The sequence below is a fragment of the Haloechinothrix aidingensis genome, from assembly GCF_013450155.1.
In the GTDB taxonomy this organism is placed as follows: Bacteria; Actinomycetota; Actinomycetes; order Mycobacteriales; family Pseudonocardiaceae; genus Haloechinothrix; species Haloechinothrix aidingensis.
The window spans coordinates 573,319-630,989 of sequence record NZ_JACCKD010000003.1 but is presented as its reverse complement, the minus strand read 5'-3'; the positions used below and the strand labels follow the sequence as shown (position 1 = coordinate 630,989).

General features: G+C 68.9%; 45 protein-coding genes (1 of these 45 running past the window's edge). 25 read left to right on the top strand and 20 right to left on the bottom strand.

Features of this window, described 5'->3' with window-relative positions:
- From H0B56_RS11265 to H0B56_RS22820, 4 genes are all read left to right on the top strand, one after another.
- Nucleotides 1-471: the end of an MFS transporter gene (locus H0B56_RS11265; RefSeq protein WP_180892904.1), read on the top strand. Its footprint begins 687 nt before the window's first position; 471 of the gene's 1,158 nt are visible here — the last part of the coding sequence; the start codon falls outside the window, past its left edge; its stop codon occupies nucleotides 469-471.
- An 86-nt stretch (nucleotides 472-557) separates the two neighbouring features.
- A complete protein-coding gene (locus tag H0B56_RS11260) occupies nucleotides 558-803 on the top strand; it encodes a hypothetical protein (protein ID WP_180892903.1) in 246 nt (81 codons plus the stop codon).
- A gap of 1,168 nt (nucleotides 804-1,971) precedes the next feature.
- Nucleotides 1,972-2,787 (top strand): ArsR/SmtB family transcription factor, encoded by an 816-nt coding sequence (locus H0B56_RS11255; protein ID WP_180892902.1) that lies wholly within the window; start codon nucleotides 1,972-1,974, stop codon nucleotides 2,785-2,787.
- Between the two features lie 1,258 nt (nucleotides 2,788-4,045).
- Entirely contained in the window at nucleotides 4,046-4,738 is a 693-nt protein-coding gene (locus tag H0B56_RS22820; protein WP_343063858.1) for a lysozyme, read from the top strand.
- Between the two features lie 3 nt (nucleotides 4,739-4,741).
- Here the strand turns inward: H0B56_RS22820 and H0B56_RS11245 are convergent, their stop codons facing one another.
- A complete protein-coding gene (locus tag H0B56_RS11245; RefSeq protein ID WP_180892901.1) occupies nucleotides 4,742-5,374 on the bottom strand; it encodes a protein-L-isoaspartate(D-aspartate) O-methyltransferase in 633 nt (210 codons plus the stop codon).
- Nucleotides 5,375-5,381: 7 nt separating this feature from the next.
- Nucleotides 5,382-6,737, bottom strand: a complete 1,356-nt coding sequence (locus tag H0B56_RS11240) for an ATP-grasp domain-containing protein (RefSeq protein ID WP_180892900.1) — start codon at nucleotides 6,735-6,737, stop codon at nucleotides 5,382-5,384.
- A 211-nt stretch (nucleotides 6,738-6,948) separates the two neighbouring features.
- Between H0B56_RS11240 and H0B56_RS11235 the strand changes: the two genes are divergently transcribed.
- On the top strand, nucleotides 6,949-7,902 hold the full coding sequence (locus H0B56_RS11235) for a threonine ammonia-lyase (protein WP_180892899.1): 954 nt from the start codon (nucleotides 6,949-6,951) through the stop codon (nucleotides 7,900-7,902).
- 105 nt (nucleotides 7,903-8,007) lie between these two features.
- On the top strand, nucleotides 8,008-11,259 hold the full coding sequence (locus H0B56_RS11230) for an AfsR/SARP family transcriptional regulator (protein WP_180892898.1): 3,252 nt from the start codon (nucleotides 8,008-8,010) through the stop codon (nucleotides 11,257-11,259).
- Between the two features lie 210 nt (nucleotides 11,260-11,469).
- Here H0B56_RS11230 and H0B56_RS11225 read toward each other — a convergent pair whose 3' ends face one another.
- Both H0B56_RS11225 and H0B56_RS11220 read right to left on the bottom strand, forming a co-directional pair.
- A complete protein-coding gene (locus H0B56_RS11225; protein WP_343063851.1) occupies nucleotides 11,470-12,414 on the bottom strand; it encodes a pseudouridine synthase in 945 nt (314 codons plus the stop codon).
- Between the two features lie 99 nt (nucleotides 12,415-12,513).
- A complete protein-coding gene (locus H0B56_RS11220) occupies nucleotides 12,514-13,140 on the bottom strand; it encodes an alpha-ketoglutarate-dependent dioxygenase AlkB (protein ID WP_180892896.1) in 627 nt (208 codons plus the stop codon).
- 366 nt (nucleotides 13,141-13,506) lie between these two features.
- On the opposite strand from H0B56_RS11220, the gene H0B56_RS11215 reads away from it, so the two are divergent.
- Entirely contained in the window at nucleotides 13,507-14,862 is a 1,356-nt protein-coding gene (locus H0B56_RS11215) for a hypothetical protein (RefSeq protein ID WP_180892895.1), read from the top strand.
- 10 nt (nucleotides 14,863-14,872) lie between these two features.
- On the top strand, nucleotides 14,873-17,755 hold the full coding sequence (locus H0B56_RS11210) for an FtsW/RodA/SpoVE family cell cycle protein (RefSeq protein ID WP_219632569.1): 2,883 nt from the start codon (nucleotides 14,873-14,875) through the stop codon (nucleotides 17,753-17,755).
- Between the two features lie 164 nt (nucleotides 17,756-17,919).
- On the opposite strand, the gene H0B56_RS11205 is transcribed toward H0B56_RS11210, so the two are convergent.
- The 4 genes from H0B56_RS11205 to H0B56_RS11190 all read right to left on the bottom strand — a co-directional run bounded on the left by H0B56_RS11205 (nucleotide 17,920) and on the right by H0B56_RS11190 (nucleotide 22,045).
- A complete protein-coding gene (locus H0B56_RS11205; protein ID WP_180892894.1) occupies nucleotides 17,920-18,909 on the bottom strand; it encodes a rod shape-determining protein in 990 nt (329 codons plus the stop codon).
- Between the two features lie 109 nt (nucleotides 18,910-19,018).
- Nucleotides 19,019-19,966 carry an ArsA family ATPase gene (locus tag H0B56_RS11200; RefSeq protein WP_343063857.1) on the bottom strand — a complete coding sequence of 316 codons (948 nt, stop codon included), beginning with the start codon at nucleotides 19,964-19,966 and terminating at the stop codon, nucleotides 19,019-19,021.
- A 5-nt stretch (nucleotides 19,967-19,971) separates the two neighbouring features.
- Nucleotides 19,972-20,289: a cory-CC-star protein gene (locus H0B56_RS11195; RefSeq protein WP_246361030.1), complete on the bottom strand. Its 318-nt coding sequence runs from the start codon at nucleotides 20,287-20,289 to the stop codon at nucleotides 19,972-19,974.
- Nucleotides 20,279-22,045 carry a carbon starvation CstA family protein gene (locus tag H0B56_RS11190; protein ID WP_180892892.1) on the bottom strand — a complete coding sequence of 589 codons (1,767 nt, stop codon included), beginning with the start codon at nucleotides 22,043-22,045 and terminating at the stop codon, nucleotides 20,279-20,281. The genes H0B56_RS11195 and H0B56_RS11190 overlap by 11 nt, the downstream gene beginning before the upstream one ends.
- 262 nt (nucleotides 22,046-22,307) lie before the next feature.
- Between H0B56_RS11190 and H0B56_RS11185 the strand changes: the two genes are divergently transcribed.
- Both H0B56_RS11185 and H0B56_RS11180 read left to right on the top strand, forming a co-directional pair.
- Nucleotides 22,308-23,117, top strand: a complete 810-nt coding sequence (locus tag H0B56_RS11185) for a hypothetical protein (RefSeq protein ID WP_180892891.1) — start codon at nucleotides 22,308-22,310, stop codon at nucleotides 23,115-23,117.
- A gap of 246 nt (nucleotides 23,118-23,363) precedes the next feature.
- The gene (locus tag H0B56_RS11180) at nucleotides 23,364-26,267 is read left to right on the top strand and encodes an ATP-binding protein (RefSeq protein ID WP_180892890.1); all 2,904 of its coding nucleotides are present in this window, start codon (nucleotides 23,364-23,366) and stop codon (nucleotides 26,265-26,267) included.
- Between the two features lie 117 nt (nucleotides 26,268-26,384).
- Here H0B56_RS11180 and H0B56_RS11175 read toward each other — a convergent pair whose 3' ends face one another.
- Entirely contained in the window at nucleotides 26,385-27,521 is a 1,137-nt protein-coding gene (locus tag H0B56_RS11175) for a S1 family peptidase (protein WP_180892889.1), read from the bottom strand.
- 426 nt (nucleotides 27,522-27,947) lie between these two features.
- Between H0B56_RS11175 and H0B56_RS11170 the strand changes: the two genes are divergently transcribed.
- Nucleotides 27,948-28,583: a superoxide dismutase family protein gene (locus H0B56_RS11170; RefSeq protein WP_219632568.1), complete on the top strand. Its 636-nt coding sequence runs from the start codon at nucleotides 27,948-27,950 to the stop codon at nucleotides 28,581-28,583.
- 208 nt (nucleotides 28,584-28,791) lie between these two features.
- Nucleotides 28,792-29,928 (top strand): adenosine deaminase, encoded by a 1,137-nt coding sequence (locus tag H0B56_RS11165; protein WP_343063850.1) that lies wholly within the window; start codon nucleotides 28,792-28,794, stop codon nucleotides 29,926-29,928.
- On the opposite strand, the gene H0B56_RS11160 is transcribed toward H0B56_RS11165, so the two are convergent.
- From H0B56_RS11160 to H0B56_RS11150, 3 genes are all read right to left on the bottom strand, one after another.
- Nucleotides 29,897-31,135 (bottom strand): MAB_1171c family putative transporter, encoded by a 1,239-nt coding sequence (locus H0B56_RS11160; RefSeq protein WP_180892888.1) that lies wholly within the window; start codon nucleotides 31,133-31,135, stop codon nucleotides 29,897-29,899. The two genes, H0B56_RS11165 and H0B56_RS11160, sit on opposite strands and share 32 nt — an antisense overlap.
- Nucleotides 31,132-31,695, bottom strand: a complete 564-nt coding sequence (locus H0B56_RS11155) for a hypothetical protein (protein ID WP_180892887.1) — start codon at nucleotides 31,693-31,695, stop codon at nucleotides 31,132-31,134. Before H0B56_RS11155 ends, H0B56_RS11160 begins: the two co-directional genes overlap by 4 nt.
- 64 nt (nucleotides 31,696-31,759) lie before the next feature.
- Nucleotides 31,760-32,191, bottom strand: coding sequence for an XRE family transcriptional regulator (locus H0B56_RS11150; RefSeq protein WP_180892886.1), 432 nt, complete (start codon nucleotides 32,189-32,191; stop codon nucleotides 31,760-31,762).
- 416 nt (nucleotides 32,192-32,607) lie between these two features.
- On the opposite strand from H0B56_RS11150, the gene fabG reads away from it, so the two are divergent.
- The 12 genes from fabG to H0B56_RS23460 all read left to right on the top strand — a co-directional run bounded on the left by fabG (nucleotide 32,608) and on the right by H0B56_RS23460 (nucleotide 44,553).
- Entirely contained in the window at nucleotides 32,608-33,363 is a 756-nt protein-coding gene (fabG, locus tag H0B56_RS11145) for a 3-oxoacyl-ACP reductase FabG (RefSeq protein WP_180892885.1), read from the top strand.
- Nucleotides 33,364-33,367: 4 nt separating this feature from the next.
- Nucleotides 33,368-34,576, top strand: a complete 1,209-nt coding sequence (locus H0B56_RS11140) for an acyl-CoA dehydrogenase family protein (protein ID WP_180892884.1) — start codon at nucleotides 33,368-33,370, stop codon at nucleotides 34,574-34,576.
- Nucleotides 34,555-35,694: an acyl-CoA dehydrogenase family protein gene (locus H0B56_RS11135; protein ID WP_246361029.1), complete on the top strand. Its 1,140-nt coding sequence runs from the start codon at nucleotides 34,555-34,557 to the stop codon at nucleotides 35,692-35,694. Before H0B56_RS11140 ends, H0B56_RS11135 begins: the two co-directional genes overlap by 22 nt.
- Complete coding sequence (locus H0B56_RS11130; RefSeq protein ID WP_180892883.1) at nucleotides 35,691-36,299, top strand: TetR/AcrR family transcriptional regulator; 609 nt, start codon at nucleotides 35,691-35,693, stop codon at nucleotides 36,297-36,299. Before H0B56_RS11135 ends, H0B56_RS11130 begins: the two co-directional genes overlap by 4 nt.
- Before the next feature lie 422 nt (nucleotides 36,300-36,721).
- On the top strand, nucleotides 36,722-37,774 hold the full coding sequence (locus tag H0B56_RS11125) for a DNRLRE domain-containing protein (RefSeq protein WP_180892882.1): 1,053 nt from the start codon (nucleotides 36,722-36,724) through the stop codon (nucleotides 37,772-37,774).
- On the top strand, nucleotides 37,774-39,186 hold the full coding sequence (locus tag H0B56_RS11120; protein WP_180892881.1) for an ABC transporter substrate-binding protein: 1,413 nt from the start codon (nucleotides 37,774-37,776) through the stop codon (nucleotides 39,184-39,186). The genes H0B56_RS11125 and H0B56_RS11120 overlap by 1 nt, the downstream gene beginning before the upstream one ends.
- On the top strand, nucleotides 39,186-40,082 hold the full coding sequence (locus H0B56_RS11115; protein ID WP_180892880.1) for a branched-chain amino acid ABC transporter permease: 897 nt from the start codon (nucleotides 39,186-39,188) through the stop codon (nucleotides 40,080-40,082). The genes H0B56_RS11120 and H0B56_RS11115 overlap by 1 nt, the downstream gene beginning before the upstream one ends.
- The gene (locus tag H0B56_RS11110; RefSeq protein ID WP_180892879.1) at nucleotides 40,079-41,272 is read left to right on the top strand and encodes a branched-chain amino acid ABC transporter permease; all 1,194 of its coding nucleotides are present in this window, start codon (nucleotides 40,079-40,081) and stop codon (nucleotides 41,270-41,272) included. The genes H0B56_RS11115 and H0B56_RS11110 overlap by 4 nt, the downstream gene beginning before the upstream one ends.
- The gene (locus H0B56_RS11105) at nucleotides 41,259-42,110 is read left to right on the top strand and encodes an ABC transporter ATP-binding protein (protein WP_180892878.1); all 852 of its coding nucleotides are present in this window, start codon (nucleotides 41,259-41,261) and stop codon (nucleotides 42,108-42,110) included. Before H0B56_RS11110 ends, H0B56_RS11105 begins: the two co-directional genes overlap by 14 nt.
- The gene (locus H0B56_RS11100; protein WP_246361090.1) at nucleotides 42,110-42,817 is read left to right on the top strand and encodes an ABC transporter ATP-binding protein; all 708 of its coding nucleotides are present in this window, start codon (nucleotides 42,110-42,112) and stop codon (nucleotides 42,815-42,817) included. The genes H0B56_RS11105 and H0B56_RS11100 overlap by 1 nt, the downstream gene beginning before the upstream one ends.
- Nucleotides 42,818-42,865: 48 nt before the next feature.
- Nucleotides 42,866-43,336: a hypothetical protein gene (locus H0B56_RS11095; RefSeq protein WP_180892876.1), complete on the top strand. Its 471-nt coding sequence runs from the start codon at nucleotides 42,866-42,868 to the stop codon at nucleotides 43,334-43,336.
- A 17-nt stretch (nucleotides 43,337-43,353) separates the two neighbouring features.
- Complete coding sequence (locus H0B56_RS23460; protein ID WP_180892875.1) at nucleotides 43,354-44,553, top strand: M15 family metallopeptidase; 1,200 nt, start codon at nucleotides 43,354-43,356, stop codon at nucleotides 44,551-44,553.
- 113 nt (nucleotides 44,554-44,666) lie between these two features.
- Here H0B56_RS23460 and H0B56_RS11085 read toward each other — a convergent pair whose 3' ends face one another.
- From H0B56_RS11085 to H0B56_RS11055, 7 genes are all read right to left on the bottom strand, one after another.
- Nucleotides 44,667-45,614 carry a hypothetical protein gene (locus H0B56_RS11085; protein WP_343063849.1) on the bottom strand — a complete coding sequence of 316 codons (948 nt, stop codon included), beginning with the start codon at nucleotides 45,612-45,614 and terminating at the stop codon, nucleotides 44,667-44,669.
- 165 nt (nucleotides 45,615-45,779) lie between these two features.
- Nucleotides 45,780-46,172 carry a DUF2237 family protein gene (locus H0B56_RS11080; protein ID WP_180892874.1) on the bottom strand — a complete coding sequence of 131 codons (393 nt, stop codon included), beginning with the start codon at nucleotides 46,170-46,172 and terminating at the stop codon, nucleotides 45,780-45,782.
- A 55-nt stretch (nucleotides 46,173-46,227) separates the two neighbouring features.
- Nucleotides 46,228-47,208 carry an ABC transporter substrate-binding protein gene (locus H0B56_RS11075; protein WP_180892873.1) on the bottom strand — a complete coding sequence of 327 codons (981 nt, stop codon included), beginning with the start codon at nucleotides 47,206-47,208 and terminating at the stop codon, nucleotides 46,228-46,230.
- Nucleotides 47,209-47,281: 73 nt separating this feature from the next.
- Nucleotides 47,282-49,276 carry an ABC transporter permease gene (locus H0B56_RS11070; protein WP_180892872.1) on the bottom strand — a complete coding sequence of 665 codons (1,995 nt, stop codon included), beginning with the start codon at nucleotides 49,274-49,276 and terminating at the stop codon, nucleotides 47,282-47,284.
- The gene (locus tag H0B56_RS11065; protein ID WP_180892871.1) at nucleotides 49,273-50,361 is read right to left on the bottom strand and encodes a betaine/proline/choline family ABC transporter ATP-binding protein; all 1,089 of its coding nucleotides are present in this window, start codon (nucleotides 50,359-50,361) and stop codon (nucleotides 49,273-49,275) included. Before H0B56_RS11065 ends, H0B56_RS11070 begins: the two co-directional genes overlap by 4 nt.
- A 68-nt stretch (nucleotides 50,362-50,429) precedes the next feature.
- The gene (betA, locus tag H0B56_RS11060) at nucleotides 50,430-52,109 is read right to left on the bottom strand and encodes a choline dehydrogenase (RefSeq protein ID WP_219632566.1); all 1,680 of its coding nucleotides are present in this window, start codon (nucleotides 52,107-52,109) and stop codon (nucleotides 50,430-50,432) included.
- Nucleotides 52,110-52,208: 99 nt separating this feature from the next.
- The gene (locus H0B56_RS11055; protein WP_180892870.1) at nucleotides 52,209-53,690 is read right to left on the bottom strand and encodes an aldehyde dehydrogenase family protein; all 1,482 of its coding nucleotides are present in this window, start codon (nucleotides 53,688-53,690) and stop codon (nucleotides 52,209-52,211) included.
- Between the two features lie 188 nt (nucleotides 53,691-53,878).
- Here H0B56_RS11055 and H0B56_RS11050 point away from each other — a divergent pair, with 188 nt between their 5' ends.
- Nucleotides 53,879-54,493, top strand: coding sequence for a TetR/AcrR family transcriptional regulator (locus H0B56_RS11050; protein ID WP_180892869.1), 615 nt, complete (start codon nucleotides 53,879-53,881; stop codon nucleotides 54,491-54,493).
- A 67-nt stretch (nucleotides 54,494-54,560) separates the two neighbouring features.
- On the opposite strand, the gene H0B56_RS11045 is transcribed toward H0B56_RS11050, so the two are convergent.
- Entirely contained in the window at nucleotides 54,561-55,964 is a 1,404-nt protein-coding gene (locus tag H0B56_RS11045) for an alanine/glycine:cation symporter family protein (RefSeq protein WP_180892868.1), read from the bottom strand.
- Nucleotides 55,965-57,671: the final 1,707 nt, after the last annotated feature.

Genomic DNA, 57,671 nt, shown 5'->3' with positions numbered 1-57,671 from the left:
GCGGGAGGTCCGGAACTCGCTGCGATTGCCGTCGCCCTGCTCAACGCGGGCAACTTCGTCGGGCGGCTGATCGCGGGCCCGGCCTGCGACCGGATCGGGACGGCCCGCGCCCTGCACGCTACAGCCGCCGCCCTGGTCGGTGCGTGTCTCGTGCTGGCGCTGTCCCACCACCCGTGGCTGTCGCTGGCCGCGTTGCTGGTGCTCGGCGCCCAGTACGGTGCGCTGTCCGTGCTGACCCCCTTGACGACAGCGGTCGCGGTACCACCGGCCCGCTTCGGCACGGCGTACGGCATCGTGTTCAGCGGCTGGGGCGTCGTGGGGTTGACCGGGCCGGTCGCTGCGGCCTGGCTGGCGGGCATCACCGGCTACCGCCCGGTCGCGGCCGCGCTGAGCGTGGTCGGCCTGCTGGCATGGCTCGCCACGTCGTGGACGTTGTCAGCCGTAAAGCGAGCGCCCCCCGCGCACGAGTGACCCCGCGTGTCTGGCGTATGGGCACCGCGTGTCGGGCCCCTGAACACCCTATGTTGGCCTGCAGTGATAACCGCGTGGTGCGGGAGATGGGCCGGGAGCTGCGGGACGGCAATATCGGCTGGCAGGGCCTCGGGGACGTTCCTGCTTATCGTGAGGCACTGGAAGGAAGTGCCGAACGGATCGGTGAGCTGAACCTGACGGAAATGTCCGAGCAACTCGACGCACTCGATGCTGAGCACATGCAGACCGAGGCGGTCGACGAGACGGGGGATGAAGAAGCTGAAGCCGAGGAGTTCTGGCAAGGTTTCGGCCGACCGCTGGGTGATCGATGAGTGAGCGCACTAGATTCGTACTGCGGTGGACGCTACGAGCTGTGGGAGCGACCTTGCTCGTGCTCACGGTGGCGGCGTCTATATACGCACGGTTTGCGGGGGGATGCGGTCGAAGACGGCATCGGTATACCCGCTGACGACACAGCTACCCGGTTCCTTGCGGGGGCAGGGGTCGCCGGTACATGTACGCTACGCAGTGGTGATGAACAACTGATCACTGTGGACGTTCCTCGCACGACGCGATCAACCGTGCGAGGCGTCCGTATTGAATCGCCTCGAGAGGACGCTTTACTTACCTGGACCGAACCGGGAGTGCGCGTGACAAGTGGCCCGATGTTGACGCTGTACCCCCCTTTTCTGGGGCAAGCACTTCTCGGCGGTCATTGGTGCGATCTTGGTAGGACTCGCGCAATTGTGTGCGCCTGAGCGACGCAAACCACGGGGGTCGTTCGGCCGCCTTTGTAATCGGACCTGAGAGACGAAGCGAACCGCGTTGACGGATTCCCGGCGCGCCATTGACCGCACTGGTGGCAGGCCAGAACAAGCTGCATGGTTCGCGGAACGGGCGGTGGCTCGGACGGCAACAACCGAGCAGTTCGCATCATGGCCAAGGCGGCAGTCGCATTGGCGGCTTGGCGCGGGGTGAGCCCGGCGAGGGCGGGCAGCGGCTCGTCGAGCCATTTGCGCTCGTAGTCGCGGATGAACTCGTGCAGCATCGCGGCCATGCCGGTATCGGGGTGGCCGAACGGTTGATCGCCGGTGTGCTGGTGGTCCGCTGCGTACTCGGAGGCCTTGCGGGTTTCGCGTCAAGGGTTGCCTCGACTCGTCGGTCACCTGGATGCGCGGGGCCAGTGAGCGAAGCATGGTGAGCACATGGTCGCGGCGTATCTCGCTGTTGGTGCTGACGGAGAGTTCGCCTTCCCGCAAGCGCAGGAACGTACGGACCTGTTGATTACCGTGCGCGGTGACGAGTTCGATCCACGCCGGCCCGTTGTCCTCGCCGGAGTCCTCCCTACGGTCCTATGCGGTATCCAGGGTGTCGGACAGCGCCGCGGGATCGTTCACCCGGAGCCGTACATGACGCGGAGTGACTCATCCACTTGACATGCAGCCTTGCGGCTGCGTAAATAGTCATGCAGCCAGACGGCTGCATGACTGGGTGAGGTTCATGGACGAGGTGTTCAAGGCGCTGGCCGACAGCAGTCGCCGACAGCTGCTCGACAGCCTCAACACCCGCAACGGTCAGAGCTTGCGGGAGCTGTGCGCGGAACTGGATATGGCGCGGCAGTCGGTGAGCAAGCACCTCGCGGTGCTGGAAGTGGCCGGCCTCGTGACCACGGTGTGGCACGGCAGGCAGAAGCTGCACTACCTCAACCCGGTACCCATTCACCAGATCGCCGAACGGTGGATCAGTCGCTACGAGCGCGGACGGATGGCCGCGCTGGCCCACCTCAAACACTCACTGGAAGGGACTGTCATGAGCAAACCCGAGTTCGTCTACGTGACCTACATCCAGACCACTGCCGAGGAGCTGTACCAGGCGCTGACCGATCCCGAGTTCATCAAGGTCTACATGGGCAACACGGGGCCACGGTCGGACTGGCAGGTGGGTTCGCCCGTGCTGTGGAAGTCACAGCCGGACGGCGAGTTCGAGGATCTCGGTCAGCGGGTTCTCGAGGCGGAGCCCGGCAAGCGCTTGTCCTACACGTGGCACACGCTCCAGCCGATGCATCGTGAGCTGTTCGACTCCGAGGAGGAGTTCGAGGAGGCGTGCAAGGAGCGGTCAAGGGTCACGTTCGACATCGAGCCGGCCGAGGTGCCCGAGCTGGGCGTCAAGCTAACGATCACCCACGACGGTTTCGACAGCCCGGACAGCAAGATGCTGGAAAGCGTCAGCGGTGGATGGGTCATGATCCTTTCGGGTTTGAAGACAGTACTCGAAGGGGGGAAGTGGCTCTCGGAACGGCAGGGGGTCGAGCGGTAGCGGCCACCGGCAGGTACGTACCACTGCTACGTACCGGAAGGCCAGGTCACAGGCATTGTCGTTGTACAACGGCATGAGGTCTGCCGCACCGTGCGCATGGCTCCGAAACCGGGTGCCGCGGTGGATTTGACCTCGTGCGGTGCGCAACTTAATGAATGCAGTTTCACGCGAACTAGTGACAAAGCGTACGAGGTGGGTAAGAATACTTCACTGACCGTAAAACAGCATGTCAATCGCTGCCTGCGAGGCACGACTGGTCCTGGTGGCGCCGTGGAGGACCTGTTCGATGCCCCAAGACCCCGGGCAGCAGGAGAGTACGTTCTGGCGTGACGCGCTCGCTGCGGCCGCCGGTATCGCGCTGGTGGCATCGGTGGTGCCCGAGCGCGCCGGCACGGACCCCGCGCACCTGGCTGAGCTTCTGGCGCCCGCCGGGTTCGCGGCAACTGGGGAGCTGGTGGACGAAGCGGAGTCACGGCGGCACGACAGCGCGTTCTGGCGGAGTGTATACGAGCGAGCGAGAGAGTCCTCCGGTGCGATACGCGAGGACGAGGTGACGTTGCCTCCACTGCCGGACCCGCCACGTGAACCGGAAGCGCTGGCGCCGGAGGACGTCGAGGTTCCGCTCGCCGGGTTGGCGGCCGCTGCCGATGATCTGCCCGCGCCGTTGCCGGAGGGGAGCTCCTTCGCCGACCGGGAGTTGCCGGTGCCCGTCGACGGGTTGGCGTCGGCGTCCGGGACGTCCGAGATTCCGGTACCGCTGCTGGAGTGGCAGGCCGAGCCCCGCCCGGAGGAGGCCAGGGTACTGGCGCTGCCGCAGCCGGAAACCGCACCGGTTCCGGAGGCAGCGCGCCCGCTCGAGCCGGAAGCGGTGCCGTCCGAGGCCGAACGGGTGCCGTCCGAGGCCGTCGAGATGCCGCTGTCGGTCGCCGATGATCTGCCCGCGCCGTTGCCGGAGGGGAGCTCCTTCGCCGATCGGGAGCTACGGGTGCCGCTGCGTGGGTTGGCGGAGACGTCCGAGGCATTCGAGATTCCGGTGCCGCTGCTGGAATGGCAGGCCGAGCCCCGCCCAGAGGACGCCAGGATACTGGCGCTGCCCCAGCGCACCGTCCCACCCCTCGCGGATACCGGCGGTGCCACTGTCGAGTCCGGACCGGAGGAGAGCGAGCCCGCGCCGGAGAACGCGGACGGGGACCCGCCCGGTGACGTACCGGCCGACGGCGAGGGCGCCACGGAAGAGAGCACCGAGGACCCGCCGGACATCGCTGACCAGCTCCAGGGCGCCGCGGATAGCGTTGTCGAGCTGGTGAAGGGGGACGACTCCGTCGTTCAGCACGGCATCGACGTCAGTGGCTGGCAGGGCCGCGTGGACTGGCAGCACTGGTGGGACAAGGGCAAGCGCTTCGCTTACATCAAGGCCACCGAGGGCACCGACTTCACCAACTCGGACTTCGCGCACCAGTACGCCGGAGCGCGCGACGTCGGGATGATCCGCGGTGCCTACCACTACGCGCTTCCGGACGAGTCGAGCGGAGCGGCACAGGCGAACTTCTTCGTCGACAACGGCGGGGCTTGGAGTGCCGACGGGCAGACGCTTCCCGGTGTGCTGGACATCGAGTTCAACCCGTACGGGCCCACCTGCTTCGGCATGACCGAGTCCGCCATGGTGACGTGGATCGAGGACTTCCACGACACCTACTACGAGCGCACCGGCCGCTATCCCGTCTTCTACACCAACACCAAGTGGTGGAATCGATGCGTGGGTAGCCGGCACGAGTTCGAAGAGACGGTACCGCTGTGGATCGCGCGCTACGCCGACGACGTCGGTGATCTCCCTCCGGGGTGGGGCGAGCACACGATCTGGCAGTACACCGACAGCCCGCTGGACAAGAACGAGTTCAACGGCAGCTACCGGGAGCTGGTCGAGCTCGCACGCGGTAACCTCCTCGAGTGACGGTCAGGCGTGGCGTCCCTGCAGGCGCACGAACCTGGCCGGGGTGATCGTCTCGCGAGTGACCAGGCCGCCGTGGCTGCGTTCGAGGAGCGTGACCTGCTCCTGGCCACCGGGTCCGATGGGGAGGACGATCCGTCCTCCCGGCCGGAGCTGCTCGGCCAGCGGCGCCGGTACGTGCGGGCACGCCGCGGAGACGGCGATCCCGTCGAACGGCGCGTGATCGGGCACCCCGGCACTGCCGTCACCGACGAGCGCGGTCACGTTGCGCACCCCCTGCTCAGCGAGCGTGCGTTCGGCCCGCTCGACCATGTCCCGCCACCGGTCGATCGTCACCACTTCCGAGGCCAGCTGGGCGAGCAGCGCGGTCGCGAAGCCACTACCCGTGCCCACTTCGAGTACGCGCTCGGTACCGGACAGCTCCAGCGCCTCGAACATCCTGGCCGACAACCACGGTTGTGTCGAGGTCTGGTCGTGGGCGATGGGGACGGGTTCGTCGACGTAGGCCGAGCCCGCTCGTTCGGCCGGTACGAACGCGGCGCGCGGCAGGCGGCGTAACGCATCGAGTACCCGCTCGTCCCGCACGCCCTTCGCGCGCACCGCGCGCGTGAGATCCTCCGCCGACGACACTCCGCTCATGATCCGGTCACCCTGCCTCCATGGTAGGACGTGACATGCTGGCCACGAGCTCGCTCGGCACACCGACCGGTGTCACGACCCGGCCGTCGGCGAGCCGCAGTGCGAGCCCGCCCACCGCGGCCTCGGCGCGCTCCCGTGCCGCGCTGCCCGCGGGATCGACCACCAGGACGTGGCCGAGGTAGGCGTCGTTGCTGCGCGGGCAGCGGATCGCGGCCGGCGCGGGAACGGACCACCGCACCACCGCGGGATCGGCATCGAGGTGTGCCGTGCCGTGCACCTCCTGGAGGGTGCCCTCGACGGGGGACATGACGAAGAAGACAGCGGCGCTGCCCGACGGGACCTCGGCGGTCAGGGCCGGTGCCGATGCGGTACCGACCTGCGGGTTCCTGCCGAGGCTGAGTTCGACGAGGAGCTCGAGCGGGTGAGTGCCGGTGACACGATGGACGAGGTCGAAGATGTACCCGCCCGCCTGCCTGGGGTTGATCTCGACAACGTGTGGCCCGTCCGGCGTCAGCCGTACCTCGGTGTGCGTCAACCCATGGGTGTACCCGATCGCGTCGAGAACGGCGCGCACGTACTCCTCGACCTCGCTGGCCACGTCCCGGTCCAGCCGGGCGGGGAACATGTGTCCGGACTCCACGAACGCCGGCGCACCGGTGACACTCTTGTCGGTGATCCCGATGATCGTGGTCTCACCGTGACAGGTGGCTGCCTCGACGCTGAGCTCCTGTCCGTCGATCAGCTGCTCGAGAAGCAACGCGCGTTCCAGCGGTTGCTCCCGCGTATTGCGTTCGATTCCGGTGATCTCCCAGAAAGCGTCCTTGAGGCCCGCGTCGTCATCGATCCGGCGTACCGCGGTCCCCGAGTTGAGGTCGGTCGGCTTGGCGACGAGCGGGTACCCGATCTCGGCGGCCGCGGCAAGGCTGTCTTCCCAAGTACGGGTGACCGCGAAGGCCGGGTTGGCCAGCCCGGCATCGTGGAGGGCCCGGCGGACGAGGTGCTTGCGGGTCGCCAGGTGCATGACCGCACCGGACGGTCCGGCCAACCCGAGCGCGTCGGCGACCTCGGCCACCGCTTCGAGGTAGTAGTCACACGTGGTGAGTACGCCGTCGATCCCGTCGCGGGCAGCCACAGCGCGGGAAGCGTCGACCAGGCGTGCCGTGTCGTTGGTGTCCACCCGCACGATCCGGTCCGCCTCCGCGACGACCGGATGCTCCTGCCCTCCCGCGCACGCCGGGTACAGGTCGGGATCCCTTGTGAGCAGGATGTAGCGATGTCCCAGACGTTTGATGACGCCGGGAAGGCTGTGGCCCGTGGACCGCATCCAGCTCTCGATCATCAGCAGCGTTGCCAAGTCACTCACCCACTCCGTTTCTCCCCGCACCGAACCCACCGGTACTGCCGTCGCTCACATCCCCCAATGGAAAAGAACGTGAGAATCATGTTCATTAAGTGGCATTCTGGCACAGGGCTGACCTGTGGTGACCGTGACCTGATCGTGGCAGCCGGTACGTCCGATCCGGGGTTCGGGATACTCACGTGCCCGAGCATCGCGTGTGCTCTAGTGTGCACGCATGATCACCGACGTGGACCTGAGTCCGGAGCACATCGAACGCGCGGCCAGGACGCTCGATCCCGTGCTACGGGACAGCCCGCAGTTCGTCGACGAGCAACTGTGCGAGGCGCTGGGACGCCAGGTGCTTGTGAAGCTCGAGACCGCGAATCCCCTGCACAGCTTCAAGGGGCGCGGCGCGTGGACGCTGATGCGCGAGTGGGAAGGGGATCGCACGGCGGTGTGCGCGTCCGCGGGCAACTTCGGCCAGGCGATGGCATACGCCGGCCGGGCGTTCGGGGTAGCCGTCTCGATCTTCGTAGAGCGCCGCGTGGATCCGGCGAAGGTGGCCAGGATGCGCGGGCTGGGTGCCACCGTGACCGTCGTGGACGGCGACTCGAGCCGGGCCGCCGCAGGCTACGCCGCGCAGTGTCCCGGGCGGCTCCTCGTGCGGGACGGTGAGCACCCCCGCATCGCGGAAGGAGCGGGAACGATCGGGCTCGAGCTGGAGAAGGGTGGCGCTTTCGACACCGTCGTGGTGCCCGTCGGTGACGGTGCGCTGATCTCCGGGATCGGGCTGTGGCTGAAGACCCACGCGCCGGACGTCCGTGTGGTCGGGGTGTGCGCGGCAGGGTCACCGGCGATGGCGCACGCGTGGCGAACCGGCCGGGCCGTCACCGACGGCGCCACGGACACCGTCGCCACCACGCTGTCCAACCCGGCACCCATCCCGGAGTCCGTCGAGCGTGTGCGCGCCCTCGTGGACGACATCGTGCTCGTCGACGATGCCGCGATGCGGTCCGCCCAGCGGCTGGCGGCAGAGACTCTCGGCGTGCTGCTCGAGCCCGCGGGAGCGGCCGGGATAGCCGCACTCGCCACGCACCAGCTGCCCGGCAGGCGATGCGCGACGGTGCTCACCGGTGGCGACTCGGGCGCGGCGTGGCTGGGGGAGCGGTACGCGGACGGCACGGAGTAGGCAGGTGGTCAGCAGCGCACGCCGGTACCACGCGGCCGCTGTCGAACACCCCGGGATGGCGAAAAATCGCGCGCGGCTGTCGGTGTGCGGGAGTAGCCTGCCACTATGCGGTTCGAGATACTCGGCCGGCTGACAGTCTGGGACGGATCCACCCGACTCGACATTCCCGGTGCGAAGCAGCGCGCCTTGCTGGCCTATCTGCTCGTCAACGGGGGCAGGCTCGTCCCGGCTGACCGCATTATCGATGATCTCTGGGGTGACGGGGCGCCGAGCAAGGCTCGCAACGCCCTGCAGGCGAAGGTCTCGAGCCTTCGCCGCGCGCTGGCGCCTGCCGACCCGGATCGGGGGCGCAGGCTGGTCGAGGCGCGCGACGGCGGCTACCGCATCACAGCCGGCACGGATGCCGTGGACGCCGACCGGTTCGCCGGGCTCGTGACCCGCGCGCGCGACGAGCTCGAAGGCAACCATCCAGCGCGGGCTTACGCGATACTCGAACAGGCGCTGGCACTGTGGGGTGGAGAGCCGCTGCCCGAACACCGCGACTACCCGTTCGCGGCGGCGGCCGCTGATCGCTACCGGGCTCTCTGGCTCAATGCGGTGGAGATGCATGCCACGGCGTGGCTGGATGTGGGCGGGCGGCCCGGGGTACCGGATGAGCTGGCGACGGTACTGGCCGAACACCCGCTGCGTGAGTCGCTGCGTGCCCTGCTGATGCGGGCGCTCGCACGGGAAGGCCGACAGGTCGAGGCGTTGCAGGTGTACCGCACGGGTCGGCGGCTGCTGCGCGACGAGCTCGGCATCGACCCCGGTGCCGAGCTGGAGTCGGCGCACGCGGACGTGTACGCCCAGCACGTCCGGGTTCCGTCGGCGGCGGATGTGGGCCACGGGCCGGTCGGCTGGTTGCCTGCCGAGTCGACGGAGTTCGTCGGTCGCGGGCCGCAGCGGCAGCACCTGCAGGACCTGCTGGCCAGGGAGCGCCTGGTGACGGTGACCGGTCCGGGCGGCATCGGTAAGACCCGGCTGGTGGTGCACACGCTCACCCGGCTCGCCGAGCCCGCAGAGGGGGTGTGGCTCACCGACCTGAGTGCGGTGGCTGGCACGATCGACTGCCCCACCGACTCGGCGACGATCGCCGACGCCGTCCTCCGGACGTTTCGTGACAGGCAAGGAGCCAACCTCGGCAGTGACGAGCGGCTGACCACGGACAGCCAGCGGGGTGCCGTCGAGAGGTTGCGCGACCGGATCGGCTCGCGGGAGATGGTCCTCGTGCTGGACGGCGGGGAGCACGTCGTGGCCGAGGTCGCCGAGCTGGCCGGTTACCTGCTGGCGGCGTGCCCCGAGCTGCGCATGGTCGTCACCACCCGGGTGCTGCTGGGACTCGCCGGTGAGGCCGTCCTGCGGCTGGATCCGCTGGCGTTGCCCCCGGTCGAGGCCGCGCGGCAGGACTACCTGGCGGCCGAGTCCGTAGCCTTGTTCTGCACCAGAGCCGGACTCGACGCCGAGGCGTTGTCCGAGGCCGAGTTCGGCGAGGTAGCCGCGATCGTGCGCCGCACAGACGGCATCCCGCTCGCGATGGAGGTCGCCGCCGGGCTGCTCGGCGGTCTGACGCTGTCGGACCTGGCCGCGCATATGCGGGCGGACCAGGACTTCCTGCAGCACGGCAGTGGGTCCACGCTGATCGAGACGATCGAGCGCAGCTGGAGGCTGCTCGGCGAGCAGGAGCGCGACCTACTGGCCAGGCTGTCGCTGATCGAAGGGTCCTGGAGCCTCGACGCGGCGCACGCCCTCGCACCGGACGGGGTCCGTGGCGGTGACCTCGCCCGGTCGGTGGCCGGTCTGGTGGACCGCTCACTGATCAGCTACGACCCGGGGCCGGTGCCGGCGCCCTACCGGCTGCTCGACACGATCCGTTCGTACGCCCGGCGCTCGCTGACCGAACACCCGGATCTCGACGCGATCACGGCGGCGCATGCCGGGTACTTTCACGGCGTCGCCGCGCGCTACGACTGGCTGCTGCGCTGCGGTGAGCAACCGCGGGCACTGCGGGCGCTCGGCGCGGCCCACGCCGATCTGGTCGCCGCGCTGGCAGCATTGCGCGAGCTGGGACGCGTCGCGGACGCGCTCGATATGGCCTGCTGCCTCGGTTGGTTCTGGTGGCTCAGCGGGCGCAGGAGGGAAGGCCGGGCCATCCTGGAGAGCCTGCTCCGGCACGCCGAGGAGCGCACTCCCGGCCGGTGGACCGCGTCGGCGTGGCGGGACGCCCTCGCGCTGACCGACGTCGACGCCGAGCAGGCCCTGCGTCGCTGCCTCGCGGTGCTGTCGTCGACGCCGACACAGGACTGGGGCAGTGGTCTGAGGCTGATCGCCCTGCTCACCGCGGATCGCGTGTTCCAGCGCGGCGAGCCCGAACGGGGTGGCCACCTCCTCGCGCGCATCAACAGGGTGGCCGAGCAGCTCGATGACGAGTGGTACATCGCAGCCGCGCGGCTCACCTCGGGTATCGACGCCTCACGAAACGGCAGCACCCGGCGCGCGCGGCACCACGCGGAGACGGCCAGGGCGGGGTTCGTCTCGGCAGGGGACCGGTGGGGGGAGCTGCAGGCACTCGACCTGCTGGCCGGTCTCGACGAGATGGAGGGCTCCTACCAGCGGGCTCGCGCGGCGCGCGAGGACATGGCGGGCATCGCCGAGGAGCTCGGCATGCGCGACGTCCACGCGTACCAGGTCGTCAAGATCGGCAACCTGCTCGGCCTGAGCGAGGAGCTCGATGCGGCCCTCCTGTGCCTTCGGAACGCTCGTGACCTGGGGCGTCAGTTGGGTAAGCCGAACACGGTGGCCTACGCCAACAACGGACTGGGGTTGGTGCTGCGGCGTGCGGGTCACGCGCACGACGCGCTTGTGCACCACGAGGCCGCGCTGCGGCACTACCGGGGGATCGGCTCGCATGCCGGTAGTGCCTTCACCTGCGCGGCCATCGGGCTCGCCGGCGTGGCAGGCGGGGACACCGGCACGGCGTACTCCTGGCACATGCGGTCCCTGCACGATGCGACGCGCACCAGGGACCGTCGCGCTGTCGCGCTCGCCCTCGAGGGTCTCGCCCTGACGGTCGACGAGACCGAGAAGGCCGCCACCCTGCTGGCGGCAGCCCGGGAGCTACGTGCGGGCGCGGGGGCGCCGCGCCCGCACGGGGAGATCCCCGAGGTGGACCGCGTGGAGGCCGGTCTCGGCGATCCGGAGGCTCTGATGCCTGGGGATGCGCGTGAGCGTGTCCGGGCATGGGCAGCCGATGTCGAGGGCATCGCCGGTCGGGTGAAACGGCTGCTCGGCGACAGCAGCGCCTACCGGGTGGCGATGTAGCGGCGATCGTCAGCACACCATCAGCGGTGCGGCACACAGTGGTGAGTGCTCCCGGAGAAAGGGGACTCACCGTGATGTTCACCGTCTACTGCCCCCGGCACCAGGCGAACGTGCTGCTCGGGTACCGCCGCATCAGGCGCCTCGTCAACGTCTCTCCCGGCGTGATCGCCGTGCAGCTGGTCTGCCATGACGGTGCGGTGCTCGAGCTGCTCACCGGCTCGCGGGTGAGCGCGCCCACTCCGAGTACGCCGTCCACGCCTGCAACGAACGATCGCTGACGAACCGGCGCGGCTCACCGCTGACGGGGTCGGTGAACGCCAGTCCACGAGCAAGCAGCTGCAGCGGCCTGCCGAAGTCGTCGGGCGCCTTGCCTATGGGGCTCGGGTACAGCTCGTCACCGAGTATCGGGACGCCGAGACCGCCCATGTGGACGCGCAGCTGATGGGTCCGGCCCGTCGCGGGCACGAGCCGGTAGCGACCGAGGCCGTCACGGTGCTCGAGCAGGTCGACCCGGGTGCTGCTGTTGGCTGGACCGCTCACCTCGCGGGCACGATGATCGCCGTGCCGCTTGACGATGCGGCTGCGGACGGTCCGAGGCAATGCCGCCGAGGGTGGGTACCCAGCGACTGCCTCGTAGGTCTTGTGCACCAGACCGTGTTGGAAGAGTTTCTGGTACGCGCCACGCAGCTCGGGCCGGAGCACGAACAGAACCAGGCCCGCGGTCGGCCGGTCCAGCCGGTGCGCGGGCGTCAGTTCCGGAAGGTCCAGCTCGCGGCGCAACCGGACCAGCGCCGTCTCGAGTACGTGCGAGCCTCGTGGCGTCGTGGCCAGGAAATGCGGCTTGTCGGCGACGAGCACGCGGTCGTCGCGATGCACGATCGAGACCTCGAACGGCACCGGGACCTCGCTCGGCGGTTCCCGGTAGCACCAGAGCGTGGCACCGGGTACGAACGGGGCTTCCCGCGCTACGGGACCGGTGCGGTCGACCAGCCGCTGCTCGGCGAAGAGCGCATCGACACGCTGCGGCCCTTCCGCGGGAAAGCGGTCGAGAAGGTACTCCCGGAGAGTCCGCCACCGCCCGGTGGCCGGAAGCCGCAACCGCGTCGGCCGGATCCCGTCCGGCGCAGGCGGCGGTTCGACTGCTCGGTGCGGCACGCGGGCAGGATAGCGCATCCGGTGTGTGGAACGATCCCGAGCGGACCGGTCCGGCTGTGTGACGCGGCGAGTGCGCCGGGAGCGTCGCCGCGGTCCTGGTCAGCGGACATCTCGTGGCCGGAACTGGATGCTGATGCGCGGACCGACGCGCTTGCTCGTCTTCGGGACCGCGTGCTCCCACGTCCGCTGGCACGAACCGCCCATCACCAGCAGGTCGCCGTGTCCGATGGCGTAGCGCAGGCTGCTGCCGCCGCCGCGTGGGCGCAGCAGGAACGGGCGTTGCGCGCCGAGTGCGACGATCGCGACGACCGTGTCCTCCTGCGCGCCCCTGCCGACAGTGTCGCCGTGCCAGGCGACACTGTCGCCGCCGTCACGGTACAGGCACAGGCCCGCGGTGCACAGTGGCTCGCCGAGGTCGCGCGCGTAGTAGGCGGTCAGCTGGGCCCGGGCCCGTTCCAGGACGGGATGCGGCATCGGGTCGTGCTCGTCGTAGAAGGCGAGTAGCCGGGGAACGTCGACCATCGAGTCGTACATGCGCCTGCGTTCGGCGTGCCAGGGAACCGCCCGGTACAGGGACTCGAACAGCTCCTGCGCGCAGGCGACCCAGTTGGGTAGCAGGTCGACCCAGGCGCCGTCGCCCAACTGTGTGCGTTCGACGGTGCCGAGCGGTCCGAGCCCGATCTCGTCCGCCTGGTCGAGAATCGACGCCTGGATCGGCACGGTCACCGGCACTCACCTCCGGGAATCGAACGGGTGTGCGATACAGGGTACACGGCTTCGTCGTTACCGGAAAGCAACGGCGCCCGCCGTGTGCTTCCCGCGCCGAGCGACCGCGGGTGACGCGCGGTGCCGTACGGCAGGGTGTGGTGCGCGACCCTGGTACCCGAGTAAGAATTCCGGCGCGCGACACTCGGTCATCCGAGCGTGTCGCACCTTGACGTTTCACCGAAGTGGACCCAGGTGTGATGCGGGATTCCCGGACGTGCACGGAGTGCACAGGTAACAGTTTGGCAGACACACGGACAGCCCTGTGCTTACGCGCCCCGACTCGAAATAATGGATCAACGAGTCCGGCGTCGTGAGGGGTCGTCCATGCCAGAGTCCAGCTCCACCGAATCGCAGGAACCGGAGGCCACGCAGCAGAGCTCGCACGAGTCGGAAGCCGGTGCGGCGCGAGCCGAACACGCCGGCACGGCCATCAGCAGGTTGCTCGCGGTGGCGACGCTGACCCCGGCGCAAGCGGGCCTGCTCGCCCGGGATCTCGCCGCCGAGTTGGAGGCCTTGCGACGCGGCGAGCGCTACCCGGCCGGTTTCACCGATCGCCGGGTGTTGCTCACCGGGTCGGGAAGCGTCGTCATCGCGACCGGCGACGGAGATGATGCCGAGCAGCAGGACGAGCCGGACGAGGGGGAGCCGGGCGAGGCCGGGCACGGACGATCCGTGACCCACCAGGTGGCCGGTCTGGTGCGCAAGCTCGCCGCCAGCGCGCGGCGGGACGGTGTGCGCCAGCGGGACGAAGCGGACCTGCTCGTGCAGGGTCTGGACGGGCTCGGCGACGACGTGGGTGCTCTCGCCGAGCATGTGCGTCAGGCGGCGACCCGGTTGTTGCGCGATGTGCCGGATGACCGGATCGACATCCTGCGCGCGGAGCTCGCCTCGCTGGCGGGAGCGATAGCCGGGCGCGAACCCGAGCTGGACAGCGAACAGTCCGAAAAGGACCAGAGTCGAGCCGCGTCGTGGTCGAAGAGCGAGCCGCACGGCGCCGATCTGCGGCTGCGCGGCTGGCGCAGATCGCGACGGCGGGCATGGCACAGCAAGCCGGTCGCGCGGCTACGGTGGGTACTCGTGGTCGGTCTTGTCGCCGGACTCGTGGCCGCGGGCAGCTTGTGGGGCATGCCCAACGTGGTGTCGGACATTCAGCGGGGCTGGGGCGCGCTGATGTCCTCGGACGAGCCGCAGCGCCAGCTCGCCCCGGTGACGCAGGAACCGGGCGGGCAGGATGACGCGGGCGACGCGGAGCCGGGCGACGAGACGGGTCGCGAGCAGGGATCCGGCGACCAGGGGGAGGGGACGGCGCGGGCGCCACGTGACGTCGAGCTGCTGGCTCCGGAGGAGGCCGAGCCCATCACCGAGGTAACCGTGGAACTCCTGGACGAAACCTGTGAGCCGGGGCAGGCGTGCCCGCTCCGGGTGGACGTGCACATGGACCGGGAGGGCACGAACCGTGCCGTGGAGTGGTCGCTGCACGTGGTCGACCGCTGCAGCGACTCGGTCGAGGAACAGCCCGGTATGGCGGTCACAGCGCAATCCGGGTGGGGCCAGGTGTACGGCATCAGCAGGCCGGAACTACCGGAGTCGTCCTCGCTCGCGGTGATGGCGGTGACAGCGGAGCCGGTGCGGGTGTCCTCGCAGCCGCTCGAGATCCCCGCCGATGGTGGCACGTGCTGAAAGGGCGCTCATGGGCAATGGCAGTTCCGGTCGCGGTGGGGTGCGGGGCCATCGGCTGAGTGGCACGTCGACCGCGGCGATGCATCCCGGCGGGTGGGTGATCGACCCGTGGATCGTGATCGCCGCTGCGGTCCTGGTCGGGTTGGGCCTGCTGAACCTCCTCGCGCTGGGGATGACCGAACATGCCGTGCGGCACGGTGCGATCGGCTTCGCGGGCCTTGTCGCGATGGTCCTGCTTGCCCGGCTGCGTGTGCAGGCGTTGCCACGGCTGGCGTGGGGTGTCTACCTCGCCGCTGTGCTGATGCTGCTGGCGGTCCCGCTTGTGGGGGACAAGGTCAAGGGAGCCCAGCGGTGGCTCGATTTCGGCGTGATCTCGGTGCAACCCTCCGACGTCGCCAAGCTGGGTGTGCTGTTACTGCTGGTGCACCAGCTCGCGCGCGGCTACTCGTGGTGGCGGTTGTGGAGTGCCCTCGCCTTCGCCGCAGTACCCGTCGGGCTGGTGGCGACGCAACCCGACCTGTCAACCGCCGCGGTCATCGCCGCGCTCGCGCTGTTCACCGTGATTCTCGCCCGCGTGCCGTTGCTGCCGCTCCTTCCGATCTTCGGTATCGCCCTGGCTGCCTTGCCACTCGTCCTTCTGGTGTTGCGGCCGTACCAGCTCGACCGGCTGGAGTCCTTCGCGTCGGGTGCGCGGGATGCCAGTGGCGCAGGCTGGGCCGCGTTGCAGGCCGAGATCGCTATCGCCGCCGGGGGGTTGTTCGGCCGGGCCGGTGACCCGCTGTTCGACCTGCGTGCCTCGTACGTGCCGGAGAGCGAGCACGACCTCGCGTTCGCCAGCGTGGTACACGCGTGGGGGCTGCTCGCCGGGGTGGCGGTGATCGCCGCGGTACTGGTCCTGGTGTGGCGCGCGGCGCTGGCCAGCAGGATGACACGGAGCCCGGAGGCGGCGCTGATAGCCGCGGGTGTCGCGGCGATGTTCGGCCTGCACGCGTTCGTGTCGATCGCGGCGAACCTGACACTGCTGCCGCACACCGGACTGCCGATCCCGCTGTTCAGTTACGGCGGCACCACCGCCACGGTGCACTTCGTCGCGCTCGGCCTGGTACTCGCCGCGCGCCGGGACGGCTTGGACCGGCCGCTGTGGGCGCCCGCGCCGCCCAAGCGGCGACACCCGCGGTGGGCACGTACCGGTGCCGTGCTGCTCAGCGCGAACCTCGCAGCGATGTCCTGGTTCGCCTGGCACGTCCAGTCGGCACGCGGCGACGAGCTGCGCCAGACGAGCGAGGAACAGATGACCCGGTGCATCCGGCTGCCTGCCGAGCGGGGAGACATCCGGGACCGCACGGGCGAGCTGCTGGCCACCAACCAGGAGCGCAGCGAGGTGCACGTGGTTCCCGGTCTGTTCCCGGAGGGTGACAGCGACGCGATCGCGCGGCTGGCCGGCATTGTCGACAAGCCCGCCGGGGAGCTCGCGGACGCGGTCGAGCGGGTATCCGAGTCGTCCGAACTGCACGTCGAGATCGCGACCGTGCGGCCGGAGGTGGGCGACCGGCTCGCCGAGTCCGAACTGCCCGGGGTACTCGTGATGCCATCCCAGCGCAGGGACTACCCGCTCGGTTCGATGCTTGGTCCGACGCTGGGATTCGTCGGCGTGGGCACGCCTGCCGACATGAGCAGGCAACCATCGCTGGCGCTGGGCTCGGTCGTCGGCCGGGCCGGGTTGGAGCAGCAGTACGACGCGATCCTGCGCGGGACGGACGGCTGGCAGTGTGTCTACGTCGAGCCCGACGGCCGGCCGGCTGCCGCTGCCGGTCGAACCGACCCGGTACCCGGCGAGCATCTCCGGCTCCACCTCGACGCGGACATGCAGCGTGTGGCCAACGAAGCGCTGGCGGACGCGATCGAGGAGAGCGGCGGGGACCTCGGTGGCGCGGTCGCCATGGACGCGCGTACCGGGGCGGTACTCGCCAAGGCGAGCGTGCCCGCCTATGACAACAACGTCTATGTCCCGCCGATCAACGACGCCGAGCTGGCCTCGGAGATGGACGGATCCGGCCTGCCGATGATCGACCACGTGTCACAGGTGCCCGTGGCCCCCGGGTCGACGTTCAAGATCGTGGTCGCCGCCGCCAACGCCGTCTACGACGCTGTCCCACCCGATCGAGTGGTGCCGACCGGGGCCAGCTTCTCACTCGGAGGGCACACGTTCGACAACTGGCGCCCCATGGGGCCGCACGACCTCGTCGATGCCATCGCCATGTCGGACAACGTGTACTTCTACAAGCTGGCACTCGAGCTGGGGCCGGAGAAGATCGCGACGGTGGCCGAGGAGCTGGGTGTCGGGAGGCCGACCGGGATCGATCTGCCGGGGGAGAAAGCCGGGTTCCTCGGCACGCCGGACTCGGTCCATCAGGTCGGCGGCAACTGGTATACCGGGTCGACCGTGCTGATGGGGATCGGGCAAGGGCCGCTGACGGTGACCCCGTTGCACTCCGCGCTGTGGACGTCCGGGCTGGCGACGGGGCACATCGTGACTCCCCAGCTGGCAGCCGCGTTCGGGGACGAGTCCTTCACCGAGCTGGAGACCGAAGAGCCCCGGGAACTGTCCTTCGCCGACAAGCTCGACCCGGTACTCGAGGGGATGCGTGCCTCTGCGGAGCGAGGCACGGCAGGCCAGCTCAACGAGCTGCCGATATCGAGCGTGGCCAAGACCGGAACCGCGGAGGATCCCTCCTCGCCCAACGGGGAGCCGCACGCCTGGTTCACTGCGGTCGCCCCCGCCGAGGAGCCGGAGATCGTCGTGTCCACCTTCGTGCGCGGCGGTGGGTTCGGGTCGCAGACCTCGGGGCCGGTCGTGACGGCGATACTCGAGCACTACATCGACAACCGCTGAGATGCCACCGCTGACATCGCTGACATACCGGGCCCGGACGAGTTCGGTGGATGGTGCATGTGAGCTGTGGCGAGCCGCGCCGGGATGATCGGTGCTCGACGTTGCGGAAGACATGTGTGGGGGCCGGCCCGCGCGACGCGGACCGGCCCCCACACGAGCGGTGTCTAGTAGTAGCCGTAGGCGGCGACGACGTCCGGCTGGGACAGCGCGGCGGTAGCGCCCTCCGCCACGCAGGTGAGCGGCCGCTCCGACTGCTTGACCGGGAACCCGAACGCCTCCTCGAGGAGCATGGTGAAGCCGCGCAGCAACGACCCGCCACCGATCGCCAGCACGCCCTCGGCCATCACGTCACCGACCGCCTGCGCGGGCAGGTCTTCGAGACAGCTGGTGAGGGTGTGCACGATCTCGGTGGTCGTGGGGCGCAACGCGTCCATGATCTCGGCCGTGTCCAGAGTGACCAGACGGGCGCGGCCGGTGGCGGCATCCCGGCCCTCGACGACGAGGGAGGGATCGTCCTGGCCGTGCATGCCCACCTTGATGTCCTCCGCGGTGAGCTCACCGACCACGATCTGGTGCTCGGCGCGCAGGTGCTGGTACAGCGCCAGGGTGAGCTCGTCCCCCGCCACCCGGCAGCTGCGGTGGGTCAGTACGCCGCCGAAGCAGAAGCCCGTGATCTCGGAGGTACCGCCACCCACGTCCACGACCAGGTGCGCGCGTGGCTCGATGGGGTTGACACCGGAGCCCAACGCGCCCGATACCGGCTCCGGCAGCACCGCGACCTTCCGCAGCCCCGCCTCGTGGGCGACCTCGAGCAGCGCGCGACGTTCCAGGGTGGTCGCTCCCGCAGGCACGGCGATCACCGCTCTGGGCCGCATCCAGCGCTGCCACCGATCGGTTACCTTCCGGATGATGGCGCCGATGTAGGCGCGCGCCGATTCGAGATCGACGATGACACCGTCACGCATCGGCCGGACCGTGGCGAACCCCGCCGGAGTTCGCCCGATCAGTTCCCGAGCTTCCTTTCCTACCCGGATCGCCCGGTACGGTTCGTTCGCCCGGGTGAGCATGACGGACGGCTCGTCGAGAACGATTCCCGCATCGGGCTGACCGACGACCGTGTTCGCAGTGCCGAAATCAATACCGAATCCACCCACCACAGCCTCCCAACACCGCTGTACGCTCAGCACGGTTGTGCACTCACCGAGGTGATCCTGTGACTCTACGACACATACCGGCGTGTGCGGCAGATCACCAGCGAGGTCGCTATCTATTCGTTGTACTCGTGCGGTGATCGCCGCACGGGAACCCTCCCTCGGTCAGAGCAACTCCCAGCGCGCGCAGTCGTTCCGGGCCGATCGGCTCGGCGTCGGCCGCGGCGAGCTCGACCACTCCGGGCACGCCGAGCTGCTCGCGTACCAGCTGGCTCCACGTACTGTCCGATTCGGATGGTACGTGGTTCAGTACGGCGTCGCCGAGGACGAATCCTGCCGAGGTCAGCGACGTCGCCGAGCGAGCACTCTCGGCGAGAACCATGCGGCGGGCCAGCACGACCAGGTGCACTGTGGCCTCCGTGCGAAGCCGGTCCGCTGCCCCCTCGAGCCTCCGTCTCCTTGCGTGCAGCCGCGCGAGTAACGGGTCGTCCGCCTCGTCGGCCGTGCCCAGTACACCGGTGGCGAACCGGTCGGCGTCGACGGCCCGCTCGCGTTGCCTGGCGAGCCCGCGCACCCACGGGGCCAGCAAGCTGGGCAGCTCGAGCATGCGCAGCAGGTGCCCGGTGGGAGCGCTGTCCACCACGAGGTGGTCCCAGTCCCGCGGTACGCGTCCGAGGTACTCGATGAACAGGTCGTTGAGCGCGGACTCGGTCATGCCGGGAGCGTTGGACGCCGTCTCCAGGTGCCGCTGCACGGCCGGCATGATCTTACGGGGCAGTGCGGCATAGGCGTCGTCGGTTACCTGGTCGACCCTGGCTCGTACGGCGGCGTCCGCGTCCGGTTCGGCCGCCCACAGCTGCGGAGCGACCCGCCGCGGGCGGTCGGCGAGCCGGCTCGCCAGGGCGTCGCCGAGCGAGTGCGCCGGATCGGTGGACAGCACGAGCGTGCGTCGCCCGGCATCCGCGAGGGCGAGTGCTGTCGCGGCGGCGACCGTCGTCTTGCCGACGCCGCCCTTGCCGCCGATGATGACGATGGGTGGGGCGCCGCCCGCGGTCGCCACCTGCGTCAACAGCACACTCCCGGTTCGCCGAGCTCCTCGTGCCCCATGCGCCGGTGCCAGTCATGGATGTCGGCGACAACGTAGGGGATGAGCTCCAGCGTCTCGTAGCCGACCGGGTTGTCCACCCCCAGGGCCTCCAGTAGCACCAGCGCACGCAGGGTGTCGGACTGGTCCCGCGCGTCACGCCGCAGTGCGCTGCCCCAGCGCGCGGCGAAGACCGCGTCGAACGCTTCCTCGGCCTTGCGCCACGCGCGGGTGAGCAACGCGCGTGCCCGGGCCGTGACCTGCTTGCGGGTGCGCGACCGCGGGGCGTCAGCGTTCATCGCGTTCCGGGTCCGCTGCCGGCGCCTCGACCTCGGTGAGCCCGTCACCGTGCTCGTCCGGCGACGTACGCCCTGCCCAAGCCGCGCGCAGTGCGACGGCGGCCTCGACGATCAGCCAGATGGCGAGCACGAAGATGATCGCATCCAGCGGGGCGAGCAGGAAGACCTGCAGCGGGTCCTCGTGGGTCGCGAACTCGATGAGCTGGATGACCAGCGCCCAGGAGGTCATCGCCACCAGGAAGACCAGCGGCACGAGAATCACGACCGGGTTGCGACGGCGCTTGGTCACCCATACCGCGATCACCGCGAGGGCGAGGCCCGCGGTGAGCTGGTTGGTGGTGCCGAACAGCTGCCACAGCGTGCCGAACGCGAAGTTCCCCGGCAGCAGCGCGAGAACGATCGGCAGGCTCAGCGCCACGGCCGTGGCCAGCGTGAGGTTGCGCGCGAGCGGGCGGATCCCGACGATCTCGGCGATCTCCTGCACGATATAGCGTTGCAGGCGCACCGCGGTGTCCAGGCTCGTCGCGGCGAAGCTGATCACCACGACCGCCGCGAACACGGTCCCGGTAGCCAGGGGCACCCCGAGGTTCTCGGCGAAGCCTGCCACCCCCCGGGTGAAGGTGCCGAGCGCGCCGTCCGAGGCGGTCTGCCAGTCGGCGTAGCGTGCCTGCCAGTCGGAGGCCGGCGTCGCGGAGAGCGCCACGACGCCCGCGGTGCAGGCGAGGATGGAGCACAGCGCGAGCGTGCCCTCGCCGACCGCGCCGAGATACCCGACGTAGCGCGCGTCGCTCTCCTTGTCGAGCTGCTTGGCCGTCGTCCCCGACGAGACCAGGCTGTGGAACCCGGAGATGGCACCACAGGCGATCGTGATGAACAGCAGTGGGAACCACGGTGGTGAGTCGGCGGGGACGTCGGTGACGGCCGGAGCGGCGATCGTGTTCATGCCGATGATCACGCCGACCACGATCACGGCGAGCGCCACGACCATCTGTTGCTGGTTGATGTAGTCACGCGGCTGCAGCAGCACCCACACCGGAAGGCGGGAGGCGAAGAACGTGTAGGCGAACACCAGCACGACCCACACGGTGAGCGGTTCGATCCCGAACGCCGAGGCGACCGGGTCAACCGAGACCGGCACGTGCTGGCCGAGCCAGATGGACGCGTAGACGACCAGCAGCGCGACCACCGAGGGCAGCAGCGCGGCCGTGCGCTTACGGTAGATGTACTGCCCGACGCCGATGGCCAGGGGGATGGTCAGCAGCACGGGGAGCACGGCAGCGGGGTTGTTCACGAACAGCGTCGCGATCACCACGGCGAACACCGCGTTGACCATGGTGACCAGGAAGTAGATGATGAGCAGGAACAGTGTCCGCGCGCGCGAGCTGATCACGTCCTTGGCCAGAGTGCCGATGCTGCGCCCCTTGTGCCGCACGGAGACGACGAGGGCGCCGAAGTCGTGCGCGCCCGCCGCGAAGACCGTGCCGAGTACGACCCAGAGCAGCGCGGGAAGCCATCCCCAGAACACCGCGATGGCGGGACCCACGATCGGCGCCGCACCGGCCACGGAGATGAAGTGGTGCGCGAAGACGATGTGCTTGTTCGTGGGGACGAAGTCGATGCCGTCGGAGTAGCGGTGGGCCGGAGTGACATAGGACGGGTCGAGCGCGTACACACTTCTGGCGAGGTATGCCGAGTAGTAGCGGTAGCCGACAGCGAAGACGGCCAGTACGGCCAACAGAACGATGACGGCGGGCATCTGACGGTACCTCCGAGAGCCTGACGTACACGAACTCCGCTTCAAGGCATCGTTGAAGTCGCTGCAACCTAGCACGAGGTGCCGGACAGTCAAAGGGGCTTCCGGGCCGTTCGGCGGGCGGCAGCGCGGCGCCCCGCGCATCGCCCTATGGTGTGAGCGGGCGAGCCCACACGGATACGGGTGATGTCGGCGGGGTAGCGCCGGACGGGCACGGTCCGATGCGGGCATTGGACACGGGACCCGGATACGGGAGGACGGCGAGGTGACGGACTTCAACTCGGTGTGGCGGCGGTCCACTGTCGCCGAGCTGTCCTGGCTGGGTCCGCGCGGCCCGGTGGGCCTGCCGGTCGTGCCGCTCGAGCTGGACGGTATGCCGTGTGCGGCGTTGCCCTACCTGCATCTGGACACGGTCGACTCGCTCGTGACCGAGCGCGTGGCGGTAAGCGTGACCGACACCCGGACGCTCGGGGAGGATGCGACGGCCGTGGCCGCTACCGGCCGGGTCAGCGTGCGGCACGACCTGGACGGAACGATCTTTACCGACAAGCTGCTCGAGCAGGAGATCGTCAAGCATCCGCCGACGCGGTTGCGCGCGGAGGGGCTGCTCGCGCGGCGGGAGAACTGGTGGTGGGTACCGCGGGTGCTGATCACCGTCGTGGAGATCGAGTCCGCCGTGCCGGTGCCCGCCCGCTCCCGCGCCGAGGACGCGCTGCTGGTGCGGCGGGACGGCATACGACCGTGCGTGGAGGTGGTGACGGCCCGGGAGTGGCCGGTGCGGCCCGCTCAGCGCATCGACGTGTTGCCGCGTGACGGCGGACTGCTCGACGGGGACGGTTCGCGGGTTTACGTGTACGGGCACCGGCACAGCCCCGACTTCGAGCGCTGGGAGCCCTGGTACCGCGGGGGCTCGCTCTACGGGGAGACGTTCACCGTCAGCGACGGAAGCGGCGAGCCGGGTCTCGAGCTGGAGCCGTTCGGGATCGTGGGCCGGATCCGCAATCACCGCGCGGTCGAGCGTTCGTGCCGGGCGGGCATCGGCGCCGTCGAGCGGCGGTCGGGCTCGCCGCGCTGAGTGCCGTCCCGATCCGGACGCGATCCGTTCGGCATGCGTGGCCACACCGCGGAAGAACGGCTACACGCCGTAATTGTTCACTCTCCTGTCGGGTTGCCTGTTAGGCAAGCTTCACTAGACTCAGTGAACCGCGCCATGGATCTGTGGGTCACGCGGTATGGGGTGGATCGCTCGGGAAGGCGATGTGGTCGAGATGGATTGCCCGAACGGTGGGTCGTGGCACCTTGTTCGAGTGAGCGCGTAGCCATGTCAGCCCATCCCGTCGAGCACGCGACGATGGGGCCGGTAGTGTCGGCCCGCATCAGCCCGCTCCCGCTCGTCGGCCGGTCCGCCGAACTGGGAGCGCTGTTCGACACGGTCACCACACCTCCGTCGGTCGCGCTCGTCGAAGGGGACGCCGGCATCGGCAAGACCCGGCTGATCGACGAGCTGTGCGCGCTGCCGACGTTGAGCTCATGGAACGTGCTGAGCGGGGCCTGTCAGCCGTTCCGGGAACCGTGTTCCTACGGCCCGCTTCTCGACGCGCTGCGGGCCGTCGAGAAGCGGCTGCGCCGCTGCTCCCGGCTGAGCCCGCTGACCGGGGCCTTGCGCCCGCTGCTGCCCGAGCTCGCGCCCTACCTGCCGCCCTGCCCGGATCGGCTCGACGACCCCAGCGCGGAACGGCACCGGCTGTTCCGGGCGATGCGCGACGTCCTCGCGACGTGCGGGCGCACGCTGCTGGTCATCGAGGACGCGCACTGGGCGGACGACGGCACCCGGGACGTGCTGAACTTCCTCGCGGCCACCATGCCCGAGCGCCTGTCCGTCGTGATCAGCTACCGCGGCGCGGATCATCGCGGCAACGGAAGTCCGCTGGGCAGTGCGTACCGCCTGCGACGTGATGTCACCGGTACCGTGGTCCGGCTGGCAGGCCTGGGCCGTGCCGAGGTGGCCGAGCTGGTCGGCGCCACGCTCGGGCCGGACGCCGAGTCCGAGGAACTGCTCACCCAGCTGCACGATCGGACAGCGGGCATCCCCTTCGTGCTCGAGGAAGTGCTGCGCGCGCTCGGCGAAGCGGCCGGGCCGGTCCACACCGACGGGCCCGGGGCCGTTCGGCTGCTCGAGTCGCTCGGCGTCCCGGTACTGCTCGGTCACGCGATGCAGGAGCGGCTGGCGCCACTGTCGGCGACCGCCCTGCACGTGGCGCGGGCTGTCGCGGTGCTTGGCAAGCCGGTGGACATCGAGCTGCTCAGCGGTATGACCGGCCGGTCGAGGAAACGCACCGCCGCGGCGCTGATGGAGGCCCTGCGCGCGGGCGTGCTTGTCGAGGCCAGCCGGAACCGTTACGGGTACGTGCACGCGCTGGCGCGCCAAGCCGTCTACGAGGCGCTGCCCGGGCCGGAACGCGTGCAGCTGCACCTGCGCGCGGCGGACGTACTGACGAGGATGGACCCGGTGCCGCTGGCGTGGATCGCCGAGCACTACCGGGCCGCAGAGGACTACGGGCGCTGGGTGGAGACCGCCGAGGCAGCGGCCGACCAGGCACGCGAGATCGGTGAGCCGACCGCGGCCGCCGAGGTCCTCCACGAACTGCTGTCCGAGGCGTCGCTCTCGGCCGCGCAGCGGGTGCGCCTCGCGGGAAAGCTGAGCAAGGCCGCGCTGTGCTCGAGGGGAAGGTGCGATGTCACCGGGATCCTCGAGCGGGTCCTCGACGACGAGCGGCTGCCCGTGGCTACTCGCGGGCTGATCCGGACCCGGCTCGGCGTGGTCATGCTGCGCAAACCCGAGCTGGTGGCCGCCGGTCGCAGCCACCTCAGGACAGCGGTGCGCGAGTTGCGTGAGCACGACGCGCCGAACGCGCTGCTGGCGATGTCGGCACTCGGGCAGGCTCAGGTCGGCTCGGCACCGGTGGAGGACCACCTCGAGTGGATCAACCGGGTCGATCGCGAGCTCGGCCGGCTCCCGGATGGGCCCGCGCTGACCAACGTGCTCGCCAACCAGCTGCAGAACCTCGTCCAGATCGGCACACCGGACATCTGGCAGCGTATCGCCGTGCTCCCGGCGCAGGCACGCTCCGGCGAGGAGCATCAGTACCTCACCCGGGCACACCTTTACCTCGCCGACGCGCTGTCCTGGGTCGGCCATCTACGGCGCGCGCGGCGGTTCCTGGACAGCGGTCTCCGGCTCGCGCAGGCTCAGGAATGTGCCACGTTCATGATCGACATCGGTCGCGGGTTGCAAGCCAGGCTCGACTGGCTCACCGGGAACTGGACCGGGCTCGCGGAGCGATGCGGCGAGCTCGCCGCGCGTTGCGCGGATATCGAGGTCGTGCGTACCGAACTGGCGCTGGTGCACGGCGCGCTGGCCGTGGCGAAAGGGGAGTGGGACGCGGCGGCAACCCACCTCGGTTCGGCGGGACTGACCGACGCCCGCGCGTACACCCCGCGCGTGCTGGCCGCCACCGCGGAGCTGGCCAGGATGCATCTGTCCCGGCAGGAACCCGAAGCTGCCTACGAGGTGGCGTCGCGGGCGTGGTCGATGGTGCATGGCAAGGGGGTGTGGGTCTGGGCGGCGCCGCTCGTGCCGGTGCTGACCGAGTCGCTCGGACAGCTGGGTCGGCCCGGTGCCGCGGAGCGGGTGGGCTCCGAGTTCGAGCGCGGTATCCGAGGGCGGGAGGCCCCGCTGGCGCACGCTGCCGCCGTAGCGGCACGGGGTAGCCGGTTGCGATGGACCGGGCGGCCTCGTGAGGCCGCGGCTGCCCTGGACTGTGCCCGGCAACGCTACGCGGAGCTACCCGCTCCGTATCACGCGGCGGTGGCGGCCGAGTCCGCGGCGTACTGCCGGATCGCCGAGGGCGACGGGCAGCCGACCGAACTGGTCCCGGCTGTCGCGGAGGCGTTCGAGGCCCTCGGCGCTACCAGGGATGCCGCTCGTTGCCGCAGCGCGGTCCGGAGCGCGGGCGGGGTGGTCGCCTCGCGCCGGGGGAGGCGTGGCTACGGCAACGCACTGTCCCCCAGGGAGAAGGAGGTCGCCGGCCTGCTCAGCCGGGGACTGACGAACAGGGAGATCGCCGAGGTGCTGTTCCTGTCCCCGCGCACGGCCGAGCATCACGTGGCGCGGGTACTGCGCAAGCTCGGGGTGCGATCGCGGTTCGAACTACGTCGTCGTTAGCCACCACCGCCCGGCCGAACAGTGTCCGCGCGGCGCGGCGCGGCGCGGCACGGCGCGGCACGGCGGGGCGGGGCACCCGGCGTGTGCGCGCGGATGCCCCGCCGCTGCGGGTGACGCTCAGCCGGTGACCAGCCGCGCGCCGGTGGCCCGCAGCGCGCGCCGTACGGGCTCGAAATACATTGTGGACTGACTTCCTCCGGAGACCATGCCCTGTGCCTGGCCGCCTGCCGCCATGACCGACCCGCCGGAGTCGCCGGGGCTCGCGTGGATGGTGGTTTGCGTCAGGCCGTACACGGCGCCCTGCGAGTACCGGACGGTCCGGTTCTTGGCCTGGATGACGCCGCATGTCACACCGGATGTCGAGCCCGACTTGCACGCCCTGGCACCCACCGGCGCCTCCTGCGCGCCGCGGACGGTGCCGAGACCGGCGACCTGAGGCGTGGGGGTCCAGCTACTGGTGACCCGTGCCAGTGCCCAGTCGGCTCCGGGGAACCGGTACGAGGTGGCTGTGCCGAGGTAGCGGCCGTTCTTGCTCAGGCTGGTGCCGCCAAGCGCGGGACAGTGGCCCGCGGACAGGAACCCGCCCTGCACGGAGAAGCCGATCGAGCAACGGCTCCTGGACATGTTGTAGGAGTCGCCTCCGCGGAGGTTGCTGAGCAGCCGCGGTTCGTCCGCGGTGTGCTCGTAGCGAACCTTACCCGCGTCGACGCCTGCCTCGCGGACGTACGAGCGGGCTTCGTCCGTGGCGCCGTCCCGCACGGTGACCGTCACCGAGTTCGTCGTGGGAGCGACTCCCCATCCGGTCACGGACTCGGGTGCCCGTCGCTCGTGGCGGTTCAGCTTGTCCACCGCCGCATCCAGCTGGTCCGCGCTGTACTCGACGAGGACGCCCTCGGCGCCGAGCCCGCGCACCGTGTCCAGCCTGGCCGGGTCGGTCACGCCCGCGAAGAGCTCTCCGGTGCTCTCGTCGTAGTACGCGCCGCCGAAGTCCGGACCGAGCGCGTCGTCGAGCGCGGACCGGAGCACGCCGGCCTCGGCCTGATCGGCGAGGATCTCGGTGGCGCGTTCCGCCGTGGTGCCGAGATCCTCCTGGACGGCATCGACGATGCCGTCGCCGGCAGCCGGGGTCGCGCCGGATCCGGTGACCGGCTGGGTCGATGCCGATTCCGCCGCTGCCGGGATCGCACCGGTAGCGAGGGAACCGAAGATCATCACGATTGCGCCGGTGATGCCGGCTACACGTGTCCGTCTCATGCGTGTCTCCGCTGATGTCGGGCCGCGCGTCGAGGTGGTCGCGCACGGCATGTGCAGGGGTTTTCCGGTGACGATCGGGATATCTCCGATCGGCGTGACAACCCTGCGGCAAGCGGACCCGCAGAACAATACGGATCGGACTGGGTAGGTTCACGCAACCAATTCGGCACGGAACCGGGGACGCCGCGCGGCCCTGCCCGGCAGGGGTGATGCGTGACCTGCTCGCGACGGCAGGCGGGCGATCGCCCGGCGGCAGTATCGCGGCGCGGGCACCGGCCCGCGAACGGACGCCCCGGTGGCGTGCGAAGTTACCCTCCGCTCAACGCATGCCCGGTACGCGGCGTCGCCTCGCCGGTGCGATTCGTACGACCCGGTGCCGCACGGGTCGGGTCCGGGTCGCTCGACATGATCAGCAACACTGACCGTATGCGAACTACTGCACAACGTACGAGCCCGGCTCGCGGCTTGGTCGCGGCCGTGGCCACCACGGGACTGCTCATGGCGGGCTGCGCCGGCAACGGTAACGGCGACGAGGAAGCCGGGACGGACGACTCGGAAGGCTCCGGAGCCCGGACGGTCAGCCACAGCGGGGTACTCGCCGCTCCGGAGGCGGCGGACGGCGCCTACACCTACGATGCGGAGCTGGCTCCGGAAGGTGCCGAGCTCGGCGTTGACGTGGACGAAGGTGACACGACGTCGGTGACGCTGTCTGTGCGGGGGCTGGTTCCGGACCGCGCCTACGCGGCACACGCGCACACCGACCCGTGCGGTGCCGAGGGCTCCGACGCCGGACCGCACTTCCAGCACGAGGTCGATCCGAACACGCCCTCCACGGACCCGGACTATGCCAACCCGGACAACGAGATCTGGCTGGACTTCGCCACCGACGGGGCAGGCGACGCCGAGGTCACCGCGGAGGTGCCGTTCGGCTTCGCCGAGCGTGCTCCGGCCTCGGTCGTCGTGCACGCCGAAGCCGAGACCGCTACCGAGGAGGGGGAGGCAGGCGCCGCCGGGGACCGCCTGGCCTGCCTGACCGCACCGTTCGACAGCTCCGGCCAGTAATCCACCCTGCGGGTGGGAGCCGAAGGTGACAGCGGGTTCCTAGAAGGCGCCGGGTGTCACGTTCGGCTCCCACCGCAGGTGCACCGGGGACGGGCATATCCGTGCGATCCTGGATGTAGGCCTCGGTGCGTGCCCTGCGGGGACTCGCGCCGGACCCGATCTACTGCCAGACGGCCACAAGCCGCGAACAGTCCAGGAGGAGGTGCGGGTGCGGGATGAACTGAACGCCGCGACGCGGGATCGGATCAGCCGGGCGCCCAAGGTGGTTTTGCACGACCACCTGGACGGTGGCGTGCGCCCGGAGACGGTGGTCGAGCTCGCAGGCGAGGCCGGGTACCGCAAGCTCCCCACCACCGATGCGGACGAGCTCGGTGAATGGTTCGTGAACTCCGCCGATTCGGGGTCGCTCGAGCGCTACCTGGAAACCTTCGGTCACACGGTCGGCGTGATGCAGTCCGCGGACGCGCTGGCACGCGTCGCTGCCGAGTGCGCGGAGGATCTGGCCGCGGACGGAGTCGTCTACGCCGAGGTGCGCTACGCGCCCGAGCTGTTCCTGGAGTCGGGGCTCACGCTGCCCGAGATCGTGCAGGCTGTGCAGGAGGGATTCCGCGAGGGCGAGCGCCGTACCGCTGCCTCCGGCAGGCGGATACGGATGGGCACGTTGCTGTGCGCGATGCGCCAGAACGCGCGCTCGGCGGAGATCGCGGAGCTGGCCGTACGGTACCGGGACGAGGGCGTGCTGGGATTCGACATCGCAGGCCCGGAGGCGGGGTTCCCGCCGACAAGGAACCTGGACACCTTCGAGTACCTGCGCAGGCAGAACGCGCACTTCACGATCCACGCGGGTGAGGCGTTCGGACTCCCGTCGATCTGGGAGGCGATCCAGCGGTGCGGCGCGGAGCGCCTCGGGCACGGCGTGCGGATCGTGGACGACATCACCGTCTCGGACTCCGGGAGCGTGCGGCTCGGCAGGCTGGCCTCCTACGTGCGGGACCTGCGTATCCCCCTGGAAATGTGCCCGACCTCCAACGTGCAGACGGGTGCGGCTCCCTCGATCGCCGAGCATCCGATCCGGCTGTTGCGCAGCCTGTACTTCCGCGTCACGGTCAACACCGACAACCGGCTCATGGGCGGGACATCCATGAGCCGCGAGTTCACCGAGCTCGTGGACGCCTTCGGCTACACGCTCGACGACCTGCAGTGGTTCACGGTCAACGCGATGAAGTCGGCGTTCCTCCCGTTCGACCAGCGCCTCGCCCTGATCAACGACGTCATCAAGCCCGGTTACGCCGCGTTGCGTGCGGAGCGGCTGTTCACTCAGGTCGCCGCGGAGAATCCGGCGTAGCCGCGTCCGCGGGCGCGTCCGTGGACGCCGCCAGGGCCTCGGCGACCCACCCGGACCGGGCGTACGCTCGCGCGACACGAACCCACCAGGCGAGCGCGGATACGACGTCACCGTCGAGCGGCGCCTCCTCCGCCTCGGGTGGCTCGTGATCGGCGGGAGCTCCCGCGCGCTCGGCCCGGACAGCGCTGCGCAACTCGGTGGCGGCGACGATCGCGGAGCGCTCGTGCTCGTCCAAGTGCCGGGTCAGCCGGCGGGCGCGTTCCCGCGCGGCAGGGTCGATGTAGGGGCGCAACGCCAGCCGCGCGTCGAACAGCTCGATAATGCGGCGGTACACGCGAAAGTCCAGCTCGCCGGGCGCGAACCTGCGTAGGGCTCGGGCGGTCGAGCGGTCCAGGACGAGCTCCGGGTGTCGCTCGGCCACGATCGACAGCCACAGCGGGTGCAGACGCTGGTAGCGGGCGTAGCGGCGGAGATGGTCGAAGCCGTGGACGAACAGGGGGCCCCAGGACGGCAACGTCAGGCCCAGCATGATCAACAATGCCCCGTTGCCCGCGATGAATCGCGACAGCGTCTCCAGGCGCGCCATGTCGCTGCCGAGCCAGGAGCCGACGAGCGTGCCGAGCCGGTATACGCAGTAGGCGAGCACGAGCGTGGCTCCGGCTGCCGCCAGCCGTAACCCGTGTGCCACGAGCGGACGGCCGGTCAGGCGCGCGTACCGCCATCCGAGCCTGGCGATGGCGAGCATGGCGATGCCGAGTGCCGCCAGGTAGATCAGCAGGCAGGCCGCGTAGCCGAGGCTTCCGGCGCTGCTCCGGGAGAACGAGTGGTCGTGCGGACCCGGGTGCGCACCGAGGTAGAGCACGGTGATCAGGACCACGACCCCGGCCAGCGCGATGAGCCGGTTGCGGACGGCCCCGCGAGCGTTCTCGGGGGTGTTGGTCCACAGCAGCAGCATGACCTGCGCGGAGGTGCTGAACGCGACCACGCAGAGGAGGGTGAGCAGGACCCCGAGGTTGACAGACGTGAGCTGGTGGTCGAGCCACACCCGCAACGGAGGTATGGAAGCGGTGAACACCATGCCCATCAGGGCCAAGGTCACGCATACCGCGGCCACGGTGGGGTCGCGGAGCTTGCGCGTCGCGGAGAGCTTGTATCCCGCCGCGACCCACGCGCCCGCCGCGCACAGCGAGTACAGTGCCGTCGTCATGGTCGACACCTGACCGGGTTCTGCAGGGATCGCTCGATCCGCGCGGCGATCCTGGCGTCGTCCTCGGCGGAGAGCTGGACCCTGCGGGCAGGCGTCGCCTCCGCCCACGAGTCCCTGCGGGCCCTGTGCAGGATCAACGAGGCCATCAACTCGGCCTCCCGCTCCTGGTCCTGCGTGTAGTGGCTACGGGCGAGGACGCTGTGGACCATGTCGCCGTCGAGATGCGGCAGGAGCCGCTCGGCCGTGTCCGTGCGCAGGACCGAGGTCGCGCTGTGCGCGCAGGCGATGTGGCTGAGCTCGTGCAGGACGATGTGCTCCTGATGGAGCGGGTCGGTCGCCGACTGGTAGATCACGTAGTCGGTCGTCGCGGTGGACAGCCACATCCCGCAGGGGCTGGACGGGGAGAGTTCCAGGGCGAGCAGCCGGATGGGACGACCCGTCCGTTCGCTCAGGCTCGCACAGAACCTGTCGAGATCGAAGGGATCCGGGATCTCCAGCTCTCGCAGTCGCCTCCGGCACCGCCGCTTCAGTCCGTCCTTGCTCACCTGGGGCTGTCCCATACTGCTCGTCGTCCTGGGTCCCGCGGACACGTACGCGGGGTGTGACGCTGACGTCGTTCCTGCTTCATTGTCGGGAATCGTCGTCGCGGGGCAAACCTTCCAGCTCCCGGACACGGTTGATCACGTCGATGATCGAGTCCAGGCTGCGCTCGGACAGCCCAGCGGCACGCAGCGCGACGTGATGGACTCCCGCGTTCTTCAGCGCGGTGAGTGCCTCCAGCTCGGCGGCGACGTCCGCGGCGATCGCGTCGTCGAAGAAGTAGGCAGCGGGCACCCCGAAGAACGTTGCCAGGGCTTCGAGGTGCTTCATCGTGGGGTTGTCGCGATGCCCCTTCCGCAGCATCCAGATGTAGGTGGCCGAGATGGATGTCGAGGCCTGCTCGGTGATCGCGGCGGCGGCCTCCTCGTTGCTGTACGGGCCGCGGCCCGCGGGGTGCACCGTGGCGAACAGGTGATTGATGCGGTCTGCCAGTGTTCCGAGCTCCCCTGCGGACATGCCACAACCTCCGTTACGAATTTCAACTGATGTAAAGAGGGTACATGGATGTACATCACATCGGTTGACGCTGCGCCAGCTACCTCGATAGGTTCCGATGGTGACAGCAACTCATGTGAATGCGCCACGTCGAAGCGCATTCTGAGGTGTGTCTCGCATGGCTAGGCAGTCTGGGGGTCTGCCTAGCCATTCGCTGTTTCGCTGCCGTTGTGACGGGGCATTCGGCGCGCGCTCAGTCGTAGCAGCACCCGGTGGCCTCCCGGGGTGTAGGCGTGTGAGCGGTGCGCCGTGCCCCGTCGCGCGATCATCGCTCATGTGGTGCTGGACACGGGGAGACGTGGAGCGGTAACGTACTAAGCGGTTGCTTAGCCTGTGGTGGGTTGAGCTGTCGGACAGCGATTCTGTTGGAGGTAACCGTGGCCCAATCACGTACCGCCATCGTCACCGGCGCCGCGCGCGGCATCGGCGCGGCGATCGCCATACGGCTGGCGCAGGACGGTTTCGCCGTCGGTGTCGTCGACCTGGACGAGGCCGGCTGCGCGGAGACGATCACGGCGATCACCTCGGCAGGCGGCCGGGCCATCGCGGTCGGAGCGGACGTCAGCTCCTCCGGGGACGTCGATGCCGCCGTGCGGCGGGTGACCGAGGAGCTCGGCGCGCCAACGGTTCTGGTGAACAACGCCGGCATCACCAAGGACAACCTGCTGTTCAAGATGAGCGACGAGGACTGGGACGCGGTGATGGGCGTGCACCTGCGGGGCTCGTTCCTGATGAGCAGGGCCGTGCAGGCTCACCAGACCGAGGCGGGCTGGGGGCGCGTGGTGAACCTGTCCAGCGTGTCCGCGCTCGGCAACAGGGGGCAGGCGAACTACTCCACGGCGAAGGCGGGCCTGCAGGGGTTCACCAAGACGCTCGCGGTCGAGCTCGGCAAGTTCGGTGTGACGGCCAACGCCATCGCGCCCGGGTTCATCGAGAGCGAGATGACGGCGGCCACGGCCGAACGCGTGGGCGTGCCGTACGAGGACTTCAAGAAGGGGGCGGCCGAGCAGATACCTGTGCGCAGGGTCGGGCAGCCGTCCGATATCGCGGCCACGGTGTCGTTCCTGGTCAGCGAGGAAGCCGGGTTCATCTCCGGCCAAGTCATCTATGTTGCCGGCGGACCGAGGGACTGAGCCGATGAGCGAATCCGTTACAGACACCGCCGAGCTCGACGCCGAGGGGCTCCGCTCCCGGACGCGCGAGTTCCTGGCATCGAACGACCCCGCGACGACCGATCGTGGCGAGTTCCTGCGCGCCCGGTTCGACGCGGGCCTCGCGTGGGTGCACTACCCGGAGGGCCTCGGCGGGCTCGGTGCCCCGCGAGCACTGCAGTCGGTCGTCGATGCCGAGCTCGAAGCCGCGGGAGCCCCGGACAACGAGCCCTCCAGGATCGGTATCGGGCTGGGTATGGCCGCTCCGACGATCCTGGCGTTCGGAACGGACGAGCAGAAACAGCGCTTCCTGCGGCCCTTGTGGACCGGGGACGAGGTGTGGTGCCAGCTGTTCAGCGAACCCGGAGCCGGATCCGACCTCGCCTCGGTGGGTACGCGGGCCGAGCGCGAGGGTGATGGCTGGCGCGTGACCGGTCAGAAGGTCTGGACATCGAGCGCGCACAACGCCAGGTGGGCGATCTTGCTCACGCGGACGGATCCCGACGCGCCGAAGCACAAGGGAATGAGCTACTTCGTCTGCGACATGACCGATCCCGGGGTCGAGGTGCGACCGCTACGCCAGATCACCGGGGAGGCGGAGTTCAACGAGGTCTTCCTCAACGAGGCATGGATCCCGGATTCCAACCGCCTCGGCGAGGTCGGCGAGGGATGGCGTGTCGCCCAGACGACACTGATGAACGAGCGGGTGGCCATCGGCGGCAGGCCGATGCCCCGGGAGGGCGGTATGTCGGGTGTCGTCGCCGATACCTGGCGGAAGCGCCCGGAGGGTGCCGACGCGGCCACCTACGACCGGCTCATGGCGCTGTGGGTCGAGGCGGAGGCCCTGCGCCTGGCAGGCAAGCGCCTGGGGCAACAGCTCGCGGCAGGCTCTCCGGGGCCGGAAGGGTCCGCGATGAAGCTCGGCTTCGCCCGGCTCTCCCAGGAGCTGTCCGGGCTGGAGCTGGAGCTGCTCGGGCAGGAGGGCCTGCGCTACGACGACTGGAGCCTGCGTCGCCCGGAAACGGTCAACTTCACAGGGCGCACTGCCGGGTACCGCTACCTCAGGGCGAAGGGGAACTCGATCGAGGGGGGAACCTCCGAGGTACTGCGCAACATCATCGCCGAGCGCGTGCTCGGCTTGCCAGCGGAGGCGCGCGCTGACAAGGACGTGCCATGGAAGGATCTGCCGCGATGAGCCCGAACCTGCTCTACAGCACGGAAGAACAGGACCTGCGTGCCAGCGTACGGGACCTGCTCACGGACCGGTGTCCTCCCGAGCGCGTTCTCGAGCGCTGCGAGGAAGGCGAGACCGGGGACCCCGCGTTGTGGCACACGTTGGCCACCCAGCTCGGCGCCACGTCGCTGCACGTTCCGGACGAGCTCGGCGGGCAGGGCGCGAGCGTGCGGGAAGTCGCGGTCGTGGCCGAGGAGCTCGGGCGGTTCGTGGCTCCGGTGCCGTTCCTCGGTAGCGCCGTGTTGGCCACGAGCGCGCTTCTCGGATGCCGGGCCGGTCAGCAGCGCGATGCCGTACTCGCGGACGTGGCTGCTGGCAACCGGACCGCCACGCTTGTGGTGCCGCTGTCGTCGTGTGTCGGTGGGTCCTTTCCCACCGCGGTGCGCGCAGGCGAGGGGAGACTGTCCGGATCGGTCCGTACCGTAGCCGACGGTGCGAGCGCCGACTGCCTGATCGTTCCCGCCCGTGGCGCGGACGGGCCGGAGCTGTACGTGGTCGACGCCGCGGAAGGCCGGGTCGCCGTCGATGCGGTCACGTCGTTCGACATCACGAGGCCGGTGTCCGATGTCGAGTTCGACGACGTGGCAGGTGTACGGATCGCGGATCCGGATCTGGCGGCAACGGTGCTGGACGACGCGGTCCGCACCGGCGCTGGCGTCCTCGCCTCCGAGCAGGTCGGTGTGGCCGAGTGGTGTCTGGACAGTACCGTCGAGTACCTCAAGCAGAGGTACCAGTTCGGCCGGGCCCTTGCGTCCTACCAGGCGCTCAAACACCGGCTCGCCGACCTGTGGTACGAGCTGGTCGTGGCGCGGGCGGCGGCGCGGTACGCGGCCGACCAGCTGGCGACAGCGAGTGACGACGCTCCCGTCGCCGTCGGTGTGGCCCAGTCGTTGTGCGCGCGGGTGGCGCGGCACGCGGCGGAGGAGTGCGTCCAGCTGCACGGTGGGATCGGTATGACCTGGGAACACCCGGCGCATCTCTACCTGAAACGTGCCAAGGCCGACGAGATCGCGCTGGGAAGCCCGAGCGCGCATCACGGCGTGCTCGGACCCCTCGTGGACCTGCATCCGGCTCCATGACCGAGCAGTCCTCGCTCGACCTGTGGCCCGAGGTTCGGCCGGACGCCGCGCGCAGGCTGATGGCCGCTGCCGTCGAGTCCTTCGCCGAACGTGGCTATCACGCGACGACCACCCGGGACATCGCGACAGCGGCCGGGATGAGTCCCGCCGCGCTCTACGTGCACTTTCCATCGAAGGCGGCCGTGCTGTTCGCCATCAGCAGGACCGGACACGAGAAGGCACTCGCGCTGGTGCGTTCGGTGGCGCAGCGGCCCGAGCCGCCGGTGGCGCGGATGCGTGAACTGGTACAGGAGTTCGTCGCCTGGCACGCGCACCGTCATCTGGTCGCCAGGGTGGTGCAGTACGAGCTCACCGCCTTACCGCGTGAGGAGTTCGAGGTCGTCGCCGGGCTGCGACGAGAGACCGAGCGCGTGGTACGCGAGGTGATCATGGAGGGACAGTCCTCCGGTGACTTCCGGGTCGACGACGTGAAGGCAGCTGCGCGTGCCGTGCTGTCGCTGGGTATCGACGTCGCGCGCTGGTACACGCATTCCACCGGCCCCGACCCCGGTGAGCTCGCGAGCGCGTACGCGGGGCTCGTGTCGCGCATGCTCGGCGCCGACTGACACCCTGCCGCCACCGTGTGAACACCTGTGCGGCACATGCCGGAAGGGGAGCGACTCCACGTGTGATCCGGTTCCGGGCAGCGTTACACCGTACCTCTCTCCCTGCCCGGACGGCCGGTTCACGCCGTTGCCGGCCGTCCACATCGTCCCGTTCGGGTTCCTTTCGCCGCCGCGCGGTCCCGCCACGTGTATCCGTCGATAAACAAAACAACCGTCATTGACAGGGCCCCGACGGTCCTCGCCGGATGGACCATTCTGACGCGTAACCCACTCGGGTGGCGTTCGTTATCCAGGTCATAGTCCGGAACCGGGTCGTCGAAGGCAGGAGATCGATGTCTGTGCGGCAGCGAATTGTTTCAGCGTGCCGGAAAGTCGCCGGTCCGGGGGCGATTGCGACATTGGTGATCGTGATTTCTGGGGGCATGAACGGTTATGTCTTCGCGGAGGAACCCGGAGAGGGGGAAGGCGGCCAGGCGGAGCCCGGCGAGATGAGCGGGGCCGCCGTCGTCAAGGACGGTTGGTGGTGGGCGCTCAACGAGACCCCGGAGGACGACACGGGCTTCGTTCCGCAGGAGCCGCCGCCGTCGAACGTGCCGGAAGGTGCGATCCCGGTGGCGGCAGCGGGTGGCGACCGCGAGAAGATCTCCGCGATCGAGTTCGCGCTGGAGGCTCGGCCCGGCGCCGAGATGCGTTCGGCGACCCTTGCGCTGCGGGAGAGCGAGGAGTCCGGGGCGAACGTCAACGAGGAGGACGCGGTCGTCCGGGCGTGCCAGATCACCGAGTCCTTCTGGGCCGACGAGGAAGCCGCAGCGTGGGAGACCCGCCCGGAGGTCGACTGCGAGGCCGGCTCGGCGGAGGGCATCCGCGACGAGGACGGCACATGGACGTTCGACCTGACGTCGCTGGCGAGCTCCTGGGTCGCCGAGGACGGCGAGACACCCCAATCGATCATGCTCGTCGCGGAGGCCGAGTCGGCGGAGAGCTTCCAGGTGGCCTACGAGGGTCTGGACCACGAGGCGATCGGGATCACCGTTGACGCCGAGGGCGGCAGCGCTCCCGGCGGTGCGGGCGGCGGCGACGCCGAGGAGATCGGTGAATCGGTGGCCGGGGCCCCGGACGCAGCCGGAGCGCCTGCCGAGGAAGCCGCTCCCGCGGCACCCGGAAGTGACGACGAGGCGGCCGTCGCGGCCGGGGACGGCGAGATCCCGGAAGACGCCGAGGCACCGGTGACATCGGCTGACGGCGGCTCGGGGAACGACCCGGACCTCGCTGCCGGACCGGCGCAGCCGTCGGTGTACGACGGCATCCCGTGGGCAGCGTGGTTACTTGTCCCTGCCGCACTCGGCGTCGCCTACATCGCGATGCTGGCTTTGGGGCCGCGCGGCGAGCCCACCACCGGCTCGTCGGGACACGGGGTGAGCCGCGCGTTGCAACGCTGGTCCCGGGGCGGCCCTTCCGCGGCGGGGGGTACGTGATGCGGCTGCGCGCGAGACTGGGTACCGCCGCGGTGCTCGCCTCGGCCGTGTTGCTCGCAGCGTGCGGGCAGAAGGCCGGCGTCACGGGGTTCGCCGGTGGCCAGCCCGGACAGTCCGGCTCCGGCCAGTCCGGCGAGGCGGGTGACGGGCGTCAGGGCGCCTTGGGGGACGCGCCGGCGACCGGCGAGAACGGTGCACCGGAAAGCTCCGGGGACGGTGCACGCGAACAGGCAGGCGGATCCGCGGAGACGACCGGCAACGGCGGCGACGGAGCGGCAGGCGGCGGCAACGGTGGTTCCGGCCCCGGTGACACCACGGGTGTGACCGACGACGCGATCACGATCGGCATCCACGCGCCGGTGACCGGCGCAGCGGCCTTCCCCCAGGAGTCTTTCCGCGACGGCGTCGGTGTCTACGCCGAGTACATCAACGACCAGGTCGGGATCCACGGCCGTGACCTGGAGGTCATCTTCCGGGACGACGGGTTCGACCCGAACCAGGCACGATCGGTGTGCCGCGAGATGGCCGAGGAGGAGGAAGTCTTCCTGCTCATCGGGGGTGGTGGCTCCGACCAGATCGACGCGTGCGCGCGCTACGCCGAGACCGTCGGAGTTCCGTACCTCTCGGCAGGAGTGCACGAGGAGCGCCCCGGGCTCGGGTCGATCGCCACGGACGCGTTCTACGCCCTGTCCCTGACCTACGAGCAACAGATCCCGCTGATCACCGACCTGATCGATTCGGATCACTCCGGCAGTGACGTGGCCCTGCTCGTCGGGGACAACGACAGCCTGAACAGCTTCTACCAGGAGGCGGAGAGCGAGCTGGACGCGAACACCAGCCTGGTGCACGCGCAGCGCGTTCCCAAGGACACCGGGGCGCGCGACGCGCCGGAGATCGGCAGGCGGATCTGCGCGAGCGGTGCCGATGTCGCGGTGTGGAACGCGAGCCCGTCCGGACTGATCAACGTGAGCAAGTCGATGACCTGCACGGTCACCTGGATGGGGCCGGGAAACACCAACGGGCTCGACATCGTGGCCACCGGCGGGTGCCCGCAGATAGAGGGAGCGCAGTACTACTCGTCGTTCCCGGGCACGGACAAGATCGACGAGATGGATCCGAACTACACGCCTTCCTACCGGCAGAAGAACAATTCCGAACCCGACGACATCGGGGTGGCGTTGTGGGGGATCGAGAAAATGGTAGCGCAAATTGCCGAGGCCGCCGGAGAGGACCTTTCCCGGGAAAGCTTCACAGCCACCCTGGAAAGCGGGGATACCTTCGACAACGGTGTTTATCCCGCTGTGCGATTCAACGGTGACACGCGATTCGGTGGTACCGCTATGCATTTGCGCGAGGCGCGATGCGGTTCCGATCCCGAGTTCATTACCACGCGACTGAACGTGAGTCCCTGATGATTGACGAGATTGGTGCCGCGCTGGTTATCGGTGTGCTCACCGGCAGCGTGTACAGCATGGTCGCGCTGGGCATCGTGCTGGTCTACCGGGCGTCCAGGGTGTTCAACTTCGCGCAGACCGAGTTCGGCACGACGGGGTTGTTCGCCGCGTTCGTTGCCGTCGAGCTCTGGGGCTGGCACTACGCCTTCGGCGTGCTGTTCGGGCTGGCCGCCGCCGTGGCGATGGGGTTGGCCACCGAGCGGTTGATCATCCGTCCGCTCCGCGACAGCTCGCGGGTGACGTTGCTGGTGGGAACGGCAGGTGTGGCGCTGGCCGCGATCGGCATCCAGTTCTGGCAGAACAACGCGCAGCCCATCCGGCAGATGCCCAGGATGATCGAGGGAGTGGCAGGCGAGCCGTTCGGTACTCCGGTGACCCACCAGCAGGTCATTACCTTGCTGGTGCTCCTCGCGGTCGCCGTCGGGCTCGCGTTGTTCTTCCGGTCACCGACGGGGCTCGCCGTGCAGGCGGCGCAGCAGGAAGCCACGGCCTCCGAGCTGGTGGGTATCAGCGTGCGCAGGGTCTCGATGTTGACCTGGGGTATCGCCGCGTTTCTCGGCGGGCTCGCTGGTGTCCTGTCCGGACCGAACCTGACGTTCACCGCCGGCTTTCTCACGTTCGGCGCGGGAGCGGCGTTGCTGCAGGGCTTCATGGCAGCCGTTCTCGCCGGGATGCGCAGCATGCCGGGGGCCGTACTCGGAGGTCTCGTGGTCGGCGTGGTCGAGCAGCTCGGCTCGTTGACACTCTTCGACGGGGTGGACGGTTCGCGTGCCCTGTTCCTGTTCTTGTTCCTGCTCGGGGTGCTGTTGCTGCGGCCCCAGGGAGTGTTCGTTCGGGAGAAGGCGACGGTATGAGCACGACGCTACGCAGGAAACCGGGTAAGCGCGGGCACGCGGCATCCGAGGCGAGCACGGTCGAGCCCCGGGACGCGGACGGGGCCGACGACACCAAAGCCCTCCCCGCGGTAGCCGCGGCGGAGAACGGCTGGTTCCGGCCGTCCGCGGGCGGCTGGTTCGCCCGGGCCGCGGCGTGGGTGCTGCTGCTCTGGCTGATCCTCGCGGTACCCGCGAACGTGCTCTCGCCATTCGACTTCGGGGTGTCCGATATCAACCTCGCGATCGCCGCGGTGATATTCGCGATCATCGGGTTGTCGCTGAACGTGCTGATCGGTTACGCGGGCCAGCTCTCGCTCGGTCACCAGGCTTTCGTCGGTATCGGCGCGTTCGCCTCCGCGTACGTGGTCACCAACCTCGGTCTCGGGTTCTGGTTCGGCGTGGTCGTCGCTGCCGGGTTCGGGGCGGTGCAGGCGCTGGCGCTCGGAGCGGTGTCGCTGCGGGTGACGGGGCTGTACTTCGCGCTCGTCAGCCTTGCCTACGGTACGTTCGCCGAGAACAGCCTGTTCGCTGTCTCCGAGATCACCGGTGGTGAGGGGGGCAAGCCGGCGGACCGGCCTGCGGGCTTCGCCGAGGACCAGATGTACTACTTCCTGTGCCTGGCCTTCCTGGTGCTGGTGCTCTGGCTCGACTGGCGGTTGACCAGGTCCAAGGGCGGTCGCGCGCTGCAGGCACTGCGGGAGAACCCGCGGGTGGCCGCCAGCTACGGCATCGACGTGCGGCGGTACACGCTGCTGGCGTTCGTGGTGTCCGGCACGTTCGCCGGAATCGGTGGTGCGCTCATGGCGCATCACCAGCAGATCATCGTGCCCGGCATCTTCGACTTCCAGCTAGCCCTGATCTTCGTGGTGATGACGGTGGTCGGAGGGCTGCGTAACCGCATCGGGGTGGTGATCGGGTCGGCGTTCTTCGCCGGCCTCGGCGAGGGAGGCGGCTCCGAGGGCGGTGGTTTCCTGGAGCGCACGATCGGCCTGCCCGCGGAGTTCACCGGGATCGTCATCGGCCCGTTCCTGCTGCTGATCGTGATCACGCTGCTGCCAGGGGGTATCGGACAGCTGATCGGTCCGGTCAAGGACTGGATGCTGGGTAAGCGGTTCGACCGCAACGCAGGCAAGCTCAAGGAAGTGGAGGTCAGCGATGTCCGTGCTTGACGTCGACGCGGTGAGCATCCACTTCGGTGGGGTCAAGGCGCTGCAGAACGTCTCGCTCGAGGTCGGTGAATGGGAGATCGTCGGGATCATCGGTCCGAACGGGGCCGGCAAGACCACCCTGTTCAACTGCATCACGGGCTTCTACCGGCCGACCAGAGGGAAGGTCCGTTACCGGGGCCGCAATGTCAGCAGGCTCGATGTACACAAGCGAGCGGCGCTCGGCATCGGCCGCACGTTCCAGAACGTGGGGCTGGTCAAGGGAGCGACCGTGCTGGAGAACCTGCGCACCGCCCAGCACCTGGAGACGGAGTACAACCCCTGGTTCGGCATCGCGGGCGGGCTCAACAGTTTCATCGAGGAAGGCAGGATCACCCGCAGGGGGCGCCAGCTGCTCGCGCTGCTCGGGTTGTCCGATGTGGCCGACACGACGGTCGCGGACCTGCCGTACGGCATGCTCAAGCGAGTGGAGATCGCCACCGTGCTGGCAACCGATCCCGATCTGCTGCTGCTCGACGAACCCGGGTCCGGAATGGGCCCGGAGGAGGCGCACGGGCTCGGCGAGACGTTGCTGGCCCTGCGCAAGCAGTTCGGCACATCGATCGTGATGATCGACCATCACGTGCCGCTGGTGACCCAGGTATCGGACTACGTGTACTGCTTCAACTTCGGAGAGGTACTCGCCGAGGGGGCACCCGAGCACGTACGCAACCACCCCGAGGTCGCCCGCGCCTACCTCGGTGAGGAACCCGTCGAGGGCGGTGGAGCGGAGGCGGATGCCGGGACGGAGTCCGGGACCGCAGGGACGCTGCCGGTGGTGCGGGAAGAGGAGTATGCGTGATGGCGTTGTTGCATGTGGAGGGTCTGGTCGTTGGCTACGGGCAGTTCCCGGTGTTGCACGGCGTCGATTTCACCGTGCAGGAGGGGGAGGTGTGTGTGCTGCTCGGGCTCAACGGCGCGGGCAAGACCACCACGGTGAGCACCATCGCCGGGCTCCTGCGGCCCCAGTCGGGCCGGGTGCACTTCGCCGGGCGCGACCTCGGGCACAAGTCGCCGTCGGCGCGGGTGTCCGCGGGCATCTCGCTGTGCCCGGAGGGCCGGCGGGTGTTCCCGGGGCTGACCGTACGCCAGAACCTCAAGCTGGGCGCGTGGACCCGGCGGAAGAGCTCGGCTGTGGTGCGCGACCAGATGTCCCTCGTGCTCGACTACTTCCCGCGCCTGTCGGAGCGCTCCGGCCAGCTCGCAGGCACGCTGTCCGGCGGCGAGCAGCAGATGCTGGCCGTCGGCCGCGCGCTGATGTCCCGCCCGAAGCTCCTGCTGATCGACGAGGCCTCGCTCGGACTGAGCCCGACCGTGGCGCGGGTGGTATGGGAGGTGACGTCCCGGATCAAGGCCGACGGCACAACGGTGCTGATGGTCGAGCAGAACGCCGGTGCCCTGCCGTTCGCGGACCGGGCGCTGATCATGGAGAAGGGAACCCTGGTGTACACGGGCGTGGGTGACGAGGTGCAGCAGGTGAACTTGCGTGAGGCCTACCTCGGTGCCTAGCCGGACTCGCGGACACGGCACCGGGGTCTCGCAGGAGAGGAGTCACGAGTGAGGACCAATCTCAACCGCCTGACGAGCCATCTCGGTATGGCGCTGTGCCTCGCCGGGTTCGTCGCCGTGTTCCTCGGCTGGAACGGCGCGGCGACCTGGGACTACGTGCCCGCCCAGTTCCCCTACCTGATCTCCGGTGGAGTCGCGGGGCTGTGCCTGGTCGTCATCGGCTCGGCGCTGCTCGTCGTGCAGAACCAGCGCGCCGACCGGGCGCGGCTGGAGGCCGCCATCGATCGGCTGGTGCAGGCCACCGAACGGCAGGGCGCCCAGGCGCTGGCGGGTGCCGACTCCGCGGACATGGTCCTGGCGGGTGAGGACTCCTACCATCGCCAGGACTGTCATCTGCCGGAGTCCAGCGACCGGACTCACCTGATCCGGCTCAGCGAGGCGCGGACTCGGAACCTGACCGCGTGCAGGATCTGTCAGCCGGTCGGCTTCGAACAGCGGCAACTCGCCGGGCACGGATGAGGCGGGCCGGACGAACCGTGCCGCGACGCGTGGTCGCTTTCCTGATCGCCGGGTTCGTGGCCGGATGCGGTCTCGCCGATGAGGACGGTGTTCGAGATCGAACGGACGTGGCGGCGGCCGAGGTAGCCGCCGGTAGCGACGACCCTGACGAGGCAGCGGAGGTCGCCGTGCCGGGGGAGTTCGACGGCGAGCTGCACGGCCCGGACCTGATGGTCATGGGAAGCGAGACGCTCCCCGACGGGTTCGTGGACGAGGTCCGCGAGCTGGCAGGCGTGCGCGCGGCCGCATCGCTGTCGGTGAGCTCGGTCGCCGTGGGTGAGCGGGCGATCACGGTCGCGGGCGGGGACCTCGGGCGGATCCGCGCGTTCACCCCGGAGGCAACGGCCACCAACGACGATGTCTGGGAGGTGATCTCCGCGGGGGACATCGCGCTCGAGCACGGCATCGGTGCGGATCTGGATGGCCCACTCGGCGGCGCGCTTGATGTGCGCACGCGGGGCATGGGCATGACGTTGCGGATCGGCGCGTACGCCGCCACCATCCCGGGCGTCGACGGGGTGGTCAACGAGCGGCGCGCCGGGCAGCTCGGCATCACACGGGACAACGCGGTAGTGCTGTCCGCAGGCCGTGCCGAGCTGGTCGACCTCGCGGAGTCGATCCGGTCGATGACCGGCGAGCACGCCGTCGTGCGCTCACTCGCCGACGAGCAGGACACGGTACGCGGCGGGGAACGTGGCAGCAGGCGGTTGGCCAACCTCAGCGGTGGATCGGTCGCCGAGGCCGTCGGCTCGTTCCGGTACCGCTACTTCTCCGATGGCACGGTCGAACCCGATCCAGACTGGGTGAGCGCCAATATCCGCACCGCGCGCGTTCCGCTACTCGGCCGGGTGACGTGCCACCGGGTGCTGCTCAGCCAGCTGCGCGCCGCATTGGAGGAGATCGTCGAACGCGGACTGGCGGACGCCATCGACCCGGCTGACTACGGTGGGTGTTACGTCCCACGGTTCATCGGGCGCGATCCCGCGCGGGGCCTGTCGCTGCACACGTGGGGTATCGCGGTCGATATCAACGTCTCTACCAACCAGCGTGGCACGCCCGGCGAGATCGACAGGGACGTCGTCGCGATCTTCCAACGGTGGGGTTTCGCCTGGGGCGGCCACTGGGAGTGGACGGACCCGATGCACTTCGAGCTCGCCCGCCTGGTGCAGCCCCGGTAGGGGCGAGCCGAAGGACTCCCTCGGTACATATGTGGTACCCGAGGAGGCCTTCGGCTCGACCCCGTCGGCTGCCCCGCAGCCCGACAGCCGGGGACGCGCAGGCTCACCGGTGATCACTCGGCGATGATGGCAGGGCGTGGGCGCCGCGCGGCGTGGTGGTACGCCGCGCGCAGCTCGGCTATGACGGCGTCGGGTTCGGACGTCAATCGCGAGGGCAACGTGTGCACGACGATGATGCCGTGCGCCGTCATCGTGGCATGCCTGCGCAGTGTGCGCGCGTAGTCAGCAGGCGAGAGGTGGTACTCGTAGGAGTCGATCTCCCACGCGAGGCACACGTCGTCGAGCCAGCCGTCCGGCCTGGGCAGGATCCTGCCATCGACGGTTCGTAGCCGCACGTTCCACCGCATCCGCGGCAACCCCGACCGGTCGGCCAACTCCGCCCCACGAGCTTCGGCAGTGGAGTGTGCTCCTGCCTCGATCACCGGGAGCACGGCGCGGGGGAGCGCGGAGCCACGGTCGGAGCCTTCCTCGAGTTCCTTTCGCAAGCGACGTGGCGTCGTCCACCTGCGTTGTACGGCCTCAGCGATCAGTGCTTCGACGGCGCTACGGTCCGTCATCCGCCTGGCGGCATCCAGTACCGCTCTGGTGACGTCTGCGACGGGGAAGCCCTGCTTGACAACGGTGGCCGGTGTCCGTGTGGTGCGTTCGATGAGGGCGTAGCCTGCGCTGACCCGCTTGTTGTGGTGCGGGATGAGGAGGTGAACCTGTTCGGACTCGGGGATCTTCCGCATGCCGTACAGCTCTGCGGCCGCCAAGCCGGTAACGACGGCCCCGTTGCCCGCGTACCGCAGCGCGCCGTCGACGGCCTGCGTGCGGGTGGGGGTCCCGTTACGCAACATGATCACGCCGGGGAGCAGCCGTCGCCAGGGGCCGCCGTGGCGTACACGCGCCCAGATCATGCGCTGGGTCACACCGAGCCGATGCAGCTCGGGCCGCGTCAACACGCGGTTCGGCGCCGCCGCGTCGACGTCATACCAATCAACGTCCGCCCGTGTACCCACCAGCCGACCGTGACGCGCCATCCGGGCATCACACATACCGGACCGCTCAGCCTGTGGACAACCGCACCGCCGTGGACAACTCCCCGGCGAGCCGAAGGCCTCCTTGGGTACCACATATGTACCGGAGGGGTCCTTCGGCTCGGCCACACCTCGTGGGTGCGGCGGCTAGGTCAGGCTGCTGGGGTCGGCGGGGACGTCGACGGCGTGCTCCCGGAGCGCCTCCAGGGGGACGACGTCGAGTGCCTTGGCGTGTGTCGCCGCGAGTACCACGGGCGGCGCGGCGCCGGCTTCATAGGCCTGTAGCCAGCGAGCGGCGCAGACGCACCAGCGGTCGCCCGGCTCGAGCCCCTGGAAGCCGAACTCGGGGCGTGCCGTGGACAGGTCGTTGCCCGCCGAGTGTTGGTTGGCGAGGAAGTCCGCGGTGACCACGGCACACACCGAGTGGTTCCCGAGATCCTCCTCGCCGGTGTTGCAGCAGCCGTCCCGGTAGAAACCGGTCACCGGGTCGGTACCGCAGACCTCGAGTTCGCCGCCCAGCACATTGCGATCGGTGGTCATACTCTGATTCTCGCACGAGCACGGCTGTCCGACAGCCGTGCTCGTGCGAGGGCCGTCACTCCTGGCCGAGCCAGGTCTGCACCACGTCCTGGTTCTCCTCGACCCACTTCTTTCCGGCCTCGGCCGGCTCCATGTCGTCCTGGGTGATCCAGCTGGCCACCTGGACCTGATCCTCGTTGGTCCACTCGAAGTTGTCGACGAGCTGGTATGCCGGGCCGCCCTCCTCGGCGAACTCCGCCCGGACGATCTTGTCGAGATCGTATTCCGGGTAGTCACAGTCGACCTCCTCGCGCACGTCGTCGCAGCCCTCCTCGTGGGGCGGCAGCTCGACGCGCGCCACGTCGATCTCGGCCTCCAGCCAGTGCGGCCGGTAGAAGTAGCCGAGCAGCGGCTCACGCTCCTCGTGGGCGCGCCTGAACGCCTCGTTGAGCGCGGCCTCGCTTCCGGCGTGCACGACCTTGTAGTCGAGGTCGAGGTTCTCCACCAGCGCTTCGTCGTTGGAGACGAAGCCCGGGTCGCCTGCCAGGAACTGGCCCTTGTCGCCGGACTCGGAGGTCTGGAACATGTCCGAGTAGTCGTTGAGGTTCTCCCAGTCCGTGATGTCCGGGTACTCCTCGGTCATCCACTCCGGGACGAACCAGCCGATCTCTCCCTTGACACCGGTCGAGCCGGCTTCCACGGCGGTGCCCTGCTCCTCGATGTAGCGCTGCTTGAGGTCCTCGTGGCCCCAGTTCTCCACGATCGCGTCGACCTCACCGGTGCCGAAGCCCTGCCAGGCGACCTCTTCCTGGAGCTCCTTCTTGTGCACCGTGCAGCCCAGCTCGGTCTCGGCGACGTGGGCGATCACGACGGCGTTGGCCTCGTAGCCGACCCACGGACTGACAGCGAGGTTGAACTCGCCACAGTCGCCGCCTGCCGCCGAGTCGGTGTCGTCACCGATGCGCTCCCCGCCGCAGGCGGTCAGCGCGAGCAGCGCCGCGGCCGCGCCTGCCGTGCCGGCGAGCCATCGTGATGTGGTGCGGTGTCGTCCCGTCATGGGATACCTCCTTGTTCGGTGTTCGGTCGTTCCCGGCGGGCGAGAACGGTGGCGCCCTGCCCAGGGGCGGGGTCTAGTGCGCACCGCCGGCGCGCTTGGCCGCGGCCTGCGTGATGCGGTCGAGCATGATGCCGAGCAGTACGATCGCGACCCCGGCAGCGAGTCCCTTGCCGTACAGCGATGCCTGGACGAACCCGGCGACAACGTCGTAGCCGAGCGCGCCCGCGCCGACGAGGCCGCCGACGACGACCATGGACAGCACGTAGATGAGCCCCTGGTTGGCCGCGAGGGTCAGGGCGTGCCTGGCCATCGGGATCTGCACCTTCGTGATGGTTTGCCAGGTACTCGCCCCGGTGGCTGTCGCCGCTTCCACCGTCGTCGGCGACACCGCGCGGATGCCGTCGGTGACGATCTTGATCGCGACGGGTGAGGCGTACAGCACCGCGGCGATGATCGCGGTGAACCTGGTCGCCTCGAACAGCGCGAGGAAGGGAACCAGGTAGACGAACGGTGGCATCGTCTGCCCGGCATCGAGAACGGGACGGATGACGTGGTCGACGCGGGGACTGCGCCCCATCCAGACGCCGACCACCACCGCGAGAGCCACCACGAGCGCGGTGGCGATCAGCACCGAGGCCAGTGTGATCATGGCGTCGTGCCACAACCCGGTCAGGATGATCAGGCTCAGGCAGACGGCGGCCACGATCGCCGCGCGGATACTGCCGATCACCACGGCCAGCGCGAGCACCACCGCGGTGACCAGCCACCACGGCGACTCGGTCAGCAGAGCCTGCAGTGGGTCGATGGCCACGGCGGTGACCGTGTTCTTCACCCCGGTGGTGAGTACCGCGAAGTTGTCCTTGACCCACTCGGTGGCCGTGGCGGTCACTACCGTGACCCAGCGCCCCACGTGCGCGGTACCGGGAAACTCCGCCGCCCAGAGATACGTACGCGAGTACCAGACCCCTACGAGGGCGAGCACGCCTGTGGCCAGCAGCACGCCCCGGCGCGCGAGCGGTCCCCGGGCGGTTCCCGCCGGCGCGTCCTGTTCCTGCCGCGTACCGGCCGCCGTGGTGACACGGTCGATGACGATGGCGAGCACCACGATGGCCAGGCCGCCGTTGAAGGCTGTGCCCACGTCGCGGGTCTGCAGCGCGTTGATCACCGTCCGGCCCAGCCCGGGCGCGTTGATCAGCGCCGCGATCGTCACCATGGCCAGCGCGGCCATCATGGTCTGGTTGATGCCGAGCACGATCGTGCGTTTGGCGGTGGGCAGCAGCACCTTGGTCAGTGACTGCCAGCGCGTCGCCCCGAGCGACCTGCTCGCCTCGAGCATCTGCTCGGGTACCGACCGGATGCCGTGCGCGGTCAGCCGGATGGTCGGCGGGGCGGCGTAGATCATGGTGGCGATGGTCGCCGAGGCGGGGCCGATCAGGAAGAACAGCGTCAACGGCGCGAGGTAGACGAAGGTCGGCATCGTCTGCATGAAGTCGAGCACCGGCGTGATCAGGCGGTGGAACCTGTCCGACAACCCGGCATACACGCCGAGCGGGATGGTGAACAGCAGGGCGATCAGTACAGCCGCCATGGTCAGCGCGAGCGTGTCCATGCTCTCCTGCCACAGCCCCTGCAGTCCGAGGAAGACGAGGCCTCCCACGGCCAGCAGTGCGACGCGCAGGTTGCCCACCGCGTAGGCGAGGAACCCGGCGACCGCGACGACACCGAGCCAGCCGAGCAGTGGCGTGGGGGACCCGAACGCGGGTTGGGCCAGCAGTGCCTGGAAGAACGCCGCGATCTCGTCCACGGTGACGCGGATGACGTCGAAGAAGTACACGAACACCGGGTTGGTGTCCCGGCTGGTCGCGATCGAGTGGTTGACCTCGTTGAGGCTGCGGTGCAGATCGGTGAGCTGGGCCGCGCCGAGCTGCAGGGTGTGCGTTCCCCGCAGCAGGTACCAGGCAAGCAGCCAGCCACCCAGGATCGCCGTCACCAGGACCCCGGTCCCCGGCCTGCGCAGAACGGATGCGAACCGGCCGTCAGCCGATGTACCCGAGACCTGAGCGGTCATGCGGGATCGCCTTCCGGTCCGGCGACAATGGCGAGAATCTCGTCGTCTCCGACGATGCCGAGCAGCCGCCCGTCCTGGACGACCTTGGCGGGCCGGTCGGCCTCGAGCACGCGGCGGGTCGCTTCACTGACCACCACGTCAGGCCCCAGTTCGGGACCGTCGAGCGCGTCGTCCTCGCGCGGTGCGCGCATGATCCAGCGCAGTGTCAGCACGTCGCTCTTGGGGACGTCGCGCACGAAGTCGCGGATGTAGTCGTCGGCGGGCGCGCCGATCAGCTCGTCCCCGGTACCGACCTGGGCGGCCTGCCCGTCGCGCATGATCAGGATCCGGTCGCCGAGCTTGAGGGCCTCGGACAGGTCGTGGGTGATGAACACCATCGTCTTACCCATCTCCCTGTGCAGCCGTATCACCTCGCTCTGCATGTCCCGCCGGATCAACGGGTCCAGTGCGGAGAACGGCTCGTCGAAGAACAGCACATCGGGGTCGCCCGCGAGAGCGCGAGCGAGGCCGACGCGCTGTTGCATTCCGCCGGAGAGCTGGTGGGGGTAGGAGGTCTCGTTGCCGCCGAGACCGACGAGCTCGATGACTTCCTGGGCGCGCGTTGCGCGCTGCGCCTTGCCGACCCCGTTGACCTCCAGCCCGAACGCGACATTGTCGATGACGCGCCGGTGGGGGAGGAGCCCGAAGTGCTGGAAGACCATGGAGAACTTGTTGCGTCGCAGCTCGCGCAGCTGCTTGTCGCCCGCGGCGAGCAGGTCGTCGCCCTCGAAGCTGATCGAGCCCGATGTCGGTTCGATCAGCCGGGTCAGGCACCTGACCAGTGTGGACTTCCCGGAGCCGGACAGGCCCATCACGACGAAGACCTCGCCCTCGGCGACGTCGAAGTCGATCTCCCGGACCGCCGTGGTGCATCCGGTCTGTTCCAGCAGCTCGCGCCTGCTCAGCGCGCACAGTTCGGGGGAGCTCGGCACCTCTGCGGCTCTGGCGCCGAAGACCTTCCACAGGTCGCGAACCGAGATGACGGGCTCGGATAATCGGTCGTGCCGATCGTCGGATCGCTCGGAATGCTCGTGGAGGGTGGTCACAATCTCGCCTTCCTGGGTCGGATCGTCTCGATGGCCACATCAGGGGAGTGGCCGGTACGTGACGTGCGTCAGCGTGCCTCCTGCTCGGAGGATCCGTGCCGGTAGTAGTCGGCGTAGGACGGGGGCAGTGGGGTGTTGCCGAGAACGAGGTCGGCTGCCTTCTCGGCCAGCATCATCACCGGCGCGTAGATGTTGCCGTTGGTCAGGTACGGCATCGCCGACGCGTCCACGACGCGGAGGCCTTCCGTGCCGTGCACCTTCATCGAGGTGGGGTCGACGACGGAGTCGGGGCCGGTACCCATCTTGGCCGTGCACGACGGGTGGTACGCGGTCTCGGCGTCGGAGGCGACCCAGTTCAGGATGTCCTCGTCACTGGTGACCTCCGGTCCCGGGGAGAGCTCGCCACCGTCGAACTCGGCGAACGCGGGCTGCCGGAGGATCTCCCGCGCGACCCGGACGGCTTCGATCCATTCACGCCTGTCGTTCTCGGTGGACAGGTAGTTGAAGCGCAGCGCGGGATGCTCGGTCGGATCGGTGGAGCGGATCTTCACGCTCCCCCGAACGTCGGAGTACATCGGTCCGATGTGTACCTGGTATCCGTGCTCGGCGTCGACCGAGGTGCCGTCGTAGCGCACCGCGATCGGCAGGAAGTGGAACATCAGGTTGGGGTAGTCGACCTGGTCGTTGCCCCGCACGAAGCCGCCTGCCTCGAAATGGTTGGTGGCCGCGGGTCCCTTCTTGCCGAAGAGCCACTGCAGGCCGACCTTGGGCCTGTTGTGCATCTTCAGCGACGGGTTGAACGACACCGGCCGGGTGCAGGCGTGCTGGATGTATACCTCCAGGTGGTCCTGCAGGTTCTCGCCGACACCCGGCAGGTCGGCGACGACGTCGATGCCGAGCTCGGAGAGCTCGCGTGCGTTGCCGATACCGGAAAGCTGGAGCAGCTGGGGGGTGTTGATGGCGCCGCCCGCCAGGATGACCTCGCCGGCGTGCACCCGTTTGGGCCTGCTTCCCGGGCGTTTGTACTCGACACCGGTAGCCCGGTTGCCGTCCATGAGGACCCGGTTGACCTGTGCGAGGCACTGGACGGTGAGGTTGGGGCGGGCCTTGACGGGGTGCAGGTACGCACGTGCGGCCGACCAGCGTTTGCCTTCGCGGATCATGCTGTCGAAGGGGGAGAAGCCCTCCTGGCGGTAACCGTTCACGTCGTCGGTGAGCGGGTGACCGGCCTGCTGGGCCGCGTCGAGGAAGGCACCGAAGAGGGGATGCTCTGCCCCGCGACGCTCGATCCAGAGCGGGCCGTCGTCGCCACGCCACTCGTCGCCCCCGGCCACGCAGGTTTCCATGCGCTTGAAGTAGGGCAGGCAGTGCGCGTAGTCCCAGGTCTCCATCCCGGGGTCGGCGGCCCAGCGCTCCAGGTCGAGCGGGTTGCCGCGCTGGAAGATCATGCCGTTGATCGAGCTCGAGCCACCGAGTACCTTGCCGCGGCCGTGGTAGACCCGGCGACCGCCCATGTACGGCTCGGGCTCGGACTCGTAGCGCCAGTCGTAGAACCGGTTACCGATCACCATCGTCAGGGCGGCCGGCATGTGGATGAACAGGTCCCAGATCCAGTCGGGCCGCCCGGCTTCGAGGACGAGAACCTTGTTCGACGGGTCGGCACTGAGCCTGTTGGCCAGCGCGCTCCCGGCCGAACCCCCGCCGACGACGATGTAGTCGTAGTGATCGTCCACTGTGTTGGTCAGCATGTTCACGGTGTCGTCTCGCCCTTCGATTGCGTGTGCTTCCCGGGGTGCGTTCCTCGTCGCTGCGCGGCTGCCGGTGCCGGTCCCGCGCGTTCGCGGTGCTCAGGCTCCCGCGAACCAGCGCATGGGTTGTGGCCGGATGTTCTGGTAGATGTGCTTGGCTTCGCGGTACTCGTCGAGCCCGGCCTTGCCCAGCTCGCGCCCGACCCCGGAGCGTCCGAACCCGCCCCACTCGGCCTGCGGCACGTAGGGGTGGTAGTCGTTGACCCAGACGGTCCCGTGCCGCATCCGGTTGGCGACCCGTTGGGCCACGGAGGCATCGCTGGTCCACACGGCGCCTGCGAGCCCGTACTCGGTGTCGTTGGCCAGGCTGACGGCTTCCGACTCGTCGCTGAACCGTTCAACGGTGACGACGGGGCCGAATACCTCCTCGCGCACGATCGGCATGTCCGATGTGCAGTCGCCGAACACGGTCGGGCGCAGGAAGAACCCGTCGGCCAGCTCGGGGTCGTCGGGGCGAGTGCCGCCGGTGACCAGGCGCGCGCCGTACCCGGTGGCCTCGGAGATGTAGCGTTCCACCTTCGCCCGGTGCTCGGCCGAGACCAGCGGTCCGCATTCGGTGTCGGGGTCGAGCCCGTTACCCAGTCTGATGGCGTCGGCGCGCCGCGCCAGCTCGGCGACGAAGGCATCGTGCACGCTGTCCTCGACGATCAGCCGTGAGCCTGCCGAGCACACCTGCCCGGAGTGGAAGAACGCGGCGGCGAGCGCGTAGTCGACGGCCGTGTCGAAGTCCGCGTCGGCGAAGACCACGTTGGGGTTCTTGCCGCCGAGCTCGAGTGCCACCTTCTTGATGTCCGCAGCGGCCATCGACATGACCTTACGGCCGGTCTCGAGTCCGCCGGTGAACGACACGAGGTCGACCTCGGGGTGTTGCACCATCGTGGACCCGACGGTGGCTCCGGATCCGAGGACGAGGTTCACCACGCCCGCCGGGGCGCCCGCCTCGGCGATCAGCGCGACGAGCTGGATGGTCGACAGCGGGGTGAGCTCGCTCGGCTTGATGACCATCGTGTTGCCCGCGGCCAGCGCGGGGGCGAGCTTCCACGACATCTGCAGCAGCGGGTAGTTCCACGGCGCGATCAGGGCGCACACCCCGACGGGTTCGTAGACGACCCGGCTGACCACGTCCGGGTTGCCTGCGTCGATCACCCGCCCGGCGTCGACCCCGGCGAGTCCGGCGTAGTAGCGAAAGACCGCGGTGATGTCGTCCACATCGATGCGCCCCTCGGCGACGGTCTTGCCGGTGTCCAGGCTCTCGATCCTCGCGAGCTCCTCGCGGTCCCGGACGAGCAGGTCGGCGATGCGCCTGAGCAGCTCGCCGCGCTCGGCGGCCGTGGTGTCCGGCCACGCCCCCTGCTGGAATGCGCGCCGCGCGGCGCGTGCGGCGAGATCGACATCGGCGCTGCCTGCTTCGGCGACCGTGGTGAGCTCGCCTGCGTCGTACGGGTTGAGTACGGTCCTGGAGCTCTCCGGCTGTTCTGCCGAGGGCCCGCTCCAGATGCCGTCGATGTAGAGATCCTTCATCCGGTTCGTCGTCCCAATCGCTGTTCACTCGTTTGACTCTGGTGCCGCGCGGCACAAGCTGCGTACAATCGTACATAGAATGTGTACTGATGTCCACATCAGGTGGGTGACCAGGAACGGAGCCTTCGTGTGATCATGAAATGGCGGAGGGCACGGTTGGTACTGCGCGAAGGGGGTACTCGACGGTCATGACGACAAGCAGAGCGGTCGGTGGCGACGGGGAGGCAGGTGCCTCATCGCCGGGGCGTGCGCAGGGCAGGCGCGGGCCGAACGACCCGGACCGGCGCAACCGCATCGCGAGGGCGGCTATCTCGGTGGTGGCCGAGCAGGGCATCGACGCGCTGACGCACCGCCGCGTGGCGGCACAAGCGGGCGTTCCACTCGGGTCGACGACCTATCACTTCGCGACGATGGACGACCTGGTCGCGGTCGCGCTGGAGCAGGCGGCCGAGGGCAGCATCACACAGCTGCGCGAGTGGGAACGCTCCCTCGATCCCGGCGTCGACCTCGCGGACGCGCTCGCCGACTTCGTGGTCCGGTCACTCACCGAGCATCGGGAGCACACGATCGTCGAGTACAACCTGTACGCGCTCGCGCTGCATCGGCCACACCTGCGCAAAGCAGCCGCGGACTGGGACAACGCCATGGCGGAGCTGTTCGGCTCGCGCACCGATCCGATGACCGGACGCATGGTCGCCGCGCTGTTCTGCGGGTTGCTGATGCAAGCCGTGCTGGTGGACGAGACGCCGGAGCACGGCGAGATCGCGACGCTGTTCCGCCGCGCGCTGAGCGGGAACGGTTGAGCGGGCGCGAGCTCGTTCGCGCCCGCTCAACCGTCCGCTGACACCGACACGGTCGTGCCTGCCCGGGCTACCGCTGGCCGGGCAGGTCTTCGACCTGTTTCCAGTTGGCCATCTGGAAGAACTCGCGGCTCTTCCTGGCGATCAGCGGCGACAGCACGAGCAGACCGATCAGGTTCGGCAGCGCCATCAGCCCGTTGAGGATGTCGGCGATCGTCCACACCGTGGTGAGCTCGGTGACGGATCCGAGGAAGATGATGAGAACGAACACCACGCGGTAGGGCGTCACCAGGCCGCGTCCGAACAGCCGGTCCATACACCGCTCGCCGTAGTACGACCAGCTGAGCAGGGTGGAGAAGGCGAAGAAGATCACGCCGACGGAGACGACGACCCCGCCCCAGTCGCCGGGCAGACCGTCACGGAACGCCTCCGAAGTAAGCGGTGCGCCGGTCAACGCGTCGCCTGCGGAGTCCACGGCCGTCCACGCGCCGGTGACCACGATGGTCAGGCCGGTGAAGGTGACGACGACGAGCGTATCCAGGAACGTCTGCGTCATCGAGACAAGTGCCTGCCGTACCGGGTTGGTGGTCTGCGCCGCCGCGGCGGCGATACCACCGGTACCGAGGCCCGACTCGTTCGAGAAGATCCCCCTCGCCACGCCCCAGCGCAGTGCAGTGAGGAACCCGACGCCGATGAAGCCGCCCGTCGCGGCGGTCCCGGTGAAGGCGTCGGTGAAGATGGTGGCCAGCGCGCCGGGGAGCTCGCCCACGTTGAACAGCAGTACGCCGGTGGCGCCGATCAGATAGATGATGGCCATGAAGGGGACGAACGCAGCGGTGAACCGGCCGATACTGCGGATACCACCGAGGATCACCGCAGCCGCAGCGATCATCAGTACGATCCCGCTGATCCAGAAGGGAATGTCCCATTCGGCGTTGAGCGCGTCGGCGAGGCTGTTGGCCTGCACCATGTTGCCGATCCCGAAAGCCGCGAGCGCGCCGAACGCCGCGAACCAGACCGCCAGGAAACGCCCGAAGACGTTGTTGATGCCCTCACTCAGGTAGAACATCGGTCCGCCACTCTGCTCACCTTTGGCGTCGACTCGGCGGTACTTCACGCCGAGAAACGCCTCGGAGTACTTGGTGGCCATGCCGACCAGCCCGGTGACCCACATCCAGAACAGCGCACCGGGACCACCGAAAGCGATCGCCGTGCCGACACCGGCGATGTTGCCCACGCCGATGGTGGCTGCCAGCGCTACCGTGAGCGCCTGATAATGGCTGATGTCGCCCTCGGCGCCACCCTCTTTACGCTTGACCAGCGCCAGCCAGAACGCGTACCCGAAGCGGTGGAACTGAACACCACGCAGGACGATCGTCAGGTAGAAGCCGGTCAGCAGCAGGAGAGGGATGAGGAGCCACGGTCCCAGGATGAAGTCACGGATCTCCTCGAGCCTGTCGATTACTGTGTCCATTCGCATATCCCCACGATGCTGCACTGTTGCATGATGCGGACGTCCGCGACGGCAGGATGCCCAGCAGGTAACGTCCGCGACGGACCACCGGAAGATAGTCCACGCCGGAGCTGGAACCCAACATCTCTACCGAAGTGTGACCTACCGCGCAGCCGATCCGGTGGGCAGGGTGCTGCCGGGTGAGAACATGCTGCGGGTGGCGGATGCCCGTGCAGCAAGGACCCTGATCAGCCGTACGATGGCCGGTCGCTACTCGCCGGGAAACTCCGCTCGAGCGGGCTGCCCGCGTCACCGGTATCCGCGCGGCGCACAGGATGACGGGCCGACGTAGCTTCCGAGCCCGCTGCCGGTTGGTTCGTCGGGTCAGCCCGTTACGCGAGTACGTCGAGCAGGTGGTTGAACCCCGGTGGCGGTCACGGTCCGGCGCCGTCTCGCGACCCGCACGGCGTCACCGAGCGCCGCAGGCGTGCGTAGTAGCGGGTGGGGTCGATAGCGTTTTGAACGGATGGGTTCGGAACATATGCTTCGAATATCTGTAATCGTGTGGTCGGCAACTACGAGCACGCCTCACGCCATTGGCATGTGCCGGTGCTCGCACCGCCGGTGCAACACTTTGCGATGGCTATGCATGCAGGACACCACGCGAGTACGCAGACACCGCAGTCGGCATACGGTGGCGTGATACAGGAAACGGAGCACGGCCCGCAGCATTGTGCGGCGCATGAGAAGTCGAAGTCGCAGCCATTGCCGCGGCATACCATGCACGGATCAGTTCCACAGTCGACGTCATCGACGCAGGTCTGCTGACGTGCCTCGTTCGCTGCCTTGCTGTAAACGCGTCCTTGGTCGCTCTGGATTATCAGTTCCGCGCGCTCGCCTCGCGGGGAGGACAGATATACGAATGTTTGGACATGCTCCGATCCGCCGGCGCCCTCCAGGATCCTGTACGAGGCAACCAACAAGCCCGAAAATATCATTGACAGTGCAATTACTGTGCTGCCATTTCTCGTGGTGTGCTCGACACCGACGGTCTTGTCGGCACTGCCGATCTCTTCCGTGGACGCTGATCGCGGTATGGATCCTGCGTCGCCGCCGGTGTCCTTGAATCGTCTGTGAGCTGCGGCCAGAGATTTGTTCAGGTCATCTTGTACGTCTCGGTGTCGTAGTTCTCTCGCTATCCTGTCTTGGGCAAGTTCTTGTGAGTCGACTATGTTGTTGGTGTAATCGCTAACGATGTTGTTTTCGCCGGGGGACGCGTGCGCGGATCGTGTAATGAGCTGGGGAAAAGCGAGAGCGGCAACACCCGCGAGCCCTGTCTGGTACAAGAAGTTCCTTCGAGGTGTGCCTGCGTGGCTCGTAGGTGTTGATCTCACTATGGCGTTGACGATACGAAGTGCGTTTCGCAAACCAACGCGCCGGACGAGCCTCGTTCGCATTCGCAAGCCCGTGTGGACTGTTACAGAACCATTTTCCACCTCTACAAGGGCTGGTTCGAAGAGCTCGGCGCGGCCACCCAGTTCGAGTAGATTCCTCGTGTGGGGGTCTTGCAAGCTTCGAACATCGAGCGAGAAGATTCCCAGATCTCGAACCGTCTGCGCGACTTGTGAGCACATCGAACAAGTGGCGTCATAGAGAATGTACGAGTGTTGTTTGTCGGGTATGGATCCGGTAGGCATAAACACCCCCAGGTGTGAGGCCGTAGAAAAA

Excerpts from the sequence above, each read along its gene's own strand:
- H0B56_RS11080 (WP_180892874.1), bottom strand. The coding sequence starts at position 46,172 with ATGACCACCGATCGCAATGTGCTGGGCGGCGAACTCGAGGTCTGCGGT.
- H0B56_RS11180 (WP_180892890.1), top strand. The coding sequence starts at position 23,364 with ATGTCAGCCCATCCCGTCGAGCACGCGACGATGGGGCCGGTAGTGTCG.
- H0B56_RS11235 (WP_180892899.1), top strand. The coding sequence starts at position 6,949 with ATGATCACCGACGTGGACCTGAGTCCGGAGCACATCGAACGCGCGGCC.
- H0B56_RS11245 (WP_180892901.1), bottom strand. The coding sequence starts at position 5,374 with ATGAGCGGAGTGTCGTCGGCGGAGGATCTCACGCGCGCGGTGCGCGCG.
- H0B56_RS11140 (WP_180892884.1), top strand. The coding sequence starts at position 33,368 with ATGAGCGAATCCGTTACAGACACCGCCGAGCTCGACGCCGAGGGGCTC.
- H0B56_RS11195 (WP_246361030.1), bottom strand. The coding sequence starts at position 20,289 with ATGAACGCTGACGCCCCGCGGTCGCGCACCCGCAAGCAGGTCACGGCC.
- H0B56_RS11155 (WP_180892887.1), bottom strand. The coding sequence starts at position 31,695 with ATGGGACAGCCCCAGGTGAGCAAGGACGGACTGAAGCGGCGGTGCCGG.
- H0B56_RS11045 (WP_180892868.1), bottom strand. The coding sequence starts at position 55,964 with ATGGACACAGTAATCGACAGGCTCGAGGAGATCCGTGACTTCATCCTG.
- H0B56_RS11150 (WP_180892886.1), bottom strand. The coding sequence starts at position 32,191 with ATGTCCGCAGGGGAGCTCGGAACACTGGCAGACCGCATCAATCACCTG.
- H0B56_RS11135 (WP_246361029.1), top strand. The coding sequence starts at position 34,555 with ATGGAAGGATCTGCCGCGATGAGCCCGAACCTGCTCTACAGCACGGAA.
- H0B56_RS11175 (WP_180892889.1), bottom strand. The coding sequence starts at position 27,521 with ATGAGACGGACACGTGTAGCCGGCATCACCGGCGCAATCGTGATGATC.
- H0B56_RS11130 (WP_180892883.1), top strand. The coding sequence starts at position 35,691 with ATGACCGAGCAGTCCTCGCTCGACCTGTGGCCCGAGGTTCGGCCGGAC.
- H0B56_RS11075 (WP_180892873.1), bottom strand. The coding sequence starts at position 47,208 with ATGACGGGACGACACCGCACCACATCACGATGGCTCGCCGGCACGGCA.
- H0B56_RS11105 (WP_180892878.1), top strand. The coding sequence starts at position 41,259 with ATGTCCGTGCTTGACGTCGACGCGGTGAGCATCCACTTCGGTGGGGTC.
- H0B56_RS11120 (WP_180892881.1), top strand. The coding sequence starts at position 37,774 with ATGCGGCTGCGCGCGAGACTGGGTACCGCCGCGGTGCTCGCCTCGGCC.
- H0B56_RS11100 (WP_246361090.1), top strand. The coding sequence starts at position 42,110 with ATGGCGTTGTTGCATGTGGAGGGTCTGGTCGTTGGCTACGGGCAGTTC.
- H0B56_RS11255 (WP_180892902.1), top strand. The coding sequence starts at position 1,972 with ATGGACGAGGTGTTCAAGGCGCTGGCCGACAGCAGTCGCCGACAGCTG.
- H0B56_RS11190 (WP_180892892.1), bottom strand. The coding sequence starts at position 22,045 with ATGCCCGCCGTCATCGTTCTGTTGGCCGTACTGGCCGTCTTCGCTGTC.
- H0B56_RS11115 (WP_180892880.1), top strand. The coding sequence starts at position 39,186 with ATGATTGACGAGATTGGTGCCGCGCTGGTTATCGGTGTGCTCACCGGC.
- H0B56_RS11230 (WP_180892898.1), top strand. The coding sequence starts at position 8,008 with ATGCGGTTCGAGATACTCGGCCGGCTGACAGTCTGGGACGGATCCACC.
- H0B56_RS11070 (WP_180892872.1), bottom strand. The coding sequence starts at position 49,276 with ATGACCGCTCAGGTCTCGGGTACATCGGCTGACGGCCGGTTCGCATCC.
- H0B56_RS11055 (WP_180892870.1), bottom strand. The coding sequence starts at position 53,690 with ATGAAGGATCTCTACATCGACGGCATCTGGAGCGGGCCCTCGGCAGAA.
- H0B56_RS11210 (WP_219632569.1), top strand. The coding sequence starts at position 14,873 with ATGGGCAATGGCAGTTCCGGTCGCGGTGGGGTGCGGGGCCATCGGCTG.
- H0B56_RS11170 (WP_219632568.1), top strand. The coding sequence starts at position 27,948 with ATGCGAACTACTGCACAACGTACGAGCCCGGCTCGCGGCTTGGTCGCG.
- H0B56_RS11160 (WP_180892888.1), bottom strand. The coding sequence starts at position 31,135 with ATGACGACGGCACTGTACTCGCTGTGCGCGGCGGGCGCGTGGGTCGCG.
- H0B56_RS11125 (WP_180892882.1), top strand. The coding sequence starts at position 36,722 with ATGAACGGTTATGTCTTCGCGGAGGAACCCGGAGAGGGGGAAGGCGGC.
- H0B56_RS11215 (WP_180892895.1), top strand. The coding sequence starts at position 13,507 with ATGCCAGAGTCCAGCTCCACCGAATCGCAGGAACCGGAGGCCACGCAG.
- H0B56_RS11050 (WP_180892869.1), top strand. The coding sequence starts at position 53,879 with ATGACGACAAGCAGAGCGGTCGGTGGCGACGGGGAGGCAGGTGCCTCA.
- H0B56_RS11110 (WP_180892879.1), top strand. The coding sequence starts at position 40,079 with ATGAGCACGACGCTACGCAGGAAACCGGGTAAGCGCGGGCACGCGGCA.
- betA (WP_219632566.1), bottom strand. The coding sequence starts at position 52,109 with ATGCTGACCAACACAGTGGACGATCACTACGACTACATCGTCGTCGGC.
- H0B56_RS11260 (WP_180892903.1), top strand. The coding sequence starts at position 558 with ATGGGCCGGGAGCTGCGGGACGGCAATATCGGCTGGCAGGGCCTCGGG.